Origin of the sequence: Bacillus cereus, from assembly GCF_002567495.1 — a bacterium.
GTDB classification, from domain to species: Bacteria; Bacillota; Bacilli; order Bacillales; family Bacillaceae_G; genus Bacillus_A; species Bacillus_A cereus_AQ.
This window is the reverse complement of record NZ_NVAP01000051.1, coordinates 1-45,435: the sequence shown is the minus strand read 5'-3', so window position 1 is coordinate 45,435 and position 45,435 is coordinate 1. Positions and strand designations below refer to the sequence as shown.

Below are 45,435 nucleotides of genomic sequence, written 5' to 3'. Positions count from 1 at the left end.
CTACTTGACAGGGATAAGACTATTGTTATCGGTCTTTTTACTTTCAAATATTATATTTTTAACTATTGCATTTAGTTGAAACATATTTGATTACCCCTATTTACATTATTTTACTTGATAATAACCTCTGCAAAAAAATGAGTTCCTCGGTTTCATTGCAATCAAAAACGAATTGTAAATATCTGAAGCGGAAATGAATGTGTTTATCCAACATATAAATAATAAAATTGATTTAATATTTCCTGATACATAGAACGACATTATCGCAGGGGCTATTGATAATACAATAATGGGCAAGCTCATAAAGACCCAAAATCTCGTTTTGGATAAGACTGCATTTGTATTTAACCAAAAAAATCTTTTACTAAATGTTAAGCTAATATCCCCTTTTTTACTTATTACTAAAATGTGTAGACATTCGTGAATGATGAAGACTAGGATACCTATTATGATAAGATAAGATATATTAATATGAGTGAAACCTGTTTCAAAAAAATAAGGTATCATAAAAATGATTATCTGAAGTAAATACACAAACTTCATATAATGTTTTTGGTACCAATTATTCTGTATAAACGGCGTCCATTTTGAATAATCCATATTTATTTGTGGTAAATGACGAAACCAAATAATAATTTGTGTTCCCCTCCCTCATTTAAACTAATTCCTGGCTTAAAGATGTAATCTACTAACACGCAACCTTAAGTTTTATATGTAGCTCTTTAATAGACTTAGCGGCACTTTTGGTTTACTAAGACAAATTCTTCTTTATGCCATCCCATTTCTCCCTTGCATTCTTCTACTTGAGCTTAAAGTAATTCATTTATAGGATGATTTGAGTAAGAAATTAGTGTTTTCATAGTTGCATACATTCGACAATTTTTTCCAAATACCTTTTCATAAATGTTTTTTTAATTGTTATCACAAGTACAGCTTGATGCCACGGTTTTGATGAAAAACAATTCCATCAAGAAGTCATCCCTATTGTATCTTTCATATGTTTACAGATACAAAATGAATGTAAAAAAGCTTAGGGTTTTAGCTCTAAGCTTTTTTACATTTCGTTTTAATTCCTTTTACAGCGCAATATTTTTTAACCATTCGGATTTACTCAATAGATAATGATTATATAGTTGATTTTCTATCTTCTGTTCACCCAAATAAGTAAACCCGCATTTTTTAATAACTTTATTTGATGGTACGTTGTTAATTAAAGCAATTGCGTTAAGGACTTTTAAATTTGTTTTTTTAAACAAATAGTCAATTAAACCTTTAGTTGCTTTTGTAGCATAGCCATTATTTTGATATTCACTTGAGATAGCATACATTATCTCTCTGTTTGGTGAAGGGAGCTCTTCTTTCATGCCTGTACAGCACCATCCAATGAATTCATTTGTAGCTTCCTTAAATATTCCTAACTTTAACATATGATTATCTATGTTAGTCGTAGTTTTTACTGCCTCAAGAAATGCTTTATTTGCTGGTATTTCATAGTTTGCAATCCAATTTAATCGTTGTTCTTTTGTTGATTTCCAGTCTGGTAAAAACTTTTCTATTTCCTGTTGATTGGATATTTTATAAATACTTTCTGCATCTTTAACCGTAAACTCTTGTAGGTATATATCTCCACAATCTATTCTAAATAACTTGGTCAAACTCTCTTCTCCCATATTTTAATCCCCCTTCCTTACCTTAAAGCGCCTTAATCTGCTTCGTAAGTTCTATAAATCGTTCGTCAAGTTCTTTATATGCTTTGTCATTAGAAGTTAAAAAGCTTAATTTTCCTAATACTTCTTGTCGCTCTGTTTCTAATGTTAAACGTAACTCCTCAATATCATCTCTTGTTTTAGTAGGTTCTTCTAACTGCTTTTGTATCGTATGATTTGAAAATACGAGTTTTGTGTTAGTTGTTTTCTCTAGAAAATATCGATCGTGAGAAACGATAATTAGTGTCCCATTATATTCCGCTAATGTATTTTCAAGTTGTTCACGTGAAGGAAGATCAAGATGATTCGTCGGCTCATCCAAAATGAGTACATCTTTTTCATCTAAAATATAAGACATTAGCTTACATTTCACTCGTTCACCCATACTCATATTTCGAATCGGCTCTTTCCATTGAGAAGCTCGGAAACCTAAATGTTTCATTAAATTTTGGACTTTTCCTCTTTCTTCAAACGTCTCTTTAAAAAATAAGTCTTCTGGTGCTTTATCCAGCGGTAAATCAAAAACTTCTTGTGTTAAATAACCGATGTTTGCAGATGGTGAAATCCATATTTCTCCTTCAGCAGTTTCCGTTCCCATAATCATCTTCAATAACGTTGTTTTTCCGCTACCGTTTGATCCAACAATCGCAACTTTCTCGCCGTGCTGAATTGTAAAATTAACGTTTTTAAATAATATTTTTCCGTGAAAGTCTTTTTTTAATTGCTTTACTTCTAAAAAGCGTTTCCCTACTTTTTTATTCGCTTGAATAGAGAACTCAACTGAATATTCCTCTTTCACACGTTCTACCTTCGTTTTCTCCAGCTCTTTTTCGAGACGTTTTCGTTTTGACTTCACTTGCGCATCCATTCGCTTCGCTTTTACACGATAGAATTCTTTAACACCTTCTTGTTTTGTAGACTGCGCGTGTGCCTTTTGTGACCATGAACTCAATTCTTTTATATGTGTTTCTACTTGTTCTATCTTCTTTTGCTGCTTTTCATATTCACGCTGCTGCGCCTTTCTTTTTTGCTCACGTACTTTCATGTAGCTCGTATAGTTACCATTATGCTCAATTAATTTTTTGTCCTCAATTGACCATATTTTTGTTGCGATAACATCTAAAAAATATCGATCATGCGATACAACGATAACTGTACCTTTCATATTTTTTATTTGTTTAATGAGAAATTCCGTACTCATCTCATCTAAATGATTTGTCGGTTCATCTAATATTAGTACATTGGGATTTTTAGCAAATCCTTTTGCTAATCGAATTTTCAGCTTTTCACCACCACTTAAAGTATGAAAATCGTTCGTTGGCACGCCCCATTTCGCAAGAAGTTCCGCTTCCTTTGCAATCACATCGTTACTAATAAAAGATTCTATTTCTTGTTCAACATATGCGGTTGTCTTATTCATTTGCTGCCATTCAATAAGTCCTTTTGATGGCTCAATCTTACCATTTATTAATTGAAGTAACGTTGATTTACCAGCACCGTTTTTACCGATTAACCCGATAACATCCCCTTGTTTTACTGTCACATTCATTTTCTCTAACAAAGTATTTTCCTTTATTTCAACATAAACATCATTTAATTTTAAAAGTTCTTTCATATTACCGATCCCTTTCATTAAGGGAGAACAAAAAAATCCTCCCAAATTAATTTTGGCAGGATTAGTCGTTACATTATTTATACCCAAATAAGCTATTACGCAAATCAAATAGCAAAACCGTTGTTTGGAATTAGGCAGACTAATCCTAATTTTTATAAATTGAAATTTATTTCATTTCAACATTTAAAAATAAGATTAGTTAATCATCGTCCACCCATCATTCCTTTCCCTCATCAGTAACCATATTGTACCATAATAGTACTGTATGAGTAAATGCAATTATATGTGCCTTTATAAAGATTGCTTTCTTTTAAGTCTATTTATCATTTATGAACTTCATATTGAACAAACACAAACTACATTTGTTATACTACTTCCTTTAGATGTCCCTAACAATAAAATTGTAAGCACCCCTCTTATATAATTTTTATATAAATTCATCATAAATCATATATTATACATACTAAATTTCAGTCCTTATAATAAAAGTATCATTTTTAAGGGGGGATTCTATAATGGAATTTAGCAAACTAGGAAACAGTGGATTAACAGTAAGTAAGATTGCATACGGGAACTGGATAAACCATGGTGGAAAAGTGGATGAGATTACTGCAAATGATTGTGTAAAAACCTCTCTAGATGTCGGAATTACAACGTTTGATACTGCTGATGTCTATTCAGATACGATAGCCGAAGAAGTACTTGGCCGATCTTTGAAAGGAATACGCCGAGAAGGTATAGAACTATGTACAAAAGTATGTCATCCAACAGGACCCGGAAAAAATGATCGTGGATTATCACGAAAACATATTATAGAAAATTGTAATGCATCATTGAAACGATTACAGACCGACTACATTGATATATATTATGCACATAGATTTGATAAGACAACTCCCCTTGAGGAAACGATGTTAGCTTTCGCTGATCTTGTAAGACAGGGTAAAGTCCTTTATTTAGGCGTAAGTGAGTGGACATCAGAACAAATTACCCGTGGTGCAGCACTTGCCAGGGAATTAAACATTCCACTTATCGCTAGCCAACCTCAATACTCGATGTTATGGAGAGTTATTGAAACCGATGTAATACCAACATGTCAACGTGAGGGACTTGGCCAAATTGTATGGTCTCCACTTGCGCAAGGTATTCTCACAGGAAAATATCAACCTGGTAAACCATTACCGAATCAATCGCGTGCAAACTCAGATGCTGGAAAACCGTTTTTTGACAAACTGGTGCAACGTTGGATGAGTGATGATGTGCTTACTGCTATCCAGAAACTTAATCCCATCGCGCAAGAAATTAACCTTACCCTATCTCAACTCGCAATTGCTTGGGTGTTACAAAATCCAGCTGTTTCTTCTGCAATTATTGGCGCTTCAAATCCGGAACAAATACGAGAGAATGTAATTGCTTCTAGTGTTACATTGCAACCTGAAATTATGGACCAGATTGATAGTGTACTAAAAGGTTTCGCTGAGTATAATCCTAGCAAAACAGGTTGAAACATTAGTAAATTCTTTAATAAAATTCCTCTCTGCCCATCTCATCAAGATGGGCTTTCACTCTTTAACTTCACATTGTGAAATCATATAAACCTCTCTAACAACTGTTAAAAAGTTCTCTAACACGACAGACTTTCCATCTTTCCTCCATCCAGCATATAAATTTATTTTCGGTGTATTTTCTTGAATTTCTTTATACATGACTCCCGATTTTTTGTAACTTTCCACTGATGATGGAACGACAGAAATCCCCATACCTGCTGCGACTAAATTCACAATCGTTTGCATTTGAATCGCTTCTTGAACAATATTTAAACTTACTCCATGTTCCCAAAAGTAACTAATAATTAAATCATAAAAATTAGTACCGAAATGGCGAGGAAATAAAATGAATGGTTCATCAACTAATGATTTGATTGAAATATTAGACAACGAAACGAAAGGGTGATTTTCATGCAAAACCAATTTTAAATACTCTTCAGAACAAACTTCAGAAGATAATATTTCATTATTTTTCTCGGAACGAATAAATCCAATATGAATTTGTTTTTCGTAAAGCGCTTTTATTTGCTGGTCTGTTGTCATCTCACGTAATATGAGCTGAATTTTTGGAAACCGTTCTCGAAATGTTTTTAATATGCCTATAACTGTTTCTGTGGAATCGACAAAACCAATGATTAAATGCCCGATCTTTCCTTCACCTGCGAGCTGTGTTTCTTTTATAGTTCTATCTACTTGAAGTAACGTTTGTCGAGCACCTTCTAAAAAGCTCTTCCCCGCATCGGTAAGTTCAACCATTCTTTTTGTCCGGTGAAAAAGTTGCACTCCTAATTCTTCTTCCAATTTTCGAATTTCTTGACTTAAAGGCGGTTGTGCCATCATAAGACGCTCTGCTGCACGACTAAAGTTTAATTCTTCTGCCACCGTTATGAAATATCTCATTTTACGAATATCCATTGTAATACCTCCCTATCATTAACAACTAGTAAAAAAACTCCTTCTAATAAATCGTAAATAAAAACAGGAGAATACTAAATCAATCCCTTATCGTTTCTTTTTTATCATAAATCATTTCATAAACATACGAGAGGGTTATACTAAGTTGCATTATATGTTAGGGTAATTTTATTACTTGTATTTATTATTTTATTTACCATTTTGATTGAGTAACGAGTTTTGATATTTTATTCTCCCAATTATAAAAACAATGATTAATTATCCGTCACCCAATAACCATTTGTTGTTTCTCAATAAAAATTTATTGATTACACCTCCGTAATAAGCTATTATATGTTTGTAGAAAATATTAATGTAAGGATTGAATTTATGGACAAGACATTAAAAATCACAAAATTAAATATTATTTTAAGGATTGTTCTCATCCCGATTGTAGTAGGGATTGTTGTTGGAATACTAACTAAATTGGGTCAAGGTATACTTCCAGGAAATTGGAATTCATTAGCTAATCTAGGAAGCGTTTGGTTAGTTCCATCCTTTTTGGTGGCTAGCCTTAGTTATTCTAAGCGTACAGCTATACTTTCTGGTATCTTTGCACTACTCGGTATGGTATTAGGCTACTATGGTTATGCAACAATTATTGAAAATGTAACTCACTCTATTTATTTTATATCTGTATGGATTGTATGTGCATGTATAGGAGGAACTATCTTTGGAATTGCAGGTTTTCTATGGAAAGATACTACAAACCCACTTCATAAATTCGGAAGTGCGCTTTTAGGTGGAGTTTTTGTAACGGATGGACTTCACATTCTTTTTAATTTTGAAGACTATAGTCACATGTTACCTGTTGGATATACCGAAGTGATAGTCGGGATTATCTTGATTCTTGTATTAGAACGTTCTAATGCTAATCGAATTTCTTCTTTCTTAATGATAGTTCCTATCACTATTTTAGGATTAATTGGATATAAATTATTAAGTTTGTTTGCTTAATTACAATACTGTATCATGAAAAAATAAAAGACTAATTCTATTATAATCCACAAAACATATCACGAATTCGAGCACTATACTTATTAATGTTGATACACTTATTCATAGGATGGATTCATGAAGCTATCTCTTTCAAAGGGGGCTTTTTTCTTACAAAATCTATTTATCATTAAATCCTTCTAATTCAATAACAGCATTTATTAACGTATCATTATACATACTAAGATGACCTTTTACTATTTCATATAATTGCTATAAAATAAGGCTAAAAAACTTATCTCCAAGTTCTTTAGCCTAGATCACTTATCTACACATTTAAAAATTTAATTCGTACAACTGTACCTTTACTAACCTCTGAATTGATTTCTACACTATGTCCTAATTGTTTCGTAATTTCATATACAAGATATAGTCCCATTCCCGTTGATTCTTTAAAATCTCTACCGTTTTCTCCTGTAAAGAAAGGTTTAAAGACTCTTGGTAAATCTTGCTTTGGTATCCCTACGCCATTATCGATAATTTCAAGCACAACTATATTACCTTCCTTACAAGCTTTCACTTTAATCTTTTCTCTACTACCTGATGAATACTTAATCGCATTCGATAGTATTTGCCCAATTAAAAATTGTAACCATTTCGCATCACTTTCTACAATAATGCCTTTATCAATTTCAAGCTCTGGATATACAAAATTCCGGATAAAGAAACGTTTATGTTCATGTACCGAATCATTCACTATTTTATGTAGTTGTACTCTTTCAACATAGAAATCTTGTGTAAATGCTTCTAAACGCGCGACATATAATGCCATCTCTAATCCTTTTTTCAATCGATCTGTTTCCTCATTTATACTCTCAAAACGTGAATCTACTTCATCCTGTGTAATTAATTCTATTACAGATAAAGGAGTTTTCATTTGATGAATCCACTGATTCATAAAGGTTAAATGATCATTATTTTTTCTTTCTTGCACCTGAAGCTGATTTTGATAATGTCGATATTGCACCTCAAGTAGTTCTTGAAGAGCAGCAGATAAAGCTGCAAAATCAGATTTTTGGACAGATTCATCCAAAGATTGCATCGGGTTTGCTAAACGCTCATAAAAAGAACGATGTGTAAAGTAACGAAATACTAAATAACTTCCTATAAAGAAAACACCTAAAAACATTGCATATAATGCCGTTGTAATATGATTATGCCCATCAAACCAATATACGAGGAATATAGCTAGTAGTTGAATTATGGTAAAGCAAATAAGTGGTATATGATCACGTATAAACAGCCTTATCATTTTTCTATACCAGTATCCCAAGTAATATGCAATCTATATCCAACACTACGAATTGTTTCAATCGCACCTTCTATATGTAACGTTTGTAACTTTTTACGCACACGTGTTGTATTTACACTTAATGTATTATCATCAACATAGGATTCACTGTCCCATAATTTATTAAGTAACACTTCTCTACTCACAACACGCGGATAATTTTTCATTAATGTCTCTAATAAAATAGCTTCGTTTCTCGTTATATCAATCTCTTCGTTTCTAAGTTTCAATATAAGTCTTTCGGGATATAAATAAAGACCTTGTTGCTCAACCATACGTTCTTCTAATTTCGGTGCATAATCTCCATATGCACGTCTTAAATGACTACGAATTTTCGCCACTACAACTTCATAATGAAAAGGCTTCGGAATAAAATCATCGCCACCGTTTTCTAGCGCCATAACCTGATCCATCGTGCCTTCACGGGCCGAAATAAATAGAATCGGACATGTAGAAACTCCGCGAATTTGACGACACCAAAAGTACCCATCAAAACTCGGTAAATTAATATCTAATAAAACTAACTCTGGTTGTTCTTCTAAAAAAATGTCTAATACATTTTGAAAATCCGATACAATAACGCCTTGATAACCATATTTCGCAACATGTGTTGATAATAGTTCTGCAATTTTCATATCGTCTTCTACAATCATAATTTTGACCATAATTGAACTCCTTTTTAATCCACAATCTCATATACAGTTATATAAAATACATACTACCTTGTTTCATTTAATCCGTAAATGCAAAAAGGATACTTTTAAATAAAAGCATCCTTCTTCTAGTATTCTTATTTAATATGAAATTCACTAAAAGTAAATCCTAGTTTCTCCACATAATCCATTCCTAGTTCCATCCGTGCCGTTTTCAACGGATCAACAACTTGGCAAACTTTTAGATTACCTGCTGCTGATAATAAAAGAATTGCATCAGCTTTGGACATTTCTAATTCTTCATGTAAAAATGTCACCATATTATGTACAGCACGATTTGCTGCATCATCTAACAATTTCTCTGAAGCAATCGTCATTATTTTTTCTTTTTGAATAGCCATTGGTAATGGCCATTTCTTTCCTTTTATCGTTTGAACTCTTACAGTTACCTCACCAGCAACCTCTACACCACTAACACCAATTTCACCATCACCCATTGCTGCGTGTAAATCACCTAACGCTAATAGTGCTCCTGGGACATTAACTGGTAGTAGTAATGTTGTTCCTTCTTTAATTTCCTTACAGTCCATATTCCCGCCATGATCATGCGGTGTGCCACATGAAATGCTCTCTTCTTTTGGAGCAGTACCAATCACACCTATCATTGGATTAATTGGAATTTGTAGTTCACTTGAAAACACAACATGTTCATTATGTATTGGAACGATTTTCACCGTGTTTTCATTTAGCTCATGACCCATTACACCAAGATTCGCACCTGTAGTTAAAACGCCCTGCTCTGCAATTTTAATTTTTTCAATCGTTACGACTAATATATCACCAGGTTCTGCATCTTTCATATATACAGGCCCAGTCGCTGGATTAATTCGATTCCAATCTAATTCTTGAAACACGACATCTTCAGAATCAATTTGGTTTTCAAAACAGTCGTACGTTTCAAACACAAGCCTACTCCCATTCTCTACTTCCATACACGGCTTATTTTCTGGTGACATTGCGTAAATGATTTGGTCTTTATGAATTTGATACATAATACCTCTCCCTTTTATTTTTATCTACTATTACTAATTAGCTTTTTTTATACAAGCTTCTCTTAAAATTAAATGTTATTTTCATGTAAAAAAGCACGCAGATTGTTTTATAACATACACTCTTTACTATAACAGAAAGGTGGTATCACTATGCCCCTTATTCCATACAACGAAAGTGATGTTGATTTACTAGCTCGTTTAATTCGTGCTGAAGCTGAAGGCGAAGGTCGACAAGGTGAACAACTTGTTGGATGCGTTGTAGTAAACCGTGTATTTTGTGATTGCTTAGATTTTAAACAACTCCGTACCGTACGCGACGCTGTATATCAAAGCCCCGGCGGATTTGAAGCAGTACAATATGGATATTTTTATCAACGCGCTCGTGAATCAGAAAAAGAAATCGCACGAAAAGTTTTACAAGGTGAATGGCGCTGGCCTGCACGATGGGCTCTTTGGTATTTCCGTCCAGTTGGAGCTTGTCCGCCTGAATGGTATAACCAGCCGTTTGTAGGACAATTTAAAAGCCATTGTTTTTATGAACCAGGTGGTGATGAATGTCCGAAAATGTATTCACGATAGTAAAATTTGCAACGCAAGTACTTAGAAATTTGGTACTTGCGTTGCTTTTAACTGTGTTTTAGCAATCTAATAGTGCGATGAATTTTTCTATGCCTACCACATGTATTAATAATGGTATACGAGGACCATTTGATTGATTCATAATGAGCTTATATATAATAGTGAATAATTGTTTTTGATTTTCTTTCATTATTTTTTTATTTTCATGATGACAAATCGCATATAATTGTTCCATTAAGTTAGAATAACCTTCATTAGAACGAAGTATTTTACAAACTTCTACTAGCCATTCTTTCTGCCTTTCATCCAATTTGTTGTAAAACTCTGTATTTTTCTCCTGATTTACCGCAATTAATTTTTCAGATTGAAAGTTTCTTATCCAATACTCTGCGCGATTACTTATCGCTCTCATTTCATCTAATGCATAGCTCCTATCTATTTTCTTTAATATCCCCTGTAAAATAGTTGAATCAAAATTTAATAATGGTAACGTTCCTGCTACTTGATTAAATTTTGGATAGTCTTTAAACACGCTATCAACTATAGATAGTTTAATTGCATCAGATATATCTTCATTTTTGAGCGTTTTATTTTCATAACTATCTTTCAATCGTTCATACTCTGTATAATTGCGAATCACATCTTCATCCAACCCAATATGAAAAGCAGCGACTGGTTTGTATTTCGCAAACATAAAGAGAATTACTTCTGATATATATACTTTCAATAAATCGCTTGGTGTAATACTATTCCCTGAAGAACTAGACATTTTTTCATGATTCCCTTTAATGCCAATGAAATCGTAAGCAACGTAATGAGGCGCCTCACGATTGAATATTTTCCTTGCAATTTCTTTTGATACATTATAACTACCCGTTTCTGATGAATGATCTCTGCCGCCCGGTTCAAAAACAACATCCTCTATCATCCATCTCATCGGCCAATCGATTTTCCAATTCAATTTCATTTTATTTGTATTTAATACGGATAATTTATTTTCATTTCCACATTCACATTCATACCGGACTGTTTTTAATACTTCATCAAAATGTGTAATAGTTGTTGTATCTTTCCCGCACCTCTCACAATATAATGTAGCTGGATAAAAGCTCTCTCGCTCTTCTTCACTACACTCCCCAGTTTTAAAATCCATTAAAATATCATATATTTCTTTTCGTTTATACAAAGCCTCTAATATATTTTCGTTATACCTTCCGCTTCTATATTCATCATGTTGATAAATAAATTCTACTTCAATTCCAAATGCTTGAAGCGATTTTTCAAACTCTTTTTCAAAATGCTCCGCATACGAGTTATGACAACCAAATGGATCTGGAATATCACAGTACGGCATACCAATATACTTTTCAAAAGAAGGTTCAATGTTTTTGGGAACTTTTCTAAACCTGTCATAATCATCCCAGGAAAATATAAAACGAGTCTTTTTCCCTAAATCTTGAAGTGCTCTTACTACGAAATAAGTCGTTACGATTTCACGAAAGTTCCCAATATGAACAGAGCCTGACGGACTAATTCCAGATGCACAAGCAAACGTTTCTTTATTTGGATGTTTCCTAATTAATTCATTTGCTACCTCATACGCCCAATGCATATATTACTCACCTCAATTATTTTTTGTTTTCTCACTTTCAGTTTTATGCAATAAAAAAACTCCCACCCCCAAGATTATTCATCTTGAGGACGAGAGTTATTAGCTTCGCGGTACCACCTCAGTTTGTTAATATGTCACCATATTAACCTCTTCAGGTACGGAAAAATATGCTTATACCCTATCTCTATAACGGGAGAACCCGTCGCACCATCCCTAAATAAATTAGTTCCTTGCGCAGCTCCAAGTCTTTTTTCATTAAGATGTATACCGCTCTTTCTCAGCTACCAGAGCTCTCTGTACGTACTCTTTCTTAACTACTCTTCTCTTCCATGCCATTTTAAATGTTAGTTTTTTAATATGATAATTTATAACGCTTTTGTTGTCAAACATTTCCGAATCGAGATTGTAAAATTATCTAAAAAAATTCTTTATCGCTTCTAATTGAATTTTGTGGCCACACTCATCACAACAATATGCCCCTTTTGATTTCTCTTTAAATCGCTTATATTTTTCACTACCTTCGTAAACACGAAATATATTCTTACAAGAAAAGCAAACAATCTCATAAAACATCATATGCATTCTCCTCTCCGTGTTTATAAACTTTTTAATCACTTGAGAAGATTAGTTTTCTAGAGCACAAATCATAATATCCTCTGACTAAAAGGTTTACCTCTATTCTTATCGAATTATATAAAAATCTTATAAAGCGAGGTGAACATCTTGTTTAGTAATATAGACTTAGTTTTAGATGCTAAAGCAAGTTTAGCTGAAGGCCCATGTTGGAATGAGAAAAAGCAACTTTTATACTGGGTTGATATTATGGAGAAAAAATTATGCATATATAACCCTACTACTAATACGAACCGAGTAATCGCTCTCAATCAACAAATCGGCTGTGTTGTTCCATATTTAGAGGATGTATTACTCTTAGCAATGGAGAACGGCTTTTATTCTATTAATGTAAATACAGAAAAACTGACACATATTTTTGATCCCGAATCATATTTAATAGAAAATCGTTTTAATGATGGAAAATGTGATCCAGCTGGTCGCTTCTGGGCAGGTACTACAGATACATACGGTATTAATGCTGCAGGTTCCTTGTATTGTTTAAATAATAATTTCAGCGTAGAGAAAAAAGTTTCACATGTAAATACATCAAATGGAATTGCTTGGTCACCTGATCATACATACTTTTACTTTATAGATACACCCACTAAAAAAGTGGTTCGCTACCAATATAATATACATACTGGAGAAATTCGCAATCCAAGCGATGTAATTATTTTCTCTGAAAATGATGGTCTACCTGATGGTATGACAATTGATGAAGAAGGTTGTTTATGGATCGCACATTGGGGAGGTTCAAAAATAACTAGATGGAATCCCTCTACTGGAGAACCACTATTAAGTATTCCAATTCCAGCTTTATATGTAACATCATGTACATTTGGAGGACCTAATTTAACAGATTTATATGCCACAACAGCTCGAATAAGAATGACTGATGACGAATTAAAAGAGTATCCACATGCCGGTGGTATTTTTCGAATTCAAACAAATGTTAAAGGTTGTCCTACCTATTCATTTTGTAATAAAAATATTGGAGCTGAAACAAAATGAACCGCATCGACCACATAAGACAGGAAGAAAAGAAATATCACGATCTTTGCTATGAACAATATAAACTATTTGAAACTGGATCTTGGCTTCACAAGCCGGTTAAAACAGTTATGGATTTAATGGACTACTTTGAAGAGCAAAACAAATTACAAGTACTTGATCTCGGCTCTGGCATCGGTAGAAATAGCATTCCAATTGCACAAAAGATTAAAAATGCTAGCGGAACTGTTACATGTGTTGATTTACTTGATTCCGCTTTAACAAAGTTACAAATTTATAGCAAAGAACATGACGTATTCGAGGTTATAAAAACAGAACAAGCAGCAATTGAAAACTATCATATTAGATCTAATACTTATGACTATATCGTTGCAGTATCAAGTTTAGAACATGTCAAATCAGAAGAAGATTTTAAAAATGTACTCCACTCTATAAAAAGAGGTACAAAAAACGACGGTATTAATTGTTTAATTATTAACTCTAACATACAAGAAATTGATTTAAAAACGAATGAAGAATTAGATGCTTTAATTGAAATTAATCTTTCAACAGAAGAAATGATAAGTACTTTAAAAAGCATTTATAAAGAATGGAAAGAACTAAAAGTTGAAATAAAAGAATTAGCTTATGATATTGTTCGAAATGAAAGACACATTCAATTAAAAACAAATGCCATTACGTTTGTCGTTCAGAAATAACACTATAAAGGGTAAGGATATTTCCTCATATATTCATAGGAACACCCTTACCTTTTATTTTCATAAAATTATTTTGTTATTAGTTTTCGCATCATCTAAAACATGATTTTCATCCGAAATACTACTCAGCTATTAATTGAATTCATTAACTGGAAGAAATATTTAGGTTCATGAGTCTCATTCAATTTATACCATGAATGAAGTGTATCCGGCGCAAATACATCTAATTTTTTCAGTACTTCCATTGCAAATTCTAGCGGAGCTACACCCGATGCAGTAATAAGATTTTCACTGGATGCTACAGGTCTCATTTCATAAAAATTTTCTCCATTATAAGTAGGACAAACCATTTTCATATAATCTAAACTATTACTTGTATGCTTTCTAGAATTTAAGTAACCGTAATTTGCAAGACCTATAGTTGCACCGCAAATTGCAGCCACAATTGTGCCACCCTTTAAAGCTTCACCAACTTTTTTCAAAATAGGTTTATGTATATCTTCACTCCAAGTATTCCCTCCAGGTAAAATTAATAGATCTTTACTCTCAAGGATACATTCATCTAGGGTAATATCCGGCTTTATGTTCAAGCCCCCCATTGAAATAACCATTTCTTTATTCATTCCAACTGTGACTACCTTAAAAGACGCTACATCTTTTTTGAAATATCTTCCTGTATTAAGTTCAGCAATTAAATGCCCGTATTCCCAATCAGACATCGTTTCAAATACATATAGATAGGCTTTTCTTGTTTGCATTCAATAACACTCCATTCACAACTAATATCGTTAAAAATCAAATACAATTCTTTTTAAAAGAGCTTAAATAAGTCGGTTCATTTAGAACCAAACTCATTTTTTCTAAAAAATAATTTATCTATTATTTATAATTGCTTGTCGAGCTGTTTCTTTATCATCAAAATGAATCGTTTTATCTTTTAAAATTTGATACGTTTCATGTCCCTTACCCGCGATTAACACAATATCATTAGAAGATGCCATTTTTATTGCATGATTTATAGCAAGCTCACGATCAACTTCTACTCTATATTTCAAATTACTATTCTTTGAAACTCCTTTTTCAATATCCTTAATTATTATTTGTGGGTCTTCCGAACGCAGATTATCAGAAGTAATATAAATAAAATCGCTATAACTCTCAGCAACTCCACCCATTATAGGTCGTTTTTTCACATCCCTATCTCCTCCGCAACCAAAAACAGTAATAATTTTACCCTTTGAAAACTCGCTAATTGTAGAAAGAACATTTTCTAACGCATCAGGTGTATGGGCATAGTCCACTATTACAAGAAAATCTTGATTTTCATCTATTATTTCCATTCTACCTTCAATGCTCTTTAAGTTAGATAAGCTATCACTAATGTTTGTAAGCGGAATCCCTTCAACCAATGCAACTGTTATTGCTGCTAAGGCGTTATAAATATTAAAGCGTCCTACGAGATTAAGATTGACTTCTATTTCTCCATTAAAGGAAGAAACTAAAAATTGAATTCCTTTTGAACTTAAAGTTATTCCCTTCGCTTGAACATCTGCTCCATTATGTATCCCATATGTGATAACCTCAGCTGAAGTAATTTTTATAAAGTATTCTACCGATGGATCGTCCGCATTCAAAATAGCAAATTTTTTATCTGTAGTAGACAAGTCATTTCCTAATCTTGAAAACAGAAGGCCTTTTACATGCTTATATTCCTCAAATGTTCCATGATAATCTAAATGATCTTGCGTTAAATTTGTGAAAACAGCGGTTTTAAAGTTACATCCTTTCACTCTTTCCATATGTAAACCTTGTGACGTAACTTCCATAACACAGTAATCTGCATTTTGATTTTTCATCATTTGCAAATTCCGTTGAAGCGTTGGAGGTTCTTGCGTATTAATATCAGTAGGATACCATTTCGAACCAACTTTGACTCCGTTATTCCCCATAAGCCCTGTTCGAAATCCATAGTCAGTTAAAATCTTTTCAAGTAAATAGGATGTAGTTGTTTTACCATTTGTTCCTGTAATTCCAATTAGCTTCATTTTATTAGATGGGTAACCATAGAAATGTGACGCAATAACTGACATAGCGTACCTTGCATCTTTAACAATTATTTTAGGTATTTCAATATTTACATCTCTTTCTACAATTAATGCTACAGCGCCATTTTTCACTGCATCTTTAACAAACTGATGCCGATCTTCAAGAAAACCATCAATACCTGATACACATATAAATAAATTTCCACTAGTTATCTTTCTGGAATCCATTTCTAATCCTGTAATTTCTACATTCATATCCCCAATAGTTTTCTTAATCAATAACACATTCGCTAGCTCTTTTAGTTTCAAATCCCCCGCCTCCTTACACATTTCCCCTATTTATTTTACCACTTCCTATAAAATATTGGTTTAAAATTCCATATCAGTCAAACAAAATTTATTCAGCTTACATAAGCAAAAAAATAAAAGAGCACTTATTTCCGCAAGTGCTCTTTTCGGGGATTTTGAGATACCCTATTAACGAAAGTTAAGGTTACTTAAAGTTAAAAGGTATTTATATTATATGCTTGTCCTTTTTATTTGTGTATTATCAATATATAAACATTTTTAATAACTCTTAATAACTTTTAGTTATCGTTCTTTCTTACATGTTATCATTAAGAAATTGATTGAAGGTTTATTTATCATGTTCTTATTTGGTTCGTCAATTTCCGAAACTTGTACTAGTCCATATTTATTAAAATCTTGTTTTACAGATTCAGAATCATAGAAGAACATTTTTACGCCTTCCATTATCTCATAATAGTCTTTATCCAACTGTTTTCCTTTTCCATGCATTGGAGCTTTTTTAGAAACTGTTGTAATAACCAAATGCCCGCCTGGTTTTAAATAATTATAACAATCTTTAATAAATTTCTCTCGCTCCTGCTTATTCAACAAATGAATAAGTGCATGACTAAATATCCCATCATAAAGTTTATCATCAAAAGGCATCTCGTTTACCGAGCCGTGATATATACTAACATCTTCTAGTCCATTTTGTTTTGCTAAATCAATGGCGGTTTTTGAAATTTCAATACCTGTTACATCTATACCATTTTCGATAAACACCTTTGCATTTCTTCCATATCCAATACCCGGAACTAATATGTCCTTAACGTTCTTTTCCAGAAAAAAATCTTTTGTCAAAATTGCAGATTCAGTAGGTTCAAATCCCCACATCGTTTGCTTCTCAATAAAACTTGATTCCCAAAATTCCATTTTATTTCTATCTCCTTATTCTTATCTCATGTTTAGCATCACATGAAAGACCTATTAATTTTAACGCTGCTTTTTTCACCACAGTCACTATAGGTCCATTGAATATAGCATATTAATAAGCCTATATCTATTTTAAAGATTGGTTGAATATGTATTCTAAATATTAACTTTTACATTTAGAAAAAATAAAAAATGCCAATACTTCTATTGTATATTGGCATTTTTACATAAGAAATTATCTTTTTATATTGTACTGATCTAATACCTTTTCCATCATTTCTAAAGTTATCGGTTGAGCTTCCTCTATTAATCGATAACCAATACGGCCATTCGGTTCGGCCGTAACTTGCTGTAAACTCTTCAAATCATGAATTCCTTTTTCTCTTAATTGCATATATAGTTGTTGCTCCGACATTTTCGTCTTCATTAAATTCTCCTTTACAATCTCTCCATTTTCAACGATTATAATGCTACTGCCATTAAGGAATTGTTCCACCTTCCTTGATTTCAATTCAAAGTAATGAATGATAAGAAGTATGCTTGCAAATATTACAGCCGCAAATATAGATGGGACTACTTTCCTACTTAATACAGGCTCTACAATAATACGTCCAATTGATACTACTATAATGATTTCAGCTCTTGTCATTTGGCTAACAGATGTACTACCAGTCATTTTTAATGCAATCATTCCAGTGAAAATTAAAATAATACTCTCCAAAATAATATTCATTATGGCCCAATCCTTTAATAGTGAATGTTATTAGCATTCCCATTTCATATAGCATTCTAAATGAATTTTAATTAAACTTTTTTGTGAAAATCATACTTACATATACTGAAAAAGAATCTATTTTGATCAATCTTCCATTGCCCCCAAAATAAAAAGCACCCGAATGGATGCGTATAGATTAAACTAATTCATTATTACTTTCTCCACTTTTATCATCAACTGATTTCAAGTCTAACATGCTGCCTATATCAGGTGGTAAAGCTAACTCTATACCAGCTACTGGTTGATTATCTTCATTAAACCATTGTTTCTTAAATTTACTCAATGCTTCACTTTTCTTATTTCCATCCATATTACCCCGCCTTTTATGTACATGATATTAAACACTTTACTTAATATGTACATTGAGAAAGATAATATACTATTTGTTCATAATGAAAGAGTAAAAACCTTCTCTGTTTACAACAACCGTTGCACCTATAAAAAATCCCTATAGTTATTACCCCTCGTTTTGTTATCATATTAATGACGAAACATACGTGAGCTATGTGACATGTACCTGATCATTTTATTCATATGAGACAAATACTTTTAAAGGAGTAATTATCCCTTCACTTAATTCCTCAAAACATTTTTCAAGTGCAGTATAATGAATCTCATGTTGAAAAATCTCTTCTATCCATGGTGTTCTTTCTATCTGACTAAAAAACCAATCTGCATGTTTTTGATAATCATATCCGTCACTTGAACCAATGATCTGCAATTCTTTTCGATAAAAGTCGGCGGTTAATGTTAAGTCTTCTATATTACCATCAGAAAGAATACATATTGCCCCATTACTATTAATAGCCTTTTGCAATGTGTGAAACCCTCTATTTGTAGCAGAACATTCCAAACCGTAATTATATGTTTCTATTATTTGCTTTTCTGAATCAAAGAGGTTTTTCGCACCAAACTTCTTTGCAAATTCTCTTCTATTTTTATTAGGCTCCACAATATCGACATGCTCAACACCTACATAGTATTTTAAAAAATAGCAAGCGAGTAAACCGATAACTCCCATTCCAGTAATAAGTACTTTTTCATCCTGTCGTGGGTCTAATTTCAATACCCCTTTAGCAGCATCGCACGAAAGAATAGATAATAAAGCAACTTTAGATTTTATATAACTAGGAACTCGAATGACTTTATCTCCCTTAACTATTCCTACCGTTTCATGTCCATAAAAAGAGACTACTTTATCCCCTATGTTTAAATTTGTTACTTTATTACCAACTTGAATAACTTCACCATAACTTTCATATCCAGTTTTTCTTGGATAAATAGGATTTGTATCTGAACCATCTGATTCTTTATACTGTGGTAACTCTGCTCCAATACTTATTGCACCTGCAATTGTTTTAACGATAATTTCATCATCCTGAATGGACATTATTTCATTCGTTTCCCACTTCAGTTGTTTAGTTCCTTTTAAAACTAACTTATATTGTTCCATTCATATCCTCCCCTTTTATCCCGCTATTTGTGGGGATCAAACCGATAATCACTGGGAGATGAAAACCCCAATGATTTAAAATTTGTATTCAAAGTAGCTCTTAAACTATTTATAATAATTAATATATATGTTTCATCCGAAATTTGAGCTATAAAATTGCCTAACAACCAACAGTGATGATATGATAATTAAATTTGATGGATATGGTATAAATGAGTATGTAACTGGACAAAACGTCTCAATTACGAAATTAAAAAGGCTGTATTTGAATGTGAAACATGAAGAAATTTCTAATGATGGTGTCATCGATTTATTTTGTGTTCGACATAATTATGAACGTATCCCCCACTTTTTTTATCAAGACGTTATAAGTGATATTGTTATCGATCTAGATACCGACTATATTTATTTACCCAACCGATAAAATCACCTTTGTTTACTGTACATTTCTGCCCAGCATCTAATAAACAATTAACCATACATTAAGATTACTATTCTGATAACATTTTAAGAAAAGTTGTTGCCGCCCAAATGAAATATGCAAGTTGCGTCACGATATACATCGTAATTTCAAAACCTGTAAGCTTTCTTTCCTTTTTTATTTCCTTTAAATATCTATAAAAACAAAATGAACATAAGATCAGTAAAACAATAGACATTTGATATAGATTTTCGACTAAAAGAACTGCCATTTATTTCATCACCTTTCCAATAAAGTGAAACTTTAATCAGCCCTCACAAATCGGGGTTTTACTTCCCGGCAAATAGCGGGATAAAAAATATATAGCTCAAGCATATCATTTTAACGGAATGAATTACCGCAATTTTCAAATTAAATAAACTTCCTAAGTAAAAGAAGTCACTTTTTGGAAATGTTTCAATACAATATTATGTAATTCAATACGCTCTATATAATATTAGATTAGTTTTTCTTCTACTGTACATGCTTAGGAGGAAGTTTTACATGCAATTGATTCATAACATACAAAAAACGTTTAATAACTTATGCGACTACGATACAGTCAATTTAATACACGCTATTCAATCATTAAATATTACACTTCATAAAATATCTTCTTTGATTACTTCACCAGTTAACCTCGAATACGGAAGAAACGTTATCTATCAGTCTGAATTTGTGGAAGTTTTAGTATTAAATTTTCCAAGCAAAGCAAAAACTTTTATACATGATCATGGAATTTCTTTAGGCTGTATCCTAATAGTCGATGGCACATTACAAAATGTAACATATAAAAACAATAGCGAGCAGATTGAAGAGTTTACAGAGGGAAATATTTTTACCGTAAAAAAAGATACTGTGCATAAAATGTATAATGCTACAGATTCAACAGCAATAACTTTCCACGTATATTCCCCACCATTAAAAGATGTCCAAATATATGAATAGTCTTTAGGAGGAGGAAATATGCATAATTTGAAGGATTCTTATATAAAGAGCTTACAAGACGGTCGTAACGTTTGGCTCTATGGAAAAAAAGTAGATGTAACTACAGACAAACATTTTGCAGGACCACTAAGTACCATTTCCAATTTATTTTCATTGTTTGATGATCCAATACAGAGAGATTCTGTTGGATACGTAAGTCCAAAAACGAAAGAGTTTGTCCATACAGCATTTTTAGTTCCGAATTCCTATAACGAATTATTAATGAGGAGAAGTGCTTTTGAAACGTGGAGTTATGCTACAGACGGCGTAATGAGTAGATTATCTGATTACGCAAGGTCGAGACTTACTGGCTGGTACGTATCAAGATATTTTTATAAAAAATTTGATGCGCAGTTTCCAGATAAAATTACATCTTATTATGAAGAAGCGAGAGATAAGCACTTGTTTTTAAGTGTAGTTCAACGTGATCCACAAATAAATCGCTCTACAGAATCAATATTGAATGCAAAAGATTTAGGGTTACTAAGAGTTACGAAGGAAACTTCTGATGGAATTTATTTAAATGGTGCAAAAATGATAGGAACCGCTTCACCCTATTCAAATGATTTATTAATTTATCCATTAGCAAAGCTGACTGACACTCAAAAAGATTTAGCTCATTTCCTCATTGTGGCAGCCAATTCCCCTGGATTACATATGGTTTGTAGAGAACCATTTGCGAATACACATTCAAGTACAGTTGATTCCCCTATTAGCTCACAGTATGACGAAATGGATGCACTATTAATCTTTGATAATGTATTTGTACCATGGGAACGTGTCTTACTGTATAACAACCCTGAAGCATTATGGGCATTAAAATCAGATGTAGCTTCTAGCAGTTTAGCTTATCATCAAGCAATTGTACGATTAGTAGTAAAGCTGGAATTTATTACTGCAATTGCTTGTGAAATTGCTGAAGCAATCGGTGCTACTACTTATTTGCATGTTCAAGAAAAACTTGGAGAATTAATTATGCAAATCGAAACAATTCGCTCACTTTTAATTGCTGCAGAAGTTGAAGGTACTACAAATAAAACAAAAACTTATTTGCCGAACTTTAAATATATTGAAACTGCAAGAAATCTCGGCTCCAAATATTATCCCCGTGCAATAGAAATTTTACAATTAATTGGAGCAGGTGGCTTCATTCAACTTCCTTCCAGCTCGAATGACTTCCAAAGTCCGATAGCTGATTTATTGAAAAAGTACTTTAAAGGAACGAATATAGATGCCGAACAACGTACAAAATTATTTAAGTTAGCTTGGGATATCATTGGAAGTCCCTTAGGATCGAGACACGAATTGTACGAAAGATTTTATGCTGGGGATCCAATACGAAATACAGCTACGCAATATATAAATTATGATAAAAATCATTTTAAAAAGATGCTAAGTAAATATTTACATTAACGAAAAAGAGCACTCTTTTCTAAGAGCGCTCTTAAAATTTTATATAGTTATCCAGTTACATACACAGTTGCTTCGGCCACAACTGCTACTTTTCTCCGTAATGGTTTCATTTTATTCAGCTTTATTTTTATAATTCAGCTTTATAACTTCTGGTACATGATTCTTATCATATTTCCTCGTATAGATTGTCCCATTCGGAGTAACTAATTGTAACGTAATTTCACCGCAAACACCGTGTATTATCTCAAATTCGCCTTGTACATTCGAAATACTACTTTCCTTACTTTCAATTGAATCTTCATAAATTTTCACATTTGATATAGGTTCGTTATTGTAATCTACGACAATACCCCTTGAATACTTTGCAACTGCTATGCATTGATCCTCTTTTTTATAATATTTAGTCACAACCATTACTCCAATTATTATAGTGATACATACAAACAAGAGAATGATTTTGCGCCTCACAACCAACCTCCTTGTTTACATTATTCTTTTTTAAATTGAAAATTCATCTGTCTTGATTGCTTGATTTCCTCAATTAATTTACAAATACCTTCTTCAATTTTATCTTCTTTTACATTCGATACGTTTAATTTTAGCAACTTTTCTTTATGAAAATCCTTTAAATAATTTCTATCAACTGAATCGATACTTACTTGATGTTCTCTTAATTTTTTTATAAATGTTTCTGTAACGATGTTTTTCTGTATTTCTAAACAAGTGTGTATTCCCGATGTGTTTTGTCTATTATATGTAAATAATGATGGATTTTCATTTTGCACTTTTTCTAATGTTTTCGCTAATTTTATTGATCTATTATAATAGGAAGATTTAATTTTATTTTTATGACGTTCAAACATACCGCTCTTTATATAAATTTCTAAAGCAGCTTGAGATATCATTGGACTATCAATATCTAAAATCTTTTTATATGTATAAAAAGGATCTGCAATGGATGGTGGAATAACTGCGACTCCAACTCGTAATCCTGGGAAAATAATCTTTGAATAACTTTTCAAATATATAACATGATTACAATTCTCCAAGCTATATAAAGGATCTGTTTTTGAATCAGTTTCTAAATCTGCTAAATAATCATCTTCCACTATAAATACATTATATTTCTTAGCCAGTAATACGATTTTTTCTTTCTCACCTTTAGAATAAGAAGCTCCAAGCGGATGATGATATCTTGGTATCGTATAAAAAAATTTTATTTTTCCCGTTCGAAATATACGCTCCAATTCATTCAAGTCGATACCTTCATTCGTACGTTTAATACCGATTACAGGAACTTTATTTATTTCTAGATAATCAATATATAGATGATATGTTGGCTGTTCAATTAATATCGTTTCATTTTCATTCGGAAATGGTATGGAAGTTAATATAGCAAGCGCCTGCTGAACACCAGATGTTATAAAAATATTTTCTTCCTTTGTAAAGACTTGATAGTTTGCCAGTTGCTTTTGAATAACCGGTATTAAAGATGGTAACCCTTTTGGCGTTCCATATACAAACAAATCGTTTTTATAAGTATCAATAGCCTTATTAATACAATGTTGAAAATCTAAATACGGGAAGATATCTGGATCTGGTGCTGAAGAGGCAAAGTCAATTATCTCGTTATTTTCTATCGTACTCCCTGATTTCTTAACAACGTAGTATCCACTTTGAGGGACGGAATAAATAATATGACGCTTTTCTAATTCTTGTAGCGCTCGTATAACTGTCGCCTTATTACATTCATATTGCGTAACGAGTAATCGTATAGACGGTAATTTCTTCCCTTCTTTTATTTCCCCATTTTGAATCATATTTTCTATGTCGTTTAAAACATGTAAATACTTATACATCTTACACTTCCTTCAATAATTCTATATTTAATTACATAGATTTCTCATCCATATAGCATTAATTCCTCAATTAGTTAATTTTCCGATCATCTATATTGTAAATCCCAATAGCATATGAATCATTTTCAATCCATTTCTTTACTACTTCTGTTTTAAGTACACCTTCAACTTCTTTTTCTATTTTCTGTCCAAGTTCTCTCGCCCCTACTTCATCATTGCTAATCTTAGTTTTTATATCAATGGTAACAGGTTGATTCTTTTTATAATTTATTTGCTGAATCCCAAACCCTTCATATCCATTCTTTCTGAATACGTCATCAAATATATGTCCAAAAACTAACTCCCATCTATGCTCTGCATTTGCAATCTCCTTGTTTCTTTGAGATATATTTACTTTATAGGACATAATACCTTGAATTTGCAATCTTTTATTAATCTCTTTTTTTATTTCGTTAGCATTTTCGCTATCAGCAATCTCTAAATCTACTATTCTTTCTTTTTCGTCCCATATAGCAGCACTAAAAAAAGATTCCTCCTTTACTGTCGCTGTAACAATATCCATCACTATAGAATCTTCACTTATAGCATCTTCACTCTCAGTCTCACAGGCACATAATAAAGCAAGTGGAAATAAAAATACAAGTAACTTCTTTCCCTTTCTCATGTAACACCCCTCCATACATTTTCTTCTACGATAAACTTTTTACTTTGACATATAAATACCTTCTATAATTTTAAAATTTAACATTCTTTCACATTTTCTCCTCTTAACAAGGGAATTACAATTAATAAATAGAATATCTCCATGAATAAATAAAAAGTGAGGGATATATAATGCAACGTGTAAATACGATTGATATTAGTAATGTACTAGAATTAGAAAATGCTCTTTCTACGTTATTAAATAAAGTGATTTCTTCAAAACTAGACCTTGAAAACTGGTTAAAAGAGCAGTCAAAAGTAATTTTGGAAATCGAAGAACAATTAAGATCACACTATATCGCCTTTCAATGTAATACAGATAATAAAGAAATAAAAGATACTTTTGAATATGATCAACAATTTGTAAGGCCTCTTTTGAAACGCTATCAAAATTCATTTGATAATAAATATTTAGAATCACCTTTTCGAATGGAACTTGACCCAAAAACGTATAGCTTACTTGATAAAAAAATAAAAAATGCACAGACATTATTCTGTGAAAAGAACATTGATTTAGAAGTAAACGAAGACAAACTGGTAACCGAGTACTTTGAAATTACAGGTGGTTTAACTGTGGTATGGGATGGTGAAGAAAAAACAATTACTGAACTACAGTCTTACTTACAAGATCCGAATCGTGATATACGAAGAAAAGCAAGAACGCTCATTTCTGAAAAATTCCTATCTGTCGAAGATAAATTACAAAATATCTTAAATGAATTAATCGTAATCCGTCACGAAAAGGCAAAAAATATTCAACTAGAGAATTATCGCGATTATATGTTCAAAAAATACGAGCGTTTTGATTATTCAGCGATAGATTGCTATGAACTAGCTGAATCCATACGTAAGTATGTTGTGCCTCTTAAAGATAAAATATTGCTAGAGAAAAAAGAGAAACTGCAAGTGGATACGCTTCATCTATGGGATGTATCAGCTGTAACTCCAGATCAAAAAGTACTTAAACCAATTGCAAATGAAAATGATTTAATTGAAAAAAGCACTCATATCTTCAATAAACTAGATGTTGAATTTTCAGCACTTTTAAACCGAATGCATAAACACGATTGTCTTGATTTAATAAGCCGCAAAGGAAAAGCAGCTGGTGGTTTTTGTGAGTACTTACCAGCTTCACAATTATCTTTTATTTTTATGAACTTAAACTATACACAAAATGATATTATCACTTTCATACATGAAATGGGGCATAGCATTCATAACGAACTCATAAAACCATTAGAATTACGACAGTATATAGAAATTCCCGCTGAAACAGCTGAACTAGCTAGTATGACAATGGAATTATTCTCACTTAATTATTGGGATACCTTCTATACAGACAAAAAAGATTTAAAACAAGCAAAAATTAACTTCTTTAAAGATGTTATTTCATATTTACCTGTTATGCTTATCGTAGATCAGTTTCAACACTGGCTTTATGAAAATCCAAATCATACTTCTGAAGAAAGAAATGAGCAATACTTACAACTTCAAAAAACATATGGATCTAGCGTCATACATATTGATGGTTACGAAAACTGGATAGCGACGAGCTGGTTACCAGTACTTCATATTTTTGAAGTTCCATTCTATTACATCGAATATGCAATCGCACAACTAGGTGCATTACAAATGTATAAACAATATAAAGAAGATCCTAAACAAGCACTAGATAATTATAAAAAGGCATTATCACTAGGAAGCTCAAAATCTATAAAAGAAGTGTATGAAGTAGCCGGGATTCGTTTTGATTTTTCTGGTGAAACCATCAAAGAACTAATGCTATTTGTAGAAAAAGAATTAGAATTAATTGAACAAATATAAGAAGAAAGCTGCACCTATATTTTTGGTGTAGCTTTCTTCTTTATTTTATTAATCAGCTCTATGTACTGAGAATCTCCATATCCGATTGCAGGAAAAAGATGAAACAACTTTATTAATAACTCACGTGTTGATAAATCTTTATTTTTAGAGATGAATTTCATTACTGCATTATCTTCTGTTAACATTTCTAAAAATAAGTCTATAGACTGATACATTACAGGTGGTACTTTATAGAAAGTCTTCTTATGGTTTACTAATACTTCATTGTATATCGAAGAATTATGTCCCAATTCAAGTTCAATTTGATTTACTTTAAATTCATCCTCTCTAAAACTATTTAAGTATACCTTCCCTTCATAAGCAGACTGTTCAAGGTGAGAAAGTATGGTAAGTAAGTTCATTTGACAAAACATATCTTCACCAAACCATAGAACAATACATTTATACTTTTTCGTAAAAAGGTTTTCTAACGGATCTATAACCTTTTTTATATAACTTTCTACTGAACTGTTATGTCCTTTCGCTCTTGTTTTAATAAACTCTTCATTAAAAACTTGTGTAGTAACTTGGTTTACACACATCGCTTCATTAAATGGGGCATAATCAGACTCTCCCATTAATTTTTCATTTTTAAATTCTTCATACATATATTGACCATTTAATATGTTAAGTACATCTTTAGCAAACAACTCACTCTTCTCATTTCGTAACTGTTCAACCTCTATTTTTCTAGAAATATTCATTTTAAACTCTCCTTCTATTTTTATATTGAGCTTAACTATAGTTGAACAACATCCGCTAAAAACTCGATTGATTAAGAATGTTTTACATTTCATCTTTTATTAGTTGTGATTCTTTTACGTGCTGTTTCTTAATCAATATTGCTTTATACAAAAAAGTAATACCTAGTACAGCGAAAATGATACTTACAGGAATACGAGAAATATGAGGAAGGTAGCGCGGAAGAAAGAAAAGACGGATTTTTTCATCCACATCAAATATTTCAAAGACTATTGGTACTATACTTTGGTGAACTAAAAAAAAGATTCCTATAAATACAAGAAGAACAACAACGGCAAGTTTTTTCTTGGGTAATCCCATTTCTTTATTACAAACTTTATTTTTGTTATTATCATTATTTATTTTCATTCCACTTTTCATTTCAAAAAGCAACTCAGGACCATTTCTTTCAAGTTTTTTGTAAGCGATGCGCCCTAACAGCCATGCTAAAAACAGTCCCGTGCAAACCCCAGTCGGTATACCTAACCATTGTAAGAATTGTATATGTAGTGATGTCCCTAACCATACAACTAGTAAAGCGGGTATTGTTGTTACTAGCACCATCAATAGCATGAGCCACGTAGTTATAAACATTTTACTCGCATTCATATCGTCACCAGATATTATCGTTCCTCTTCCACGACGATGTGGATCAGTAATTGGAATTAAGTTAACTACTGAAAATACGACAATAAGACCGACTGCCCCACCAAGTAAAGCCGGGATTACTGCAAATATCCATGGATAAATGAAAGTACTCCCGCTAGAAAAAGTAAAAATTATTGTAGTTAAAATTGCCACAGGACCAATAGCTATCAACCAAGCTAATTGGCGGCCACGCACGTCAATCCTTTCTACGCCAGGTGTCACCAACGTTAACCATAAAGCGCTTCCATCGAAACCATATAAATTACAAGCAAACATACTTGTAAATACAATCATGATTACTCCCGCCCAAGGCATTAAGTATGGTATATCCGCAATTGTAACTATAATCCCATAAAATACACCTATCCATATTCCCATCCGCAAGAAGCGCCCTCGTTGTGGATCCTTCCCCCAACTTTTTAGCTCCTTAGTTATGATCGCTCCTATTTTAGTTTCAAAAAAGATTTTAAAAACTTTTCTATAATGCTTATTAGTAATCTCACTTTTGATTTTTTTAGAATCTCTCACTGTACTTCTAGTCAATAATGTAGTCCATATAAATAAAAGAATTCCACATAATATCGTTATTGCACTCAAGAAAACACTAGTTAATAACCAATTAGATTGACTTGCATACTCAACAGCAAGTATCGTCCAACTAGAAGGCATCATGTAAAGTAGCACAGTATCATTAAATATTATTCTATTGATTACAGGAAGTGCATACCAGCCTACATTTAGAAATGCAATGATGAAACCAATGAACATCGCTCCCATTTCCATACCAACTCTTGATTTCATCGCCTCACCCATAATACTAACTATTACTTTTGATAACAACACTACAAAAACTAACTGTAAAAAAATTGCTGGGACGGCAACTACAATTGCATATATACTAATTCTAGCTGCATAAATTAATAATCCTATGAAAGCTAAAAAACTAACTAGTGGGCCTACTCCTATAAAAGTTACACCGAGAAGCATCCTAGCTAGTTTATAAGAATTGAGCGGAAGCAACACAAAATATTCAGGACGTAATATTCCGTCTCCTCCAGTAAGCATCGGACCTATAATCCACCCTAGTGTCCAAATAGCGAATGTTACATATAAAATGCTTTTTGATATAGTTTGTTCTGTTGGATAAAAAGAAAAAAGTAGAATAGTTCCAATTGCTAGCAACAAACCAACTAGTCCTGTCATAATAAATAGAACTGCCCTGCCACGATTCATTGAATGTTTAAGTATTGATAACTTCATTTGAATTAAAACATTAACCAAGACAATTCCCCTCCTTTAGCGGCGGGGTTGCCTATTAATCGAATAAAAATATCCTCTAGTTTTTCTTTACCACAAACATCTTCCATCTTTCCAGATGAAAGTACTCCCCCTTTCGAAATAATTGCAACGTGGTCACAAAGTTGTTCAACTAATGCCATGACGTGACTAGAAAATACTACAGAACCACCTGAACTAACAAATTTCTGTAAAATCTTTTTAATAGTAGTTGCAGAAATGGGATCTACCGCCTCAAACGGTTCATCGAGAACAAGTAATTTTGGCGCATGAAGGAGTGCAAGTGCAAGACCAAGTTTTTTACGCATACCAGTAGAATAATTAATAACTAAAGTCCCCTCAGTATTATTTAACTCTAATACTGCAAGTAATTCTTCCGCCCGTTGAGCAACTTCATTGGCATCTATTCCTCTTAACAACCCCATATATGTTAATAATTCGCGGCCAGTAAGTCTTTCTGGTAAAGCCAATCCATCTGGTAATACTCCAATCAGCGTTTTAGCTTGTGTTGGATTACTCCAAACATCAATCCCAAAAACTTTAACGTTTCCGCCATCCGGTCGTAACAAACCAACAGCCATCGATAAAGATGTAGTTTTTCCTGCTCCGTTAGGTCCAACAACTCCGTAAAAGGAACCACTTGGAATAGTTAAATCAATATGATTTACTGCAATAAATTCACCGAATCGCTTATGTAATTTCGAAAGTTGTAGCGCAGGAGCGGATTTCTCAAATTCGGTATTCAATGAAATCGATTCATCAGTTTTCATAAAACAGACTCCTTTTTTTACTATTATATTATTTGTAAAAAAATCCAATAATTTTACTCATTTAATTACAATACTGAATCATTAATTTATTTAGTAACTCATTGTTATTAGCTGACACCTTTTCAGTTAGCCTAGCTGCAATAATAATAGGAGCCCATTGAAAAATCTCATCTCTTAATAAACCCGTATTCCTGCAATATATATGTAAATACATTTCAGCTAATTCTACTGAAGCTTGAGCGTACAATAAATATGTACGAAATACATCTGCACGAATATCACCTAAAGTAGCATCTACCCAATCTATAATTTTCACGTTATCATTACTGAAAATCAGATTAAATGGATGAAGATCACCATGACATAATCTAGGTTCAAATTTGATTGAATGTAACTTATTCAATATATTTTCCTTTTGTTTTTCATCCGATTTATGTACAGATTTAATTTGTCGTTCTAACTTTTCTCTCATTGATTCCATATCATCGGTATTCACACATATAGCATGAATCTTTTTTTGTTCATTAACACAAATATTTATGTAATGCTCTGCTTCATTTACATTATTAAGCAGTAGATCACCCATACTTTCCCCTTTTACATATTCCATAATAATTGCCTGTCTATCGTGTATCTTTGTCACTTCAAATACGTTTGGAACTGGTATCCCACATGAATAAGCATATTTTTGTTTTTTCGCTTCAATCATAGACTCTGTATCTGGAAGATATTCGTTAAACAATTTCACAATTTTATTATCATACAGATAAATTTCTGCTGTATTTCCTTTTGCTATCGGATTTCCTAAATTCAAATTATTTCTCTCCTTACAGTAAATTAAGCTAATACCTTATACTCCTCTATAAATTCAGTTTAATTAAGTTGAAACCCTTCTCCACGAAAATATAAACTTACCGCTTTCCATCCTTAAATAGAAAGCGGTAAGTTTAATTTACTAGGAATATCGGAATGAAACTCTGGTGTATGCACAATTGAAAATGCATATCCCTGCTCAATAAATGATACTTCATTATGTTTACATTCAAATGGAAAACTATTTTTCTTAAAGTTATTTTGGATTTGCTGTAAAAATGCGACGTCCGACGTTCCAAAAGAAACTTGTACTTTCGGTGGTAAAGCTTTCATCGCGATGGGAATCCAAGGTCGCTGCCACCAAGTCGCGACGATATATGCAGTGCCACCTATAACAAAGTTAAAAATATCCCCATCTTCCATCGTTTTCATATTTAGATTTGATTTTAACCATTCCGTAAAAACAGGTACACTCTTAACGGGAAGACCGATTTCCCTTACATATAAAATGTTTAAAGGTGAATACGGTACTAATACATCTTCTTTAACATAACTATGCGCAATAATTTCGAGTAGATTTCCATCTCCGTCTTTAAAGTATAAATTGAATAGACCATTCTCTTCACCAATTACATTTCCATTTTGCCATTTCACAATGAGTAATCCAGAGTCGTTTAACCACCTTGCTGTTTCATGGAATTTTGAATATGGGATTTCAAAAGCAAAATGTGCAGGTGCAATTGGTTCATACACTTCTTGAAAACTAATTGTTGTATAAGGTGTTACTTCAAATTGAATGAAGGATGCTGTTTCTTTTTTTATTGGAAAAGATAATATATCTCTGTATACTTGTTTTACTCCTTCTATAGAAACTGTTTGTAGTTTTATATCTGAAATGTGTGTAATCATTATAATAAACCTCCAAATTTATTATTTCTATTAGTATTGTATTTCAAAAACTAACAGGAAAAATCCATCTGGAGATTGAAACTTTAATTAACAAACTACTACTTTTGCATTAGAACTGTTACGTTAACATTTTCAGCCAATGCAATACGATCTAAATTTTAAACAGTTTGCGTTTTTAGTACAAATAATTGGTATGAACGACCACATCAAGATATAATGAATACCATCTTAAGCTAAAAGGAGTGTTGTACTGTGACTCAAAGAATTTCTTACTATGATGCTGCGCCTGATGCTATGAAGATTATGATGGACATGGAAAAATACACAAAGCAATCAACGATTAATCGAACAACTAGAGAGCTTATTAAAATTAGAGTTTCTCAAATCAATGGCTGTGCTTACTGCTTAGATTTACATACATCTGATGCACGAAAAATGGGAGAGACTGAGCAAAGAATTTATTGCTTAAGTACTTGGGATGAATGCACTTTTTATACAGCAGAGGAAAAAGTTGCTCTTGAATTAGCTGAACATATTACACTTATTCCTACTAAAAGAGTTCCTGCTCCCCTATATAAACGAGTACGTGAACATTATGATGAAAAACAATATATTGATCTTGTCTTGATTATTAATCAAATTAATAGTTGGAATAGAATTTCTATCGCGATGGGAAATACACCAGCAAAAAAATAACACTTTAAGCAAACAACTTACTCAATACGTTTTATTACATACACTTCAAAAAGGTTGATTCTAATACATTACAAGAATCAACCTTTTTAAGTTATATTGGACTTTACCAATGTTTTCTTATTTCTTCTACTATAACTTCCGGATGGTCCCAATGTAACAGATGAGTAGAATCTGGGATTAGTTTTACTGTTGCTCTCGTTCTCTCACTAAAAATACTCGCTGTCTTCCCTCTATATTCATCCCAAATTTCTGGTACTGTAGCACGAAGTAATATTATATTAGATGGTAACTCCTCATATATATCCATTGTTTCATCCTTGTGCATACCTCTTACGATATTACCAGCTGTTGTACCCCTCGCATGCCAACATACTTTATTATCTATTTCTATACCAAGATCCTTAACTGCAAGTTCTAATAATGGAGACCACCTTGTATACACTTCTTTTTCACTTTTAAAGAAATCATCCCAACTATTAAATACATACTCTTCAAAGTCCTTTTCATAATAAGCAATTTCTTCTTCCAAGGTTTTTTCTTGAAGCCTCTTCGTTTGGTACCCTCCATCAATGAGAATACTCCCTAATACCTTTTCTGGATTATTTAATAAATAAAATAGCCCTACAAAACTTCCCCACGAGTGTGATAAAAAATAAAAATAATCAATTCTCAATTCATTGATTATTTCATTTAGCCAATTTGCTAAGCTCTGCATTTCATAATCTTCCGTTCTTTCAAAGGGCGGTGTTTTACCATGCCCAGGTGCATCAACGGAGATAAATCTATACTCTTCTTTTAATTCCTCAGCAATTTCTATAAAACTTAAACTCGTACTTCCTAATCCATGTAAACAAAAAATAACAAGGTTTATCATTATTCCCCCATTTAGTAATATGTACGTTTAATTTTTCATTGTTAATATAGTAACGTTTCAAAACAACTATCCTCCATATTCTAATTTTTTAATTTACATTATACTTACTTCTATTATTTTCAAGTTTCCCCTGCATTTTTCCATGCAAAAAAGCTGATTATCTTTTAAAGAAAATCAGCTTTTACACTAAAAAACATTATAATTTAACAGCAATAATCATAAACCTTTTTGAATTCGTACGAATCCCCTTTTCAGAACTATTCGCGTCGATGAACTTCTGCAAAATAGTAAAATCCTCTTCCTCTTCTCCAAATCTAGGAATAATAGGCGTATGTTTTAATAAAAAAATGAGATCTTCAGGCGTACTGTAATAATCAGTAACATCATATTCACGTACTTGCACGAGATCAAATCCTGCACTAATAAGTTCACTCATGTACTTTTCTTTTAATGTGCCATCTCTTTCACCTAAGCATTGTCCTCTGCCAAATGCTTCTTTAAGATTCAATTTATCATGTTCGCAGACTTGTTGTGTTAAGAAAAAAGCACCCTTTTTCATTACTTTTGCTAACTCAGATGCTAGAAACGGAGCATGACAACTTGAAGCAATATCAAAATGAGCATGTGGAAATGTTAAGGCTTCAGAACCCATTTGAAGAAACTTAACATTTTGTACATCTGATTTTTTCAAGTTAGAATGTGCCGTTTCAATCATACCATTAGAATTATCTATCCCAATTAATAATTTGGCTGAAGATGCTATATTAAGTACATTTTCCCCTCCACCTGTACCAACATCAAGTAAAATATGTGATGGTTTGCACCTTTCTTTTACCTCACTATAAAAGTCCCATGTATCTCCTACAGTTTCACATTTTATTTTACTAAAATCCCATCCGTTTAATCTTCCTACTTTATCATAGAAGCTTTTATACTCTAATTCGTTCATCTTATTACTTCCCCTTTGTAAAAATAAATTAAATATGTATAATAACCTACGACACTCCTTAATTATATATTATAAAATGCAAATTATCAAAACAACATTTCCCTTCACACTACAATAAGTTTACATAACATTTTTATGGTTTATCTTTATCTATATATTCTAAATGCCCTCTTCCCCAACTACACATACTATCCAAAACAGTACTGACTGTTTTTCCATGTTCAGTTAAGCTATATTCTACTTTAGGTGGTATTTCTTGATAAATTTCACGTTTTATAAGTTGATCTTGCTCTAATTCACGTAATTGCTTTGCTAACGTCCCTTGAGATATATCTGGTATTAATCGCTTTAATTCACCAAAACGTTTCATTCCATCTGTTAGCAAAATAAACAAAATGAGTGGCTTCCATTTCCCGCCGATTATTTGTAATGTTGCTATTACCCCTTTTAACTTCGGTTCTTGTAAATCCATTTTTCTCACCTCTCCACTGATATCATAAAGTGAAACTTTAATCAGTGGGGGTTTTATTCATCCCCCACTGATTATTAGTTGAACCAATCGAGCGTTTACGGGCAGTTGATCTCTCACCTAACTTCCTTGCATTTTCCTAACTTTGAGGTGAGAGTTTTACTGCCCGTTAATGCGGGATAAACCATATTTAGAAATTTTCCCTATTACTTATCCGCATAAATAGCGATTAGTACGAAATTTGCGACTATGTACATACAAAGTGCGTACTTTTCAATTGCTACCTTTTAGCAAATAATAAAAGCATAACACAGTTATATTCTAAAGTTTTTTATTAAAGGAGTGGCAAAAATATGTCTATTACTACATTAAAAGATAGTCGTATCGTTATCATTGGCGGGAGCTCTGGTATTGGACTCGCAACGGCAAAACAAGCAATTGAACAAGGAGCACATGTTATTATTGCAGGACGATCGAAAGAAAAATTAAAGAACGCTCAAGAAGTAATAAATAACAATCGTCTACAAACTTATGTATTAGATAACCAAAATAAACACCAATTACAAGATTTTTTCAAGAAAATCGGGAATTTGGATCATTTATTTACACCAGGTGCCTCTTACACACTTGGATCAATAACCGCTACTGATGATATTGTTGAAAGTAGCTTTATCGGAAAATTTTGGCCACAATATTACGCCGTAAAATATGCACTCCCTTTTCTTTCAAACTCTGGATCTATCGTGTTAATGTCTGGTGCATTTAGTCAAAGACCCCTTAAAGGCGCGCCTGCTTATGGAGCTTGCAATGGTGCTATTGAAAGTTTAGGAAAGGCTTTAGCAGTTGAATTAGCTCCTATTAGAGTTAATGTTGTTTCTCCTGGAACAATACAAAGAGAAAATGAACAAAATGAAAATAGACTAACTGCTTATGAAGCCTATAAATCGCTTTCTCTTGTACAACGAGCAGGATATAATGATGAAATTGCACATACTGTCCTATATTTAATGCAAAATAGTTTTACTACAGGTAATATATTGTTTCCGGATGGAGGATACACATATCACTAAACTATTTAAACACTTCTGAAATTTACAAAAAGATGGTTGCAGTTCTTTAGCACTAACAGGTTGATTTTTAGAAGATTCATTAAAGGAATCCATTACAATTCGCTCATTTAGTACATTTGCGAATAAAATTGTGCTTATAGTTGATGAATCGAATCAAGAAGTAATTTGTCTTGATATTTATGGATAAGTTGATAAAGAAAAAAGGCATATACAGAATGCCTTTTTTCTTTATCATCATTTAACTGGATAACAAACCTCAGTAACCCATTTATCAGGATCCGATTCCATTGCTGGGCTAACATGATAAATATTAAACATCGGGCCAGCTAATTCGTAACCTTCCGTCTCAATCCATTTTGCAGCTGCTTCATTTACGTTTGTCATTTGTTCATAACTTCCGCTTACTGTTATCGATGCTATTTTGATTGACTCTATTTTTTTAAAATGAACATCTTTTGTATTTTCGTGCTTCCCTAAGATATTTAGCTGTATTTCTACATCGACATCATTTTCTTTGTATTCTTGATCATGGAAGACAGCGATACTATAACTCGGATTATCCATACTAATATTTTTAATATGAATTTCTTGCATCAATAAGCTCCATAAATCGCCTTCACAATTATATGATGGAATAAACTTTCTAACACTAGCTACATTTCTTTCTGGAATTTCTTTTATTGAAACATGATAGTTCATCTCAACAACATCCTCTCTCATCGTTTTCATTGAGTCTTCGAGGAGACGTAATTGTTTTTGGAGATTATTCATGTCTTCTTTAATTTGAACACTACGATATAGAAATTGCTCCTTTATACTGTCTATATTATCGCATGCAACTATTTCTTTAATAGTAGCAATATTAAACCCCATAGCTTTTAATGTTTGAATTTGATTCACTTTTTTTAATTGGTCTGCTGAATAAAATCGATATCCACTCTGCGCATCGACTTTTACTGGTTGTAATAATTCCACTTTATCGTAGTGTCTCAACATACGTATACTAATGGAAGATAGTTTCGAAAAATCCCCTATTTTAAACATGATTTCCTCCTATAAGTTACATCTACTTCGAAGCTCAACTTCATCATAAACAATGACATCGTGTGAGAGTCAACTGTTTATAACACTTGAATTATATTTCTTTAATTATTTCCCCTTATACTCTCTTCCGTCTTAAGGCTATAAAGATTGATATTAATCCGTTCACAACTAATAAAGTTACTATAATATTTGTAAGAAAGGCTACATCTGCCGCAAATATTTTAATTATTTTCCATGGTGAGCTTGTACTATTAGTAAGAATCGGGATGAAAATAATAGATAATAGTAGAAATAGACTTCCTACAAATAACCAAGTTAGTTTTTTAACATTTTTCTTATGCCTATACTTTTTAACAAACATAATTGGCGAAATGAAAAGCACGAGTATAACTATCGACATAACAATTTGTGTAAATGGTATGTTTCTAGGTGGATCAATTGGTTCTTTTCCATTCAAAATACTAATAATCCCATTTTTCAACACTGATAACGCTGGCTCTTCTAATACATGATTTTTATTTGTTAAAATAACACCACCCCAGCCACTTTTATTTAAAATAAATATTTCTGCACGAGCATCGGGCGTGGATCCTGAATGCCAAATCATCTTTTCACTTTCATTTATATTCGTTGTCCTTAATCCAAAGCCATAACTTTTTTCTGCATTTATTTGATAAAGTGGTGAAAGATAAAAATTCATGTTTTCTTTCTTTAAAAATTGAGTATCCTTTAGGCGATTCAAAAACATAATATATTGAATCATATCTTCTAAATTTGCTGTAATATAGCCATACGGCGCACCCGCGTTATCATAGGGCACTACACTTTTTCTTGGAATGCCAAACCAAGACTGATAACCTGATAAATAACCTTTTTCATATGCAGTTTCTTTACTTGCTGCTGCGCCATTCATATTTAATGACTGAAAAACATTCTTTTCCATATATGAAGAATATGTTTCATTTGTGACTTCTTCAATAAGTGCACCTAAAACAATATAATTCGCATTACTATATTGATATTTCCCACCTGGTGGAGCAGTTAATTTTACATTTGAAAGTTTCATTACATTTTCTTTTAATGCTGTAGAACTTTTGGATTGCTTATCTGATAATGCTAAGCCCTCATATGTGCTTATTCCGCTTGTATGAGTTAGTAGATGTTGGATTGTTATAGTTGAGGATATTTGAGGATATTTTAGTTTAAACCAAGGGAGATATCGTTGAACTGGATCCTCTAATTTTATTTTTTTATCTTCTATTAATTTCACTATAGCTAAAGCTGTTAAAGATTTACTTATTGAGCCGATTACAAATGGTGTTTTACTAGTTACCTTTTTTTCAGATTCCCCAGTAATCCCCCACGTTTTTGTGAAGAATACATCTTTATTATGTAGAATTGCAATAGCGCCCCCTGGAATGTTCTGCTCCCTTATAAATTTTTCAATGTACTTATCTAAAGTAACTTTAATATTTTGTTCAGCATAAACTTTTGGATGTACGATACATAATATTAATACATTACAAAGAATATAAATTTGAAATACTTTATAGATAGTTTTCTTCATTATACTTTAGATAGCTTTCTTTTTTTATAACTTACTAGGCTAATAAATACTAATACAGAGAGCGTAAAACTAATCATTATTAATACATAGTTCCACCACTGGTTCTCTGCTATACGGTATAAAAGATTGTAATTAAATGTAGTTTTTCTATTAGTTGGGTTAAATGATTCGGTTAAAAGTAGTGAAAGTGTAGTTTGTGAAATGAGGTAAGTAATAACTGCGATGAATATGCCACCTACGAATAACGTGCTGAATCTTCCCTTTTCATTTTGAAGTTGCTTCATTTTAACTTGTAAATCAATTTCATTTATTTCTATAAAATCTTTAACAAATAATTGAGGGGTACCTAAATCATCTATACTGTCTTCACCATGTTCACGACACTCTTGAATATGTTCTAATATTTGTCGCTTAATATTTTCCCTTTCTTCTAAACTAATATCGTATTGCTTTAATTCCTTAAGTACGTCTCTTAAAAATTGCTTTTCTTTACCTATCAATTTATTCCTCATTTCAGAAGGTCTCCTTTCAAACCGCTTTTTAATAACATTTGAATATCGGATTGCAATTCTAGCCACTCATTGATTTTCTTCTCAAGACGTATTTTCCCGCTGTCATTAATTTCATAATAAATTCTAACTTTTCCACTGTCTGTTACTTCTTGATATGTATTAACCCATCCTTGATTTTTCAACTTAGTTAAAATGGGATAAATACTTCCTACTCCTTTCAATTTTAAATTGTGTACTTCAAGCTCTTTCATAATTTCATATCCATAACTTTTTTTTCTCGATAAAATCGATAATACACACATTTCTAAATGACCTTTAATCAAACTTGTTCTATCCATAGGATAAATTTAACAGAAATATATNNATATATTTCTGTTAAATTTAAATAATCAGACAATAAAGTGAAATAGATTAATAAACAAATATATCACTTATGAACTGCTTTCTCTCTAGTTATCGCTTTTATAATGTAATAATTACATAATATATCAATCATTTATTCTTTTTAGTTTTTTATCTCACTATCCTTTACTAAATACTTCTTTCCTTAGTGAAAAATATTGTATGCAGGACATAAAAATAAGAAGATCCAACTTTTTAACTTTGACATTAAGAAGTTGGACCTTTTTTATTAATTTGGAATAATGATACTACCTTAATACAAAGCTTCTTAAGAAATTAAGTTTTATATAAGTTGTGTTAATGAAGCTAGTTATTTTGATAACACATAAATTAATAATATTTTACTGATTGCTCTCAAGACATTCATAAACCGCCATCATATCTCGTTTATTCAACTCACGAATACGATTAAAAATTGGTATTTGCCCAACAGCTTCTGTTAATAAGCTTTCATTCACAACATCACTTACTTTTCCAGTTAACCACGTTTGTACATCCACGCCCTCGACAACTTCTTTTAACCCTTCGTCATTAATACCACTTGCATTACAAGTTACACATGGAATTGTTAGTTTAAAGACACCATCATGTAGATTATCTTCGGTTATCACTTTCTTACCTTTACAAAATGGACATGGATTACTTTTTTTAATTTTATTAATTTGGGTAACTAATTTTTTGTATCCAAACGCTTCGTATACATACGTAAGTTTTTTATATTTACCATTTGTGAAATACTTATTTATAATGTTTTCTCTCGTTTCATAAACATTAGGGAAATCACAAACAGTTACTTGATTATTAACACTAATGGATTCGATATTTCCTTTTATTTCACCCCAGAATGGTAAAACATTTTGTAACACCATTTCATAGTTTGAAAAGCTTGCTTGTTCTAATTCAAACATCTTCAGTGCGACTTGTACTTTTCTTGACAATAAAGAAACATCTTCCGTCAATACCATATCGCCACCAACAATAGACTTCAATTTAACAAGTGCCGGTAAATCACCAACTGTTTTCAATACTTCATTAATAGGCTGATTGATTATTTCACGAATATCTACGTTACCAAATTTAAGTGGTTTATGATGATTTAAAACCGTCCCCTCACAAATTGGACATTTCATCATTTTTTTTGAACTCTTAATTTCTTCTTTAATAGGTGCTTTTGAAATAACAATATATCCACCAATAATTGTATCAAACCCTACCCATGTTCTGCGTGTCTTTCCTTTTTTATCATAAAATGATTTTTCAAAATACCCGTACCAAAACGTATGCTTTTCTTCTTCTGACATATCATTATAGCTCTTTGACAAATCGTGACCAAGCTCATTTTTTATTTCTTCGAATAGAAACTCTATTTTTTCATGCTGATAAAATTTTAATACCTTCATGATTTCTGGATCGAATAGTCCATCCCAAAATGGAACACTTTTATCTTGAATGGCAATATCTTTATCAAAAACTTCAATTTGAAGACGTCCAGAACAAGATGGACAATGATTGTCCTGTGAATAGAAATCAAAACTTCTCGTATCTTTATTAATTGGATGAGCAGCTACAATATGATTAATTAATCCACCAATCTCATATAAGAAACTATATTGACTATATAAATGTCTTTCAAGATCAATAGCAACAACAGGTGCGATTGTATCAGATTCATATTCACCATAAATTAACCTAGCCATTGATGATAAACTTTTTAAAATACCGCCCTTATAAACGTTTTCGGCATTTTTAAAATAGTTAATATGATTCCCTTCTAAATAGTGAACTCCTTTTTTCTGCTTAAGCATTGAAGAGATGTTTATTTTCTCTGTGCTATTCACATTACTTTTTTGACGATAGTAATCCTCATGATTAACAACATCCAAATGCTCTACAGATTCATTCTGCCTTTTTCCAAAATCAACTATATAATCAGAGCTTTCTAACATGTAACGATTATGCTCAATCATAATGATTGAAACTGATTCATCTTGCAGAATACCTCTAATACTATCGATAAATTGATTTAAAATATTTTGTGATAAACCTTTTGAAGGCTCATCAAAAATAAATAATGTATGTGGATTTCTAGTGTTTGCAAATAATTCTGAAACTAAATGAACACATTGAAACTCACCTGTCGATAATGTTTGTGTTTTTCTCTCTAATGTTAAATAGCCAAGTCCTAATTTAATTAGTAGGCTCAAACGTTTATAAGCGATATCTTCATTTGGAAGTTCATCAATAATATCCTCAATCGAGCGCTCAAAAATATCATCAATGTCTTCACTATACTTTGTTAGTTTCTTTTTAATATCTAGGAAAGTTGCTACAGTTGATCGACTTGTAATTGATTGATTTCGGTCTTGTCCCACCATAACTAATTTATCTTTTGGATATCGTTTCAAGAAATCTGTAGCTAGACATTCATTGACAAGTGTAGATTTCCCACATCCTGATTCTCCTGTAACCGTTACAAGTCTATTTTTAGGAATTTGAAACTCCGCCATTTGGATATTACGGCAATATAAATCATAGAATGTATAATATTCTGTTGGTATTTCTTTATTTCGATCCCACAGTATTGACTGTGGTCTTGGTGATTCTTTCACAATTTTCCCGCCATATTTTCCGCTACCAGGTCCAAAGAACAATTGTTCATCAGTTGTATCTAGTACCGTATCTGAATGATCAATAAGCCAAATTTGATTTTTACACCCTAATCGTTTAATCTCTTCTAAAATTTGTAATAATGTTTCATGATCAAGTCCAACTGAAATCTCATCAATAATAATTACAGCATTTTCACTTACTGCCATGAATTCAGCCAAATAAAGTCGTGTTAACTCTCCACCTGACAACGTACCCATAATTCGATTTAATGTTAAATAACCAATGTTCATATTAATAATATTTTGCAGTATATGCTGTTTTTCTTCACTAATATTTAATTCTTTTGCTAGTGAAAGAATAGATTCAATACTTAAATCATTAATATTTGAGATTGAATGTGGCTTGTCCAACAAATCAATTTCATATTGTTCAATTTCTTCACTATAACGTTTTCCCTTACATTTTTTACACTCAACATTTTTTGTAGTACCACGGCCTTTACAACCAGTACACCAGCCTAATTGATTATTAAATGAAAAGACCTCTGGAGAAAGATTAAAAACTTCAGCAAGTTTTTCCCGAACCTCTGTAAAAACACCAGTATGAGTACCAATCGTTGAACGCGGATTAGACGAAATCGATGATTTTCCTAGAAAAAGTACTAAAGGCATTTCTTCCATCTTAATGGCACTAAAATTTGTTTCCATAATGTTAGGAAATAAATATTGATATTCAGCCTTTGGTAATAAAGAAACTAATCGTTTTTTTGACTCTTCACCAATTGTTTGGCAAAAAGTTGTTTTACCCGATCCAGATAACCCAGCAATTCCAAACGATTTATTAAACGGTATAGTTGCATCTAATTTATTTATGTTATTAGCAATTAATTGATTTACTTTCATATTAACCTCTATTCTTATTTATTCACAAAAGCATTTTTACAATATAATAATTACATAATGAATATTACCTATTATGCAATTATCCTCTCGTTTCATGAATCTTATCCTTGTATATTTCAAACCATTGTTGCCATTCATCTTTAGAAAATTCTTTCTCTTCTCCTTTTAAAACGTAAGAAAAAAGATTTAAACAAATATGCCAACCAGCTATATCTCTCGGTGTATGATCTGTTAATTCATGAATGTACTCTTTAAGAAGTAAAAGAGTACCATTTTCCTCTTTATGTATTTCAAATCGGACACGGTCTTTATCCCAAGTAAATTCAAGTACTGAGTTTAGTTGACATTCTAAAATATCAATGTTTATGAATGAACCGTCCATCATGTCGAACTTTATTATTCCACCAGTTTTAAGGCTTTCAATCTGTAAATTGGACATCCATTTTTTCAGCTTACTGTTTTCTGTTAATACAGACCAAACTTCCTCTACCGTATATGGAAATTCGCGTTCAAATTTTACAATATATCCATCAGTTAGTTTCCCAATTTCAGCTATCATTTTGATTGCCTCCTTATACAGAATATATGTTCTCACTTCATTTTACACGAATATAAATATAAAATAAATATTTATGACAACGAAGTGTTAATTTAAAGTGAATGGTGCTGAGAAAAACTTAAATATTTTCTAAATCCAGTTATATACTATTAAAAATTAAATATAGATTTACGTACAAATAAAAAAGCCGCATTTGCGACTTATGAAATCATAGGATTAACTCCTGTTTTGTTGAATGATTAACGCTTAATCGCATCGACAATTAGCGATGGAAAACCAAGTTTATCGCCTTTATTTCTAGAATCATACCTTTTCGAACGGAAAATAACACCGTCGTTTGCATCCCATTCGTTGTAATAAAACCGACCATTTTCATCACAATATTCAAGTAAAACTACCTCGAATCCAGCAGTTTCAAACATTTTCGTTAATGTTGTATAATTATGAACGATTTTATGACTTGCTGCTGGATGATCTTTCGGACCGGGTCCTCCTATTTGAACTATATTTTGATATGCCTCATCCTGAAAGAATGCATCAGGGACTCCGCACCGAATATGACCAGATGGTTTTAAAAATTCATAACAAATTTCAGCTGCTCTTACGCCTTCTTCAAAAGTAAGGTGTTCCCATACATGCTCAGCTAAAATAGCTGAAATAGAATTATATTTAAATCGCTCTTCCCAAGTAGTTTTATCTAGTAAGTTAAGTTCATCTTCTTGCGTTTGAATCCAACCCGGATTATTATTAACCCCCCCAGCTCCAACTACTACTTTAATTTCGTCTTGTTTTATTATCACCATTTTCACCTCTTAAATATTTTAATTCATTAATATATTCTATGTTTACTATTATCCTTCCTCCTTCAACAAATGTAGTAACATGAGTCCAGTACAATACCGAACTCACGTCCTATAAACTCTCTAATGTAACAATCTGTCTAACTTTATAAAATCAGTTCATGATATACGATTTTTCTTACAGAAATATAGCACACCAAACATTAGCATAATACCAATCACGTAAAAAATTGTTGTTCCGCTCCCACCAGTATTAGGAATTACCCAATTATTCTTCGCATTTTTCACTGTTATTTTTTGTGTCTTTACTGCTTCTGTAATTTCTATTTCAATTGGATCTCTAAGTAACATATATCCGTTTGGCGCTTTTATTTCTTTTATCGTATATTTTCCAAGTACTAATTGGTTGGAAATCACCTTTCCTTTTTCATCCGTTGTTAATCTAGCAACTTCTTTACCCTCTTTATCTAAGACCTGAAATACAGCACCTTGTAGTTTTAAATTGATATCCTTATCATCAACTTTCTCAATTTCAAATTGCCCGGTCGGATCTGGTAATTTCTTATTCCCTATTTTAATTTCTACTACTGCATCTTTTTCTACTTTTACACCTATTTTATCTTTTAATAATTCGTAACCTTTAGGCGCTTCTACTTCCACTAGGGTATAGTTTCCTATTGGTAATTCTTTTGATATC

The 45,435-nt window shown here is 32.1% G+C and carries 44 protein-coding genes, 2 pseudogenes and 1 other annotated feature; of the genes and pseudogenes, 11 read left to right on the top strand and 35 right to left on the bottom strand.

All coding sequences use genetic code 11. From position 1 onward, the window contains the following. Positions 1–105 precede the first annotated feature (105 nt). From COK05_RS25100 to abc-f, 3 genes are all read right to left on the bottom strand, one after another. On the bottom strand, positions 106–600 hold the full coding sequence (locus COK05_RS25100; protein ID WP_098614711.1) for a DUF3267 domain-containing protein: 495 nt from the start codon (positions 598–600) through the stop codon (positions 106–108). A 476-nt stretch (positions 601–1,076) separates the two neighbouring features. Then, complete coding sequence (locus tag COK05_RS25095) at positions 1,077–1,670, bottom strand: GNAT family N-acetyltransferase (RefSeq protein WP_098614710.1); 594 nt, start codon at positions 1,668–1,670, stop codon at positions 1,077–1,079. A gap of 22 nt (positions 1,671–1,692) precedes the next feature. Further along, a complete protein-coding gene (gene abc-f, locus COK05_RS25090; RefSeq protein WP_098614712.1) occupies positions 1,693–3,321 on the bottom strand; it encodes a ribosomal protection-like ABC-F family protein in 1,629 nt (542 codons plus the stop codon). 515 nt (positions 3,322–3,836) lie between these two features. Here abc-f and COK05_RS25085 point away from each other — a divergent pair. Further along, positions 3,837–4,826 carry an aldo/keto reductase family protein gene (locus COK05_RS25085; RefSeq protein WP_098614709.1) on the top strand — a complete coding sequence of 330 codons (990 nt, stop codon included), beginning with the start codon at positions 3,837–3,839 and terminating at the stop codon, positions 4,824–4,826. A 57-nt stretch (positions 4,827–4,883) separates the two neighbouring features. Here COK05_RS25085 and COK05_RS25080 read toward each other — a convergent pair whose 3' ends face one another. Continuing rightward, complete coding sequence (locus COK05_RS25080; protein ID WP_098614708.1) at positions 4,884–5,783, bottom strand: LysR substrate-binding domain-containing protein; 900 nt, start codon at positions 5,781–5,783, stop codon at positions 4,884–4,886. 369 nt (positions 5,784–6,152) lie between these two features. On the opposite strand from COK05_RS25080, the gene COK05_RS25075 reads away from it, so the two are divergent. Continuing rightward, positions 6,153–6,779, top strand: coding sequence for a DUF6518 family protein (locus COK05_RS25075; RefSeq protein WP_098614707.1), 627 nt, complete (start codon positions 6,153–6,155; stop codon positions 6,777–6,779). Between the two features lie 307 nt (positions 6,780–7,086). Here the strand turns inward: COK05_RS25075 and COK05_RS25070 are convergent, their stop codons facing one another. The 3 genes from COK05_RS25070 to COK05_RS25060 form a co-directional block, all read right to left on the bottom strand. Then, positions 7,087–8,070 (bottom strand): sensor histidine kinase, encoded by a 984-nt coding sequence (locus tag COK05_RS25070; RefSeq protein WP_098614706.1) that lies wholly within the window; start codon positions 8,068–8,070, stop codon positions 7,087–7,089. Next, positions 8,067–8,774 (bottom strand): response regulator transcription factor, encoded by a 708-nt coding sequence (locus COK05_RS25065; protein WP_098614705.1) that lies wholly within the window; start codon positions 8,772–8,774, stop codon positions 8,067–8,069. Before COK05_RS25065 ends, COK05_RS25070 begins: the two co-directional genes overlap by 4 nt. Before the next feature lie 125 nt (positions 8,775–8,899). Continuing rightward, a complete protein-coding gene (locus COK05_RS25060; RefSeq protein WP_098614704.1) occupies positions 8,900–9,814 on the bottom strand; it encodes an acetamidase/formamidase family protein in 915 nt (304 codons plus the stop codon). A 150-nt stretch (positions 9,815–9,964) separates the two neighbouring features. On the opposite strand from COK05_RS25060, the gene COK05_RS25055 reads away from it, so the two are divergent. After that, positions 9,965–10,393 carry a cell wall hydrolase gene (locus COK05_RS25055; protein ID WP_098614703.1) on the top strand — a complete coding sequence of 143 codons (429 nt, stop codon included), beginning with the start codon at positions 9,965–9,967 and terminating at the stop codon, positions 10,391–10,393. 58 nt (positions 10,394–10,451) lie between these two features. On the opposite strand, the gene lysS is transcribed toward COK05_RS25055, so the two are convergent. Then, the gene (gene lysS / locus COK05_RS25050) at positions 10,452–12,005 is read right to left on the bottom strand and encodes a lysine--tRNA ligase (RefSeq protein ID WP_098614702.1); all 1,554 of its coding nucleotides are present in this window, start codon (positions 12,003–12,005) and stop codon (positions 10,452–10,454) included. Positions 12,006–12,087: 82 nt separating this feature from the next. After that, positions 12,088–12,344 (bottom strand) — a binding site (T-box leader). Between the two features lie 72 nt (positions 12,345–12,416). Beyond that, entirely contained in the window at positions 12,417–12,587 is a 171-nt protein-coding gene (locus COK05_RS25045; protein ID WP_098614701.1) for a DUF2197 domain-containing protein, read from the bottom strand. 141 nt (positions 12,588–12,728) lie between these two features. Between COK05_RS25045 and COK05_RS25040 the strand changes: the two genes are divergently transcribed. Continuing rightward, on the top strand, positions 12,729–13,631 hold the full coding sequence (locus COK05_RS25040) for an SMP-30/gluconolactonase/LRE family protein (protein WP_098614700.1): 903 nt from the start codon (positions 12,729–12,731) through the stop codon (positions 13,629–13,631). Beyond that, positions 13,628–14,329 (top strand): class I SAM-dependent methyltransferase, encoded by a 702-nt coding sequence (locus COK05_RS25035; RefSeq protein ID WP_098614699.1) that lies wholly within the window; start codon positions 13,628–13,630, stop codon positions 14,327–14,329. Before COK05_RS25040 ends, COK05_RS25035 begins: the two co-directional genes overlap by 4 nt. 125 nt (positions 14,330–14,454) lie before the next feature. On the opposite strand, the gene COK05_RS25030 is transcribed toward COK05_RS25035, so the two are convergent. The 6 genes from COK05_RS25030 to COK05_RS25005 form a co-directional block, all read right to left on the bottom strand. Then, positions 14,455–15,087 carry a type 1 glutamine amidotransferase family protein gene (locus tag COK05_RS25030; protein ID WP_098614698.1) on the bottom strand — a complete coding sequence of 211 codons (633 nt, stop codon included), beginning with the start codon at positions 15,085–15,087 and terminating at the stop codon, positions 14,455–14,457. A 114-nt stretch (positions 15,088–15,201) separates the two neighbouring features. Next, positions 15,202–16,683: a UDP-N-acetylmuramoyl-L-alanyl-D-glutamate--2,6-diaminopimelate ligase gene (locus tag COK05_RS25025; RefSeq protein WP_098614697.1), complete on the bottom strand. Its 1,482-nt coding sequence runs from the start codon at positions 16,681–16,683 to the stop codon at positions 15,202–15,204. Positions 16,684–16,965: 282 nt separating this feature from the next. Beyond that, positions 16,966–17,595: a class I SAM-dependent methyltransferase gene (locus tag COK05_RS25020; protein ID WP_098614696.1), complete on the bottom strand. Its 630-nt coding sequence runs from the start codon at positions 17,593–17,595 to the stop codon at positions 16,966–16,968. 235 nt (positions 17,596–17,830) lie between these two features. Further along, positions 17,831–18,328 carry a DUF421 domain-containing protein gene (locus tag COK05_RS25015; protein WP_098614695.1) on the bottom strand — a complete coding sequence of 166 codons (498 nt, stop codon included), beginning with the start codon at positions 18,326–18,328 and terminating at the stop codon, positions 17,831–17,833. Between the two features lie 178 nt (positions 18,329–18,506). Continuing rightward, complete coding sequence (locus COK05_RS31455) at positions 18,507–18,680, bottom strand: hypothetical protein (RefSeq protein ID WP_097819171.1); 174 nt, start codon at positions 18,678–18,680, stop codon at positions 18,507–18,509. A 216-nt stretch (positions 18,681–18,896) separates the two neighbouring features. After that, positions 18,897–19,823: a zinc-binding dehydrogenase gene (locus COK05_RS25005; RefSeq protein ID WP_098614694.1), complete on the bottom strand. Its 927-nt coding sequence runs from the start codon at positions 19,821–19,823 to the stop codon at positions 18,897–18,899. 181 nt (positions 19,824–20,004) lie between these two features. Here COK05_RS25005 and COK05_RS31885 point away from each other — a divergent pair, with 181 nt between their 5' ends. Further along, complete coding sequence (locus tag COK05_RS31885) at positions 20,005–20,247, top strand: hypothetical protein (RefSeq protein WP_098614693.1); 243 nt, start codon at positions 20,005–20,007, stop codon at positions 20,245–20,247. Between the two features lie 67 nt (positions 20,248–20,314). Here the strand turns inward: COK05_RS31885 and COK05_RS24995 are convergent, their stop codons facing one another. Then, positions 20,315–20,515, bottom strand: coding sequence for a hypothetical protein (locus tag COK05_RS24995; protein ID WP_098614692.1), 201 nt, complete (start codon positions 20,513–20,515; stop codon positions 20,315–20,317). A gap of 272 nt (positions 20,516–20,787) precedes the next feature. Between COK05_RS24995 and COK05_RS24990 the strand changes: the two genes are divergently transcribed. Together COK05_RS24990 and COK05_RS24985 are read left to right on the top strand one after the other, a co-directional pair. Next, entirely contained in the window at positions 20,788–21,231 is a 444-nt protein-coding gene (locus COK05_RS24990; RefSeq protein WP_098614691.1) for a cysteine dioxygenase, read from the top strand. A gap of 18 nt (positions 21,232–21,249) precedes the next feature. Then, on the top strand, positions 21,250–22,683 hold the full coding sequence (locus COK05_RS24985; protein ID WP_098614690.1) for a 4-hydroxyphenylacetate 3-hydroxylase family protein: 1,434 nt from the start codon (positions 21,250–21,252) through the stop codon (positions 22,681–22,683). A 111-nt stretch (positions 22,684–22,794) separates the two neighbouring features. Here COK05_RS24985 and COK05_RS24980 read toward each other — a convergent pair whose 3' ends face one another. From COK05_RS24980 to COK05_RS24970, 3 genes are all read right to left on the bottom strand, one after another. Beyond that, the gene (locus COK05_RS24980) at positions 22,795–23,151 is read right to left on the bottom strand and encodes a serine/threonine protein kinase (protein ID WP_098614689.1); all 357 of its coding nucleotides are present in this window, start codon (positions 23,149–23,151) and stop codon (positions 22,795–22,797) included. 20 nt (positions 23,152–23,171) lie between these two features. Further along, complete coding sequence (locus COK05_RS24975; protein WP_098614688.1) at positions 23,172–24,542, bottom strand: aminotransferase-like domain-containing protein; 1,371 nt, start codon at positions 24,540–24,542, stop codon at positions 23,172–23,174. A gap of 70 nt (positions 24,543–24,612) precedes the next feature. Beyond that, positions 24,613–25,206 (bottom strand): DUF4030 domain-containing protein, encoded by a 594-nt coding sequence (locus COK05_RS24970; protein WP_098614687.1) that lies wholly within the window; start codon positions 25,204–25,206, stop codon positions 24,613–24,615. 170 nt (positions 25,207–25,376) lie between these two features. On the opposite strand from COK05_RS24970, the gene COK05_RS24965 reads away from it, so the two are divergent. Next, positions 25,377–27,068, top strand: coding sequence for a M3 family oligoendopeptidase (locus COK05_RS24965; RefSeq protein ID WP_098614686.1), 1,692 nt, complete (start codon positions 25,377–25,379; stop codon positions 27,066–27,068). Between the two features lie 14 nt (positions 27,069–27,082). On the opposite strand, the pseudogene COK05_RS24960 reads toward COK05_RS24965, so the two are convergent. The 5 genes and pseudogenes from COK05_RS24960 to COK05_RS24940 form a co-directional block, all read right to left on the bottom strand. Then, positions 27,083–27,853, bottom strand: a pseudogene (locus COK05_RS24960) (AraC family transcriptional regulator); the annotation flags it as partial. Between the two features lie 40 nt (positions 27,854–27,893). Then, on the bottom strand, positions 27,894–29,777 hold the full coding sequence (locus tag COK05_RS24955) for a hypothetical protein (RefSeq protein WP_098614684.1): 1,884 nt from the start codon (positions 29,775–29,777) through the stop codon (positions 27,894–27,896). Beyond that, on the bottom strand, positions 29,762–30,562 hold the full coding sequence (locus tag COK05_RS24950; protein WP_098614683.1) for an ABC transporter ATP-binding protein: 801 nt from the start codon (positions 30,560–30,562) through the stop codon (positions 29,762–29,764). The genes COK05_RS24955 and COK05_RS24950 overlap by 16 nt, the downstream gene beginning before the upstream one ends. Before the next feature lie 61 nt (positions 30,563–30,623). Continuing rightward, positions 30,624–31,376, bottom strand: coding sequence for a phosphotransferase family protein (locus COK05_RS24945; protein WP_098614682.1), 753 nt, complete (start codon positions 31,374–31,376; stop codon positions 30,624–30,626). Between the two features lie 113 nt (positions 31,377–31,489). Continuing rightward, a complete protein-coding gene (locus tag COK05_RS24940) occupies positions 31,490–32,284 on the bottom strand; it encodes a VOC family protein (protein ID WP_098614681.1) in 795 nt (264 codons plus the stop codon). A gap of 252 nt (positions 32,285–32,536) precedes the next feature. Here COK05_RS24940 and COK05_RS24935 point away from each other — a divergent pair, with 252 nt between their 5' ends. After that, complete coding sequence (locus COK05_RS24935) at positions 32,537–32,980, top strand: carboxymuconolactone decarboxylase family protein (RefSeq protein ID WP_098614680.1); 444 nt, start codon at positions 32,537–32,539, stop codon at positions 32,978–32,980. 103 nt (positions 32,981–33,083) lie between these two features. Here the strand turns inward: COK05_RS24935 and COK05_RS24930 are convergent. The 3 genes and pseudogenes from COK05_RS24930 to COK05_RS24920 all read right to left on the bottom strand — a co-directional run bounded on the left by COK05_RS24930 (position 33,084) and on the right by COK05_RS24920 (position 35,275). Then, positions 33,084–33,915 (bottom strand): annotated as a pseudogene (locus COK05_RS24930) (alpha/beta fold hydrolase). A gap of 135 nt (positions 33,916–34,050) precedes the next feature. Continuing rightward, on the bottom strand, positions 34,051–34,803 hold the full coding sequence (locus tag COK05_RS24925) for a class I SAM-dependent methyltransferase (protein ID WP_098614679.1): 753 nt from the start codon (positions 34,801–34,803) through the stop codon (positions 34,051–34,053). Positions 34,804–34,936: 133 nt separating this feature from the next. Then, on the bottom strand, positions 34,937–35,275 hold the full coding sequence (locus COK05_RS24920; protein WP_000365520.1) for a winged helix-turn-helix transcriptional regulator: 339 nt from the start codon (positions 35,273–35,275) through the stop codon (positions 34,937–34,939). A 350-nt stretch (positions 35,276–35,625) separates the two neighbouring features. Here COK05_RS24920 and COK05_RS24915 point away from each other — a divergent pair, with 350 nt between their 5' ends. After that, a complete protein-coding gene (locus tag COK05_RS24915; protein ID WP_098614678.1) occupies positions 35,626–36,342 on the top strand; it encodes an SDR family oxidoreductase in 717 nt (238 codons plus the stop codon). A 234-nt stretch (positions 36,343–36,576) separates the two neighbouring features. Here COK05_RS24915 and COK05_RS24910 read toward each other — a convergent pair whose 3' ends face one another. From COK05_RS24910 to COK05_RS24875, 8 genes are all read right to left on the bottom strand, one after another. After that, positions 36,577–37,386, bottom strand: coding sequence for a MerR family transcriptional regulator (locus COK05_RS24910; RefSeq protein ID WP_098614677.1), 810 nt, complete (start codon positions 37,384–37,386; stop codon positions 36,577–36,579). 115 nt (positions 37,387–37,501) lie between these two features. Beyond that, positions 37,502–38,953, bottom strand: coding sequence for a serine hydrolase domain-containing protein (locus tag COK05_RS24905; protein WP_098614676.1), 1,452 nt, complete (start codon positions 38,951–38,953; stop codon positions 37,502–37,504). After that, positions 38,953–39,465 carry a hypothetical protein gene (locus tag COK05_RS24900; protein ID WP_141539246.1) on the bottom strand — a complete coding sequence of 171 codons (513 nt, stop codon included), beginning with the start codon at positions 39,463–39,465 and terminating at the stop codon, positions 38,953–38,955. Before COK05_RS24900 ends, COK05_RS24905 begins: the two co-directional genes overlap by 1 nt. Beyond that, positions 39,462–39,803: a PadR family transcriptional regulator gene (locus COK05_RS24895; protein WP_098614675.1), complete on the bottom strand. Its 342-nt coding sequence runs from the start codon at positions 39,801–39,803 to the stop codon at positions 39,462–39,464. The genes COK05_RS24900 and COK05_RS24895 overlap by 4 nt, the downstream gene beginning before the upstream one ends. A 405-nt stretch (positions 39,804–40,208) precedes the next feature. After that, positions 40,209–43,379 carry an ATP-binding cassette domain-containing protein gene (locus tag COK05_RS24890; RefSeq protein WP_098614674.1) on the bottom strand — a complete coding sequence of 1,057 codons (3,171 nt, stop codon included), beginning with the start codon at positions 43,377–43,379 and terminating at the stop codon, positions 40,209–40,211. A gap of 79 nt (positions 43,380–43,458) precedes the next feature. Beyond that, complete coding sequence (locus tag COK05_RS24885; RefSeq protein WP_088114703.1) at positions 43,459–43,938, bottom strand: SRPBCC family protein; 480 nt, start codon at positions 43,936–43,938, stop codon at positions 43,459–43,461. A gap of 239 nt (positions 43,939–44,177) precedes the next feature. After that, on the bottom strand, positions 44,178–44,741 hold the full coding sequence (locus tag COK05_RS24880) for a class I SAM-dependent methyltransferase (protein WP_141539245.1): 564 nt from the start codon (positions 44,739–44,741) through the stop codon (positions 44,178–44,180). A 156-nt stretch (positions 44,742–44,897) separates the two neighbouring features. Further along, on the bottom strand, positions 44,898–45,435 hold a 538-nt coding region (locus COK05_RS24875; RefSeq protein ID WP_141539244.1), incomplete at its 5' end, for an LPXTG cell wall anchor domain-containing protein.

Excerpts from the sequence above, each read along its gene's own strand:
- COK05_RS24995 (WP_098614692.1), bottom strand. The coding sequence starts at position 20,515 with ATGGCAGTTCTTTTAGTCGAAAATCTATATCAAATGTCTATTGTTTTA.
- COK05_RS25065 (WP_098614705.1), bottom strand. The coding sequence starts at position 8,774 with ATGGTCAAAATTATGATTGTAGAAGACGATATGAAAATTGCAGAACTA.
- COK05_RS25070 (WP_098614706.1), bottom strand. The coding sequence starts at position 8,070 with ATGATAAGGCTGTTTATACGTGATCATATACCACTTATTTGCTTTACC.
- COK05_RS25015 (WP_098614695.1), bottom strand. The coding sequence starts at position 18,328 with ATGAATATTATTTTGGAGAGTATTATTTTAATTTTCACTGGAATGATT.
- COK05_RS24915 (WP_098614678.1), top strand. The coding sequence starts at position 35,626 with ATGTCTATTACTACATTAAAAGATAGTCGTATCGTTATCATTGGCGGG.
- COK05_RS25020 (WP_098614696.1), bottom strand. The coding sequence starts at position 17,595 with ATGGAATTTTGGGAATCAAGTTTTATTGAGAAGCAAACGATGTGGGGA.
- COK05_RS24905 (WP_098614676.1), bottom strand. The coding sequence starts at position 38,953 with ATGAAGAAAACTATCTATAAAGTATTTCAAATTTATATTCTTTGTAAT.
- COK05_RS31885 (WP_098614693.1), top strand. The coding sequence starts at position 20,005 with ATGATAATTAAATTTGATGGATATGGTATAAATGAGTATGTAACTGGA.
- COK05_RS25030 (WP_098614698.1), bottom strand. The coding sequence starts at position 15,087 with ATGCAAACAAGAAAAGCCTATCTATATGTATTTGAAACGATGTCTGAT.
- COK05_RS24910 (WP_098614677.1), bottom strand. The coding sequence starts at position 37,386 with ATGTTTAAAATAGGGGATTTTTCGAAACTATCTTCCATTAGTATACGT.
- COK05_RS24895 (WP_098614675.1), bottom strand. The coding sequence starts at position 39,803 with ATGGATAGAACAAGTTTGATTAAAGGTCATTTAGAAATGTGTGTATTA.
- COK05_RS24965 (WP_098614686.1), top strand. The coding sequence starts at position 25,377 with ATGCAACGTGTAAATACGATTGATATTAGTAATGTACTAGAATTAGAA.
- COK05_RS25075 (WP_098614707.1), top strand. The coding sequence starts at position 6,153 with ATGGACAAGACATTAAAAATCACAAAATTAAATATTATTTTAAGGATT.
- COK05_RS25035 (WP_098614699.1), top strand. The coding sequence starts at position 13,628 with ATGAACCGCATCGACCACATAAGACAGGAAGAAAAGAAATATCACGAT.
- COK05_RS31455 (WP_097819171.1), bottom strand. The coding sequence starts at position 18,680 with ATGGATGGAAATAAGAAAAGTGAAGCATTGAGTAAATTTAAGAAACAA.
- COK05_RS24925 (WP_098614679.1), bottom strand. The coding sequence starts at position 34,803 with ATGAACGAATTAGAGTATAAAAGCTTCTATGATAAAGTAGGAAGATTA.
- COK05_RS25080 (WP_098614708.1), bottom strand. The coding sequence starts at position 5,783 with ATGGATATTCGTAAAATGAGATATTTCATAACGGTGGCAGAAGAATTA.
- COK05_RS25005 (WP_098614694.1), bottom strand. The coding sequence starts at position 19,823 with ATGGAACAATATAAGTTAGTTTTAAAAGGAACTAAACAACTGAAGTGG.
- COK05_RS25055 (WP_098614703.1), top strand. The coding sequence starts at position 9,965 with ATGCCCCTTATTCCATACAACGAAAGTGATGTTGATTTACTAGCTCGT.
- COK05_RS25085 (WP_098614709.1), top strand. The coding sequence starts at position 3,837 with ATGGAATTTAGCAAACTAGGAAACAGTGGATTAACAGTAAGTAAGATT.
- abc-f (WP_098614712.1), bottom strand. The coding sequence starts at position 3,321 with ATGAAAGAACTTTTAAAATTAAATGATGTTTATGTTGAAATAAAGGAA.
- COK05_RS25045 (WP_098614701.1), bottom strand. The coding sequence starts at position 12,587 with ATGCATATGATGTTTTATGAGATTGTTTGCTTTTCTTGTAAGAATATA.
- lysS (WP_098614702.1), bottom strand. The coding sequence starts at position 12,005 with ATGCATTGGGCGTATGAGGTAGCAAATGAATTAATTAGGAAACATCCA.
- COK05_RS24975 (WP_098614688.1), bottom strand. The coding sequence starts at position 24,542 with ATGTATAAGTATTTACATGTTTTAAACGACATAGAAAATATGATTCAA.
- COK05_RS25095 (WP_098614710.1), bottom strand. The coding sequence starts at position 1,670 with ATGGGAGAAGAGAGTTTGACCAAGTTATTTAGAATAGATTGTGGAGAT.
- COK05_RS24940 (WP_098614681.1), bottom strand. The coding sequence starts at position 32,284 with ATGATTACACACATTTCAGATATAAAACTACAAACAGTTTCTATAGAA.
- COK05_RS24970 (WP_098614687.1), bottom strand. The coding sequence starts at position 25,206 with ATGAGAAAGGGAAAGAAGTTACTTGTATTTTTATTTCCACTTGCTTTA.
- COK05_RS24985 (WP_098614690.1), top strand. The coding sequence starts at position 21,250 with ATGCATAATTTGAAGGATTCTTATATAAAGAGCTTACAAGACGGTCGT.
- COK05_RS25100 (WP_098614711.1), bottom strand. The coding sequence starts at position 600 with ATGGATTATTCAAAATGGACGCCGTTTATACAGAATAATTGGTACCAA.
- COK05_RS24990 (WP_098614691.1), top strand. The coding sequence starts at position 20,788 with ATGCAATTGATTCATAACATACAAAAAACGTTTAATAACTTATGCGAC.
- COK05_RS24890 (WP_098614674.1), bottom strand. The coding sequence starts at position 43,379 with ATGAAAGTAAATCAATTAATTGCTAATAACATAAATAAATTAGATGCA.
- COK05_RS24885 (WP_088114703.1), bottom strand. The coding sequence starts at position 43,938 with ATGATAGCTGAAATTGGGAAACTAACTGATGGATATATTGTAAAATTT.
- COK05_RS25060 (WP_098614704.1), bottom strand. The coding sequence starts at position 9,814 with ATGTATCAAATTCATAAAGACCAAATCATTTACGCAATGTCACCAGAA.
- COK05_RS24880 (WP_141539245.1), bottom strand. The coding sequence starts at position 44,741 with ATGGTGATAATAAAACAAGACGAAATTAAAGTAGTAGTTGGAGCTGGG.
- COK05_RS24950 (WP_098614683.1), bottom strand. The coding sequence starts at position 30,562 with ATGAAAACTGATGAATCGATTTCATTGAATACCGAATTTGAGAAATCC.
- COK05_RS24900 (WP_141539246.1), bottom strand. The coding sequence starts at position 39,465 with ATGAGGAATAAATTGATAGGTAAAGAAAAGCAATTTTTAAGAGACGTA.
- COK05_RS24920 (WP_000365520.1), bottom strand. The coding sequence starts at position 35,275 with ATGGATTTACAAGAACCGAAGTTAAAAGGGGTAATAGCAACATTACAA.